Below are 45,354 nucleotides of genomic sequence, written 5' to 3'. Positions count from 1 at the left end.
GGGGGCGCGCCCCCCCTTTGTGGCGCGCTGCATCTTTGTTACCTCATAAACATCGACGCGGCGAGGCGAGTGCGGGGCGATGTTTCACGTGAAACATCGCCCCTCATGTTGCCCGGCGCAGGGACAGAGCCACACCGGCGTACAGGACGGCGACCATCACGACCAGCGGTACCGACCGGCCGTCCGCCGGGAGCATCAGAGCCGCCACCCCGGCCGCGGCGACGAAGGCGACGTTGAACAGGACGTCGTAGAGCGCGAAGAGCCGGCCCCGGTAGGCGTCGTCCACCGAGGTCTGCACGACGGTGTCCGTCGCGATCTTCGTGCCCTGGGTGGCGAGCCCCAGGACGAACGCGGCGATCATGAAGGGCACGGGCGCGAAGGTCAGGCCCAGCGCGGGCTCCAGGACCGCCGCCGATGCGGCGCACACGGTCATCCAGCCGAACGGACCGAGCCGCCCCACGGTCCACGGGGAGATCACTGCCGCGGCGAAGAACCCCGCGCCCGAGATCGCGACGGCCAGCCCCAGGAGCGCCAGCCCATCCTGCTCCGTATCGCCCCAGGAGTACCGGCAGAGCATCAGTACGGCCACCGTGAGAGCGCCGTAGCAGAAGCGCATCACCGTCATCGCGGCCAGCGCACGCGCCGCCGGACGGCGCTCGGCCAGATGGCGCAGCCCCTCCAGTAGGCCTCGCGCGGTCGAGGCGACCGCGGCCGCGAGCCGGGGCTGCACCAGTCCCGGGTCGGGTCCGAGCAGGGTCCGGGGCATCCGCAGGGCGGCGAGCGCCGAGCAGAGATAGAGCAGCGCGCCCAGGGCCACCACCGCCGCGTCGGAGTCGGCGGCGATCAGCCGTACGCCGAAGGCGAGGCCGCCGCCGGCGGTGGCGGCCAAGGTGCCGGCGGTCGGCGACAGCGAGTTGGCGAGGACCAGCCGCTCGTCGTCCACCACCCGGGGCAGCGCGGCCGAGAGCCCGGCGAGGACGAAGCGGTTCACGGCGGTGACCGAGAGCGCGGAGGCGTAGAAGAGCCAGTCCGGGACGGAGGCGAGGATGAGGAAGGCCGTACAGGAGGCGAGCAGGGCGCGGAGCAGGTTGCCGTAGAGGAAGACCTGCCGGCGCTGCCAGCGGTCCAGGAGCACTCCGGCGAACGGGCCGACGAGCGAGTACGGCAGTAGCAGCACCGCCATCGCCGAGGCGATGGCCGCGGGCGAGGTCTCCTTCTCCGGGGAGAAGACGACGTACGTGGCGAGGGCGACCTGATAGACGCCGTCGGCGCATTGCGACAGCAGCCGGACGGCGAGCAGGCGGCGGAAGTTCGTCAGGCGCAGGAGTACGCGCAGATCACGTACGACGGGCATGGCAGCAAGACTCACATACCGTGATGCGCAAACGGCAGAGGGTCCCCGGGCGTTTGCCGCGGGGACCCTCTGCCGTCGATCACGACTCAGCGCTCCTGGGGAGTGCTCAGCGCTCGACCTCGCCCTTGATGAACTTCTCGACGTTCTCGAAGGCCTCGTCGTCGAAGTACTGCACCGGCGGGGACTTCATGAAGTACGAGGAGGCCGAGAGGATCGGGCCGCCGATGCCGCGATCCTTGGCGATCTTCGCGGCGCGCAGGGCGTCGATGATGACACCGGCCGAGTTCGGGGAGTCCCAGACCTCGAGCTTGTACTCCAGGTTCAGCGGGACGTCGCCGAACGCACGGCCCTCGAGGCGTACGTACGCCCACTTGCGGTCGTCCAGCCAGGCCACGTAGTCCGAGGGGCCGATGTGGACGTTCTTGTCGCCCAGGTCGCGGTCCGGGATCTGCGAGGTGACGGCCTGCGTCTTCGAGATCTTCTTGGACTCCAGGCGCTCGCGCTCGAGCATGTTCTTGAAGTCCATGTTGCCGCCGACGTTCAGCTGCATGGTGCGCTCCAGGCGGACACCGCGGTCCTCGAAGAGCTTCGCCATGACGCGGTGCGTGATGGTGGCGCCGACCTGGGACTTGATGTCGTCGCCGACGATCGGGACGCCCGCCTCGGTGAACTTGTCCGCCCACTCCTTGGTGCCGGCGATGAAGACCGGGAGGGCGTTGACGAAGCCGACCTTGGCGTCGATGGCGCACTGCGCGTAGAACTTCGCAGCGTCCTCGGAGCCCACGGGCAGGTAGCAGACGAGGACGTCGACCTGCTTGTCCTTCAGGATCTGGACGACGTCCACCGGCTGCTCGGCGGACTCCTCGATGGTCTGGCGGTAGTACTTGCCCAGGCCGTCGAGCGTGTGGCCGCGCTGGACCGTCACGCCGGTCTGTGGAACGTCGCAGATCTTGATGGTGTTGTTCTCGCTGGCGCCGATGGCGTCCGCGAGGTCGAGGCCGACCTTCTTGGCGTCCACGTCGAAGGCGGCCACGAACTCGACGTCACGCACGTGGTAGTCGCCGAACTGGACGTGCATCAGACCCGGCACCTTGGTCGCCGGGTCGGCGTCCTTGTAGTACTCGACGCCCTGTACCAGCGAGGCGGCGCAGTTGCCCACGCCGACGATGGCTACGCGAACCGAACCCATTCCGGTTGCTCCCTGTGTGATCTCGGAGGGCCTGCCGGAGGCAGTCCCTCACTTGGTGGTGTCGTCGGACGGATCCGGCCGGGTACTGCCCCCGTGCCGGGGCAGGCCGCCCGTGTTTCCAGAAGTCCTGTCGTCCTGTCGAGCCGGGTCCTCGGGGGTCTCGGGGCCGGATCGCCGGTCCCGTCCCGCTCGCTCGCTCTCGATGAGCTCGTTCAGCCAGCGCACTTCGCGCTCCACGGACTCCATGCCGTGGCGCTGGAGCTCAAGTGTGTAGTCGTCGAGGCGTTCGCGCGTCCTGGCGAGGGAGGCCCGCATCTTTTCCAGGCGCTCCTCCAGCCGGCTGCGCCGGCCTTCGAGGACGCGCATCCGCACTTCGCGCTCGGTCTGGCCGAAGAAGGCGAAGCGGGCGGCGAAGTGCTCGTCCTCCCAGCTGTCCGGGCCGGTGTGGGAGAGGAGCTCCTCGAAGTGCTCCTTACCTTCCGCCGTCAGCCGGTACACGATCTTCGCCCGGCGCCCGGAGAGCGTCGTCGCCAGCGCGTCCTCGGGGGCGCTGCCGGGTTCTTCGATCAACCAGCCGTTGGCGACCAGCGTCTTGAGGCAGGGATAGAGGGTGCCGTAGCTGAACGCGCGGAAGATCCCCAGCGAGGTGTTGAGCCGCTTCCGCAGCTCGTAACCGTGCATCGGGGCCTCACGGAGCAGGCCGAGGACGGCGAACTCCAGGATTCCGGAGCGTCTGCTCATGCATCGCCTCCTCTGCCGCCGGGACTCATATGCCGTACTGATGTATCGGCTCGATACATCCTGACGATAGAACGGCCCTACGGCTGCGACAAGTGGGACCCACGTGACCGGCATCACATCGTCAATTCGTCGCAAGCGACTTGCCTGATTTGGGGTGAACTTCAGCCCTAGGCAGGTTTTGACCGTGCGTAGTCTGTGCGGCATGCAGTCCACCGGGAACCACGAGGCACGAATGCACGTCAGTGCTCTCGATGTACCGGCTGCAGTGATGCGGATGAGCCTCTCCGGGGGGCTGTCCGTATTCATTTCGGGGGGACCGGAACCAATTGCCGCTTCCAGGCCAACGCGCCTGCCCGAGGAGTAGTCGTTCGATGAGCGAGCACCGTCGCAAATCGCAGCCGCAGCCGCCCACCGGCGGACGGGCAGCGGCCCGGCGCGCGGCCCAGCAGCCCATGGGCAGAAGGCCCCAGGCGCGTGACGTCAGCACGGGCACCCCTTCCTCGCCCTACGGCGAGGAGCGCCCCTACGGCGGACGGGCCGAGGCCCGCCGAGCCCAGCAGCGCGGGGGGAGGCGCGCGGCCGGCGGCGATGCCGGCGGTCACGGCGGCGGCGGCCGACGAGGCGGCGGAGGCGGCGGTCACGAAGGCGGCCGGGGCCGCGGCGGCGGCCGTCCGCCGGGCCGCAAGCGCATGATCGACTACCCGCGCTACGGGAAGTACGGCTGGCGCCGCTGGGTGCCCTCCTGGAAGCTGGTCTCCGGCCTCACGCTGACGTTCCTCGGCCTGCTCATGGGCGGGTCGATGATCGCGTACGCGAACGTGGTCGTCCCGAACGAGGACGACGGCGCGAAGGCGCAGAACAATGTCTACTACTGGGCGGACAAGACCCAGATGGCGGCCACCGGCGGTGAGGTGAACCGCCAGATCCTCGCCTACGACGCCATTCCGAAGGCGATGCAGGACGCGGTGGTCTCGGCCGAGAACAAGACGTTCTGGACGGACTCCGGCATCGACCCGATGGGCATCGGCCGCGCCGTGTTCAACATGGCCAAGGGCGGACAGACCCAGGGTGGTTCGACGATCACCCAGCAGTACGTGAAGAACAACCGGCTCGCCGACCAGTCGCAGACCCTGACCCGCAAGGTCAAGGAGCTCTTCATCTCGATGAAGGTCGGCAACACGTACGACAAGCCCAAGATCATGGCGGGCTACCTCAACACGGCGTACTACGGCCGCGGCGCCTACGGCCTCCAGGCCGCGGCGCGCGCGTACTACCGAGTCGACGCGAACAAGCTGAACCCGAGCCAGTGCGCCTTCCTGGCCGCGGTGCTGAAGGGCGCCACCTACTACGACCCGGCGGGCTATCCCGACATCGATCCCGAGGCGAGTCGCGAGAACAACACCGACCGTGCGATGAAGCGCTGGAAGTGGATCCTCGGCGAGATGGTCAACGACGGGAGCCTGACCGCCGCTGACCAGGCCAAGTTCCAGCAGTTCCCGATGCCGCTGCCGCCGCAGAACGCCACGGCGCTCGGCGGTCAGAAGGGTTACCTGGTGGGCCTCGCCAAGGCGTACCTCCTCTCCAACACCGAGATCACCGAGGAGCAGCTCTCCCGGGGCGGCTACGAGATCTACACGACCTTCGAAGAGAAGAAGGTCGAGGCGCTTCGGAAGTCCGTCTTCAAGATCTACGAGGAGTACATCGACGAGAAGAAGCGCCCCGAGTACGACACCCACGTGCAGTTCGGCGGCGCCTCGATCGATACCGCGACCGGTGCCATCGTCGCGACTTACGGCGGAAAGGACGCGACGCAGCACTTCACCAACAACGCCAACGAGACGGGCGCCCAGGTCGGATCGACCTTCAAGCCCTACGTTCTGGCGGCGGCGATGCGGGACGGCGTCCGGGACCCGAAGGACCCCTCGATCCGCACGAAGGTCGACCCGGACAAGAGCCGGTACAACGCCAAGCACAACCTCGTGATCAAGAACTACGACGGCACGATCTGGCACGACGAGACCGGCAAGGAGTGGAAGCAGGCCAACGAGGGCGACGAGAGCCTGGGTTCCGTCAACCTGCGCCGCGCCATGGTCAAGTCCGCCAACTCGCCGTTCGTGCAGCTGGGCATGGACGTCGGCATCGACAAGGTGCGCCAGGCGGCGATTGACGCCGGGCTCAAGGAGAACTCGCTGGTGAAGGGCGATGTCCCGTCGTTCTCCCTGGGCATCTCCCACCCGAGCGCCATCCGCATGGCCGGCTCCTACGCCACCTTCGCGACCAACGGCAAGCAGCGCGAGCCGTTCTCCGTCAAGGAGGCGAAGAAGGAAGGGCACGTCGTCTACAAGCACGAGGACAAGGCGAAGCAGGCCTTCACCACCGCCGTGGCCAGCAATGTCACGGACGTCCTCACGTCCGTCGTCGAGGACCCCGAGGGCACCGGCCGCAAGGCCGCCATCCCGGGTCGTGACATCGCCGGCAAGACCGGTACCACCGACGACAACAAGTCGGCCTGGTTCGTGGGCTACACCCCGCAGCTGTCGACGGCGATCGACATGTACCGCCTCGACGACAACGAGAAGAACACCAAGCGCGAGTTCCTCAAGATGTACAACACGGGTGGCCAGCAGACGATCCACGGTTCCTCGTTCCCGTCGCGGATCTGGCACGACTACATGGTCGAGGCGCTCAAGGGTCAGCCGGTCAAGAAGTTCCCGGAGCCGGAGGAGCTGCCGGACGCCGAGGCCGTCTTCGGCGGCGGCGCCCCCAGCCCGACGCCCACGCCGACGAACTCCCCCTCGGGCACCCCGTCCGGCATGCCGTCCAACGGGCCCACGCAGCGTCCGTCCAACCGGCCCAAGCCGGGCAAGAGCTGTGACGTGTGGGACTGGGACTGCAACACCACCGGTGGCCAGGACGGCGGAGCGACGGACGGCGGTGCGACGGACGGAGGCACCACCGACGGAGGCACCACCGACGGCAGCACCGGGCTCCCCAGCGGAACGCCCACCCAAACGTCGGACAGCAGCGGCAACGGCAACGGGAAGCCCGGCGGAGGCGGCTTCTTCGGCGGAACGGACGGCTAGCGGCCGCAACCGCCATGAGCAGCTCCGGTGAGGGCCGCCGTGACCAGGACGTACATCCGTACGATCCCGGGCACGGCGGCCCTCGCCGCGTCCCCGGGCGCGTACGGCAGGATGTCCCCCATGCCGAGCCACCAGAACACCCGCCCGCGGCAGGACCGGCCCGTGGTGCAGCCCACCCGACAGGACGAGGTCGCCGCCGCGGGCAGCGCGCTGTTCGGCGGGCCGTTCGGCCGCTGGGCCCGGCCCGGCGGGCACTCCCTCACCCCGGTGCGTGTCGTCGCCCTGGTGGCCATCGGGATGTTCGCGCTGGGCATGGTGCAGAAGCTCCCCTGCTACAACTGGGCGTGGTTCCGCGGGGCCACCTCGCAGTACATGCACGCCTGCTACTCGGACATCCCGCACCTGTTCGTCGGGCGCGGCTTCGCCGACGGGCTGATCCCGTACTTCGACCGGCTCAGCGGCGACATGGAGTACCTGGAGTACCCGGTCCTCACGGGCCTGTTCATGGAGGTCGCGTCCTGGCTGACGCCGGGCGGCGAGGATCTGATGTACCGCGAGCAGATCTACTGGATGGTCAACGCGGGCATGCTGCTGGCCTGCGCCGCGGTCATGGCCGTCTGCGTGGCGCGCACGCACCGCCGCCGCCCCTGGGACGGTCTCCTGGTGGCCCTGGCGCCGGCCTTCGCGCTGACCGCCACCATCAACTGGGACCTGCTCGCCGTGGCCCTCACCGCCGCGGCCATGCTCATGTGGTCGCGCGGCCGCGCGCTCGCCTTCGGCATCCTCATCGGCCTCGCCACGGCGGCCAAGCTCTACCCGGTGCTGCTGCTCGGCCCGCTGTTCCTGCTGTGCTGGCGGGCCTGGAAGTGGCGGGAGTTCGGGGCGGCGCTGCTCGGCGCGGCAGGGTCCTGGCTGGTGGTGAACCTGCCGGTGATGGTGCTGGCGCCGGTCGGCTGGAAGAAGTTCTACACGTTCAGCCAGGAACGCAACGTCGACTTCGGCTCCCTGTGGCTGATCATCACCCAGCGCACCGGCCGGCCGATCGAGCCCGAGACCGCCAACACCTACGCGATCGTGCTGATGCTGCTGGCCTGTGCAGGGATCGCCGCGCTGGCGCTCACCGCGCCCCGCCGGCCGCGCTTCGCGCAGCTCGCGTTCCTGGTCGTGGCGGCGTTCGTGCTCACCAACAAGGTCTACTCGCCGCAGTACGTGCTCTGGCTGATCCCGCTGGCGGCGCTGGCCCGGCCGCGCTGGCGCGACTTCCTGATCTGGCAGACCTGCGAGGTCATGTACTTCCTCGGCATCTGGATGTACCTCGCGTACACGACCAGCGGCAACAAGCAGGGACTGCCCACCGAGGGCTACCAGTTCGCGATCCTGCTGCACCTGCTCGGCACGCTGTTCGTGTGCGCGTTGATCGTCCGCGACATTCTGATGCCGGAGAAGGACGGGGTGCGGCGCGACGGCTCGGACGATCCCTCGGGCGGCGTCCTGGACGGCGCCGAGGACGTCTTCGTACGGGGGAGGGCGGCCCACCCGGCCCGGCACGCGGCACAGGCCGTGGAGGGGCCGCGGGTGGAGTGGGGCGTCCCGACGCCGGAGCAGGGCCTGTCGGGCGGATCAGGGCCGGACAGGGCATAGCGCCTGTCCGGCGGATCAGGGTCTGACAGGGCCTAGCGGTCGACCAGGCGGTCGTACTGGGTGGTCGTGTGGCGCAGGTGGGCGACCAGTTCGTCGCCGACCTTCGGCTCCTGGGCGTCCGAGGGGACGAACAGGATCGACACCTGCATGTGCGGTGGCTCGGCGAACCAGCGCTGCTTGCCCGACCAGACGAACGGCGACAGGTTCCGGTTGACCGTCGCGAGGCCCGCGCGGGCCACGCCCTTGGCCCGCGGCATCACGCCGTGCATCGCCTTGGGGGCCTCCAGGCCCACACCGTGCGAAGTGCCGCCGGCGACGACGACCAGCCAGCCGTCCGAGGCGACCTTCTGCTGCCGGTAGCCGAACCGGTCCCCCTTGGCGACGCGGGTGACGTCGAGCACCGCGCCCCGGTACTCCGTCGCCTCGTGGTCGCCCAGCCACAGCCGGGTGCCGATCCGGGCGCGGAACCGGGTCTGCGGGAACTGCTGCTGCAGCCGCGCCTGCTCCTCGGCCCGCAGATGGCTGACGAACATGGTGTGCAGCGGCAGCCGGGCGGCCCGCAGCCGGTCCATCCAGCCGATGACCTCCTCGACGGCGTCCGTGCCGTCGGTGCGGTCGAGCGGCAGGTGCAGCGCGAAGCCCTCCAGGCGGACGTCCTCGATGGCGCTGTGCAGCTGGCCCAACTCCTCTTCGCGGATGCCGTGCCGCTTCATGGAGCTCATGCACTCGATGACGACGCGGGCGCCCACCAGGGCGTGCACGCCGTCCACCGACGAGACCGAGCGGATCACCCGGTCAGGCAGCGGAACGGGCTCCTCGCCGCGCCGGAAGGGGGTGAGGACCAGCAGGTCGCCGCCGAACCAGTCCTTGATGCTCGCGGCCTCGTAAGTGGTGCCCACGGCCAGCATGTCCGCCCCGAAGCGTGCCGCCTCGTCGGCCAGCCGCTCGTGCCCGAAGCCGTATCCGTTGCCCTTGCAGACCGGCACCAGGCCCGGGAACTGCTGGATCACGGACTTCTGGTGCGCCCGCCAGCGAGCGGTGTCGACGTAGAGGGAGAGCGCCATGGCCGGTCCGGAGCCTTTCTGTGGGGGCGATGCATCAAAGGGCAGTGCGTCAAAGGGCGGTGCATCAAAGACGTGTACGAATGACGTGCACGAGAACTACGAGACTACGCAACCACTCAGCGGCGCGACATGTAGATGTCCAGTGCCTTGTGGAGCAGCTTGTTCAGCGGGAAGTCCCACTCACCGACGTACTCGACGGCCTCGCCGCCCGTGCCGACCTTGAACTGGATCAGGCCGAAGAGGTGGTCGGTCTCGTCGAGCGAGTCCGAGATGCCGCGCAGGTCGTAGACCGTGGCGCCCATCGCGTACGCGTCGCGCAGCATGCGCCACTGCATGGCGTTCGACGGCCGGACCTCGCGGCCGATGTTGTCGGAGGCGCCGTAGGAGTACCAGACGTGGCCGCCGACGACGAGCATGGTCGCGGCGGACAGGTTCACGCCGTCGTGGCGGGCGAAGTAGAGCCGCATGCGGTTGGAGTCCTCGGCGTTGAGGACGGACCACATGCGCTGGAAGTACGACAGCGGGCGGGGCCGGAACTTGTCGCGGACCGCGGTGATCTCGTACAGGCGCTGCCACTCGGCGAGGTCCTCGTAGCCGCCCTGAACGACCTCGACGCCGGCCTTCTCGGCCTTCTTGATGTTGCGCCGCCACAGCTGGTTGAAGCCCTTGAGGACGTCGTCCAGGGAGCGGTTGGCCAGCGGGACCTGGAAGACATAGCGGGGCTGGACGTCGCCGAAGCCGGCGCCGCCGTCCTCGCCCTGCTGCCAGCCCATGCGGCGCAGGCGGTCGGCGACCTCGAAGGCGCGCGGCTCGATGTGGGTGGCCTGGACGTCCTTGAGGCGCTTCACGTCCGGGTCCTGGATGCCGGACTTGATGGCGGCCGCGTCCCAGCGGCGGATGACGACCGGCGGGCCCATCTTCACGGAGAAGGCGCCCTGCTGCTTCAGGTGCGTCAGCATCGGCTGCAGCCAGTCGTCGAGGTTGGGGGCGTACCAGTTGATGACCGGGCCCTCGGGCAGGTACGCGAGGTAGCGCTTGAGCTTCGGCAGCTGGCGGTAGAGCACCAGGCCGGCGCCGACGAGCTCGCCGTTCTTGTCGAACCAGCCGAGGTTCTCCGAGCGCCACTCGGTCTTCACGTCCGCCCATGCAGGGACCTGGCAGTGGCTCGCCGCGGGCAGGCTCTGGATGTACGCCAGATGCTGCTCACGGCTGATGGTCCTCAGGGTCAGGCTCATGCGGGGCGCTCCTCGGCTGGTGTGTCCCCTTCGGTACAGGGGCTCCGGCTCTCGCGCGAAGCCTACTGTGACCGGGGAGCGCCCCGAATGGCGTGTGTCCCTCGGCCGGCGGCCGACCCGGGACGGCTCAGGCGAGGCCGCCGTAGAACATGCCGAGATAGAACCCCACGCCCGAGGCGCCCAGTCCGACGATCAAGGCGAAGCGCTCCCTCGTGGTCACGGAGATGAACTGTCCGTACGCCCCCGTCAGGATGCCGATCAGCCCGGACCACGAGGCCAGCACATGCAGGTCGTGGAACTGCGCGGTGATGAAGGAGAGGACTCCGAGGAAGAGCGTCACCCCGACCAGGGTGTCCTGGAGCGGGTGCGGCTTGCCGTCGGTGGCGAAGAGGGAGTGGCCGGTGTTGGGTCGCATTGCCTGAGCCATGGGGCACCTCCTGGCGTGCCTGCCGGAAGGCGGCGCATGGTAGCGCCGCCCGTATCCGATGTGTACAGATTGCGTCCCCCCACCGCCGGATTTCAACCGGAAGCCGATGTGCGGGTACTCTGTACGGTCTGCGCCGGTGTCTGCCCAGGCCCGCCTCTGGGCCCGACAGCGCCCCTCGCTCGCCGAGGGGGATTGTCAGTGGTCGCCGATACCGTCGCTACGCATCACGACCCTCCTGCCACGGAACGACCGTGGCCGCTGAGTCCAAAGGAGGTGGGTTCCACATGCGTCACTACGAGGTGATGGTCATCCTCGACCCCGATCTCGAGGAGCGCGCTGTCTCCCCGCTGATCGAGAACTTCCTCTCCGTCGTCCGTGAGGGCAACGGAAAGGTCGAGAAGGTCGACACCTGGGGCCGTCGTCGTCTCGCCTACGAGATCAAGAAGAAGCCCGAGGGCATCTACTCGGTCATCGACCTGCAGGCCGAGCCTGCGGTCGTCAAGGAGCTCGACCGCCAGATGAACCTGAACGAGTCGGTCCTCCGGACCAAGGTCCTCCGCCCCGAGACCCACTGAGCGTCTTCCGCTCAGAGGTCAAAGGGTTCGAGTAGCCCGTAACAAGCAGCCAAGCAATCCCGCCGAGAGGTTCACCCATGGCAGGCGAGACCGTCATCACGGTCGTCGGCAATCTCGTCGACGACCCCGAGCTGCGCTTCACCCCCTCCGGTGCCGCGGTAGCAAAGTTCCGCGTCGCGTCCACTCCGCGCACCTTCGACCGTCAGACCAACGAGTGGAAGGACGGCGAGAGCCTGTTCCTGACCTGCTCGGTCTGGCGTCAGGCCGCGGAGAACGTCGCCGAGTCGCTTCAGAAGGGCATGCGCGTCGTCGTGCAGGGCCGGCTGAAGCAGCGGTCGTACGACGACCGCGAGGGCGTCAAGCGCACGGTCTTCGAGCTGGACGTCGAGGAAGTCGGCCCCAGCCTGCGCAACGCCACGGCCAAGGTCACCCGCACCACCGGTCGCGGTGGCCAGGGCGGCTACGGCGGCGGTGGGCAGCAGCAGCAGGGCGGCGGCTGGGGTGGAAACTCCGGCGGCGGCCAGGGCGGCCAGCCTGCCGACGACCCCTGGGCGACCGGAGCTCCCTCCGGTGGCCAGCAGCAGGGCGGCGGGGGCGGCTGGGGTGGAAACTCCAGCGGCGGCGGCTACTCGGACGAGCCTCCCTTCTAGGGCCACGCCCTCGAAGCAGCTCGTACCCCCACTTCTTGATCACACAGGAGAAACACCATGGCGAAGCCGCCTGTGCGCAAGCCTAAGAAGAAGGTCTGCGCGTTCTGCAAGGACAAGACCGCGTACGTGGACTACAAGGACACGAACATGCTGCGGAAGTTCATTTCCGACCGCGGCAAGATCCGTGCCCGTCGCGTGACCGGCAACTGCACGCAGCACCAGCGTGACGTCGCCACGGCCGTCAAGAACAGCCGTGAGATGGCGCTGCTGCCCTACACGTCCACCGCGCGATAAGGGAAGGGTGACCGAACAATGAAGATCATCCTGACCCACGAGGTCTCTGGCCTCGGCACCGCCGGCGACGTCGTCGACGTCAAGGACGGCTACGCTCGCAACTACCTGGTCCCGCGTGGTTTCGCGATCCGCTGGACCAAGGGTGGCGAGAAGGACGTGGCGCAGATCCGCCGCGCCCGCAAGATCCACGAGATCGCGACCATCGAGCAGGCCAACGAGATCAAGGCCCAGCTCGAGGGCACGAAGGTGCGCCTGGCCGTTCGCTCCGGCGACGCCGGCCGTCTCTTCGGCTCCGTGACCCCGGGTGACGTCGCTGCGGCGATCAAGGCCGCGGGTGGCCCGGACGTGGACAAGCGCCGCGTCGAGCTCGGTTCGCCGATCAAGACCCTGGGCTCGCACCAGGTGTCCGTGCGTCTGCACCCCGAGGTTGCCGCGAAGCTCGGCGTCGAGGTCGTCGCCGCGTAACGCTGCTCCAGCAGTACAGAAGGGCCGCACCCTCGGGTGCGGCCCTTCTGGCATGTTTCACGTGAAACAGCGTGGTTTCACGTGAAACACCGCGTTCTGCGTCATCGGGTGGCGCCGGTGACGATCCAGCGTCCGGAGCGTGCCCGCCGCCACAGAGTGAGCAGGCGGACGGTCATCATCAGGGTCATCGCCCACCACAGCGCGGTCAGTCCGCCGCCGAGGGTGGGGATCAGGAGGGCGACCGGGGCGAAGACCGCCAGGGTCAGCAGCATCGCCCAGGCCAGGTACGGGCCGTCGCCCGCGCCCATCAGAACGCCGTCGAGGACGAACACCACGCCGGCGATCGGCTGCGAGAGCGCCACCACGAGCAGTGCGGGGAGCAGGGTCTCGTGCAGGGCGGGGTCGGAGCTGAAGAGCGGGATGAACAGCGGGCGGGCGAGGACGATGAGCACGCCGAGGACCAGCCCGGAGGCCACGCCCCACTGGACCATGCGGCGGCAGGCCTGACGGGCTCCCTCGGCGTCGTCGGCCCCGAGGTAGCGGCCGATGATGGCCTGGCCGGCGATGGCGATGGCGTCCAGGGCGAAGGCCGTGAGGCTCCACAGGGAGAGCAGGATCTGGTGGGCGGCGACGTCGGTGTCGCCGAGGCGGGCCGCGACGGCGGTGGCGATCAACAGGACGGCGCGCAGCGAGAGGGTGCGCACGAGGAGGGGGGCACCGGCCTGGGCGCTGGCCCGGATGCCGGCGGGGTCGGGGCGCAGGGAGGCGCCGTGCCGGCGGGCGCCGCGGACCACGACGACCAGATAGGCGGCGGCCATGCCGCACTGGGCGGCGACGGTGCCCCAGGCGGAGCCGGCGATCCCGAGATCGGCGCCGTAGACGAGCCCCAGGTTGAGGAGCGCGTTGGCGGCGAAGCCCCCGACGGCGACGTACAGGGGGGTGCGGGTGTTCTGGAGCCCGCGCAGGACGCCGCTGGCCGCCAGGACGACGAGCATGGCCGGGATGCCGAGGCTGGAGATGCGCAGATAGGTGACGGCGTACGGGGCGGCGGTGTCCGAGGCTCCGAACAGCCCGACGAGCCAGGGGGCAGCGGGCAGGGTGACGGCGATGACGGCCGCGCCGAGGAGGAGGGCGAGCCAGATGCCGTCCATGCCCTGGCGTATGGCCGCCTGGAGGTCGCCGGCGCCGACGCGGCGGGCGACGGCCGCGGTGGTGGCGTAGGCGAGGAAGACGAAGACGCTGACGGCGGTGGTGAGCAGGGCGGCCGCGATGGCGAGGCCGGCGAGCTGCGGGGTGCCGAGGTGGCCGACGATGGCGCTGTCGACCATGACGAACAGCGGCTCGGCGACGAGCGCGCCGAAGGCCGGGACGGCGAGAGAGATGATCTCGCGGTCGTGCTGCCGGCGGACGGCCTTGGGGGGCGCGGGGGCCTGGGTCATGGGCTCAATCTAATCTTCCACAGGTAAGAGATGCAATCCCTTTGCAGTCCTTACAGATCGTCGGAGTGGGGCTTGGGGTGTGCGCCGTTTGTTCTGATCTTGGCCCGGTGGGGAAACTTTTTCTCCCCCACAGCCCGTGGATGGAAAACATGCAGGTCAGATGGGTGTCAGTGCTGCTGGTATGAACTTGTCCACATGGCTGTCCCCCGGTCCGTGCACAGGTTCCGGCGGGTTCTCCACAGCATCTGGGCGTTCACCCACAGACCCTGTGGATAACCAGATTGGCTGACGGTGCCCGCGGGCCTACCGTGGTCCGGCGCCCGACGCGCCAGAAGCGGAGTCAAAGTCTCTTGTTTGTCCGAGCCGTGGCGTAAGAAAGAGTGGCACGGTGAGGTCCGCGGTGCGGACGGGAGGAGGTGGCTTGGTGAGTATTCCCGAGCCCTTGGACGACCCCTGGGCGGACACCGGGCCCAGTGACCGTCTGCCCGTCACCCGGCAGCGCGGCGACGGCCGGGGACGCGGCCGGGGCCGTGACGACCAGCACGACCGCGGCCCCGAGGGCGGCCCCTGGGACGGCGGACTGTCGGCCTTCGAGCGGGTGCCCCCGCAGGACCTCGACGCCGAGCAGTCCGTGCTCGGCGGCATGCTGCTCTCCAAGGACGCCATCGCGGACGTCGTGGAGATCATCAAGGGCCACGACTTCTACAAGCCCGCGCACGAGATCGTCTACAGCGCGATCCTCGACCTGTACGCGAAGGGCGAGCCCGCCGACCCCATCACGGTCGGCGCCGAGCTCACCAAGCGCGGTGAGATCACCCGCGTCGGTGGCGCCTCGTATCTGCACACCCTGGTGCAGTCCGTGCCGACGGCCGCCAACGCCTCGTACTACGCGGAGATCGTCCACGAGCGCGCGGTGCTCCGCCGTCTGGTGGAGGCCGGCACCAAGATCACGCAGATGGGCTATGCGGCCGACGGCGACGTCGACGAGATCGTGAACTCCGCTCAGGCGGAGATCTACGCGGTCACCGAGCAGCGCACCACCGAGGACTACCTGCCGCTCGGCGACATCATGGAGGGCGCGCTCGACGAGATCGAGGCGATCGGCTCCCGCAGCGGCGAGATGACCGGTGTGCCCACCGGCTTCTCCGATCTCGACCAGCTCACCAACGGGCTGCACCCCGGTCAGATGATCATCATCGCGGCGCGTCCCGCCATGGGTAAGTCCACGCTCGCGCTGGACTTCGCCCGGGCGGCCTCCATCAAGCACGACCTGCCCAGCGTCATCTTCTCCCTCGAAATGGGCCGCAACGAGATCGCGATGCGCCTGCTCTCGGCGGAGGCCCGGGTCGCGCTGCACCACATGCGCTCCGGCACCATGACCGACGAGGACTGGACCCGGCTCGCCCGCCGGATGCCGGACGTCTCCCAGGCCCCGCTCTACATCGACGACTCGCCGAACCTGTCGATGATGGAGATCCGGGCCAAATGCCGGCGGCTCAAGCAGCGCGCCGGGTTGAAGCTGGTCATCATCGACTACCTGCAGCTCATGCAGTCCGGCGGCTCCAAGCGGTCCGAGAGCCGGCAGCAGGAGGTCTCGGACATGAGCCGTAACCTCAAGCTGCTCGCCAAGGAGCTGGAGCTGCCGGTGATCGCGCTCTCGCAGCTGAACCGTGGCCCCGAACAGCGCACCGACAAGAAGCCCATGGTCTCCGACCTGCGAGAGTCGGGTTCCATCGAGCAGGACGCCGACATGGTCATCCTGCTCCACCGCGAGGACGCCTACGAGAAGGAGTCCCCGCGCGCCGGCGAGGCCGACATCATCGTCGGCAAGCACCGAAACGGCCCGACGGCCACCATCACCGTCGCCTTCCAGGGCCACTACTCCCGCTTCGTGGACATGGCCCAGACCTGACGCACCCGCCTGTAGGTTCTCAAATCCGGTGTCATTTTCTCAGTCGTGATGTCATCAGGCTGGCCGATCTGACACGGGATTGAGAACCGCTGATCACTGCCGTCACTCGTTCGGGTGGCCTTGCTTCGGGCCCGGCGCGGGAGTCTCACTCGAATGCGAACGTAACGCTCGCGGGGGAGGCTGCCGACGATCCGGGGGGTGACTCATGGCGGCAGGGCTGAGCGCGGCATCGATCACCGTGAGTATTCGGGGAGCGAACGGCAGCCTGATCGAGAACCGGGAGTGGACCGGGACCTCGATCGACCAGCTTGCGGCGGCGGCACCCTGGCGGATCTTCCGCTGGTACAGGGGCCAACGGCACTACTCGGGTACCTACTGGTCCGCCAGAATGCGCGATCACGTCACCTACGAGTCGCGCCTCGAACTCGCGCGGCTCCTCTTCGCTGATTTCGATCCGTCCGTACGGCGAGTCGTGGCCCAGCCCTTCCTGCTCAAGGCCGAGGTGGACGGGGCTGTGCGCAAGCACATCCCGGACTATCTCCTGGTCACTGACGAGGGGCCTGTGGTCGTGGATGTGAAGCCACTGCACCGGTTGTCCAAGCCGGAGGTGGCCTTCACTTTCGGTTGGACCCGTGAGGTGGTGGAGGTCCGCGGGTGGAGGTACGAGGTCTGGAGCGAGCCACCCGTGACGCAGATGGAGAACATCCGCTTCCTGTCGGGCTACCGCAGAGACTGGCTGTTTGATCGTGGGCTCGTCGACGAGCTCCGAGGCGCTGAGCTCGACGGAGTCTCTCTGCGTCGCGCGGCGGCCAGCTTGCCCAGCCGCCCGGAGGAGCAAGTTCGTTCTGCGGTCTATCACTTGCTGTGGACACGCGAGCTCATGGTGGATCTCGACCAGCCGTTTAGCCCGGCGCACGTGCTCAGGAGGACGGCATGACCAGGGCCGGAGCGCGGGTCGGTGTCGGTACACACTTCCGCTACGACGGGGAGACCGTCGAGGTGGTCGAGATGGCCGCCACCACGGCCGGCAGCGAGGTCGTCCTCAAGGATGGCCAGGGCCGACTCCTGCGTCTGTCCTTGCGGGAACTGCTCTTCTCCGACCGGGCCACTCTCATCCCCGAGGGGCCGGGACCGTCCTCGGACGATGCCGAGGAGATCGCCTCGGTGGTACTGGGGCAGTTGGATGAGGAGCACAGGCGGAAGATCCTGGAGCGGGCCGAGCACATTCGCGAACTCCTCACGGGATATCGGTCCGGCAGTACCGAACTTGCGCGTGAGGGCGAACCGCGAGCTCCGTACACGTCGACGCTGTCGCTGGACGCGCGCTATGCGGCGAAAGCTGCTGAACTCGGAGTCACCGATCGCACCATTCGAAGGTGGGTCGCCGACTATCGCCGACACGGTGAGGCTGGCCTGGTCCAGCGGACAAGTCCCCAGGCACGGCCCTTCGGCAGGGCCGACGATCGATGGGTGGAGACCGCGCTGGAAGTCATGGTCGAGCACACCGGAGAGTCGAAGCCATCACGCAAGATGGTCATAGAGCGGACTCAGGCCCGGGTGATCGCGCGGTTCGGTCCTGACGTCGTACCGCAGCCCAGCCCAGCCAAGCCACGGCCTACCGGGTGCTCACGGAGCTGGAGCGGCGACACCCGCTGTTCCGGCTGAGTACGAAGCGGAACCGAGATATCGCGGATCGGCCGGAGGGCCCGTACGGGAAGCTGCGGCCGACGCGGCCCGGTGAGTATCTGCTGATGGACTCCACCCGCTTGGACGTCTTCGCGTTCGACCCGCTGACGCTGAAGTGGGTTCAGGCCGAGCTGAGTGTCGGGATGGACTGGTACTCCCGCTGCATCACGGGGATCCGGCTTACGCCGGTCTCGACGAAGGCGGTGGATGTCAGCGCGGTGCTGTTCCAGTCGTTTCGGCCGCGGCCGGCGGGGCGGGACTGGCCTCGGCACGCGGTCTGGCCCGAGCACGGCATTCCCCGCACCGTCCTGGTCGACGTCGAGGGCGCCACCGGGCCGGGGCTCGCCTCGCCGCCCCTGGTTCCCGAGACGCTGGTGGTCGACCACGGCAAGGTCTACGTCTCGGAGCACCTGACCAGCGTCTGCCGCCGGATGGGCATCTCCATCCAGCCAGCCCGGCTGCGGACGGGCCGCGACAAGGGGCCGGTCGAGCGCTACTTCCGGACCCTGCGGGAGGGACTGCTGCAGGTGCTGCCCGGCTACAAGGGGCCCGACATCCACTCGCGGGGCGAGAGCCCGGAGGACGACGCGTTCTTCTTCCTCGACGAGCTTGAGGCGATCATCGGGGAGTGGACCGCGGCGGTCTATCACTGCAGGCCGCACTCCAGCCTGGTCGATCCCGGCCTGCCGGGTCTGAGGATGTCCCCGGCGAAGATGTTCGAGCACGGCATGGCCCGCGCCGGCTACATCGAGGTTCCCCGGGATCGCGATCTCGCGTTCGAGTTCCTGCAGACGAAATGGCGCACGGTCCAGCACTACGGGGTCGAGATCGGCCGCCGCCGCTACAGCGGCCCCGGCCTGCCCGAGCCGGGAGTCCGCAGCCCCTACGACAGCCCGATCAAGAACGGCTGGCCATTCCAGGTGGACCCCGACGACATCACCCGGATCTACTTCCGTGATCCGGCCACTCGGGCCTGGCACACACTGGTCTGGGAGCACGCACCGTCGGCCGAGATGCCGCTGAGCGAGGACGCGCTGACGTTCGCCCGGAAGTTGGCGGCCTCGAAGTATCGCTTCCCCGATGACCGGCTTGCCGTCGCTGACTTGTTGGAGCGGTGGAATCTCGGCCTGGGCACCACGATTGCCGAGCGGCGCATGGCCCTGCGGCTCTCGCGAGAACAGGCCGCCATCGAACTTCCGGAGAGTGAGGCGGAAACGGTCGTCTCACTTCCCTCCGTACGCAAAGCCCTCGGCCAGGACGAGCAGACCGCGGAACTGCGGGAGCCCGACGTGGTGACGGAGATGGGGGACGATGACGAGGCTGATCTGGAGGACCTCGCCGGGGAAGACGACTTCTACGCCGATGCCCTGGAGGACGTGTGAATGACGGCAGCGTTCCGCAGCCGGGCAGTCTTGCCTTGTCGCGGAAGGAGGACTTCAAGGCGTTCGCCGAGAGCCCTCGCCGCAGCCGGCCCGACCTGCTGACCCGCAAGCAGCTGAAGTCCCTTCCCACACAGGCACGGGCAGACTACGAACGTCAGCGCCGGCAGTGGCACGCGAACATCGGCCCGGTCAAGACGCCGCAACTGACAGAGCTCCATGAAGACCTTTGGGACATCGTCGACAGCAACGAACAGGATGGCGACAAGGCCAAAGGGGCAGTGGCCGTCGACGCGTTCCCGGGGCTGGGCAAGACGACCTCGGTGCTGGCTTTCGCTCGGGACTTCCACCAGCGGGAGATCGAGGAGTCGGGAGCGTTCACGAGCCAAGGGCACGAGCGGATCCCGGTCTGCCGGGTCGGACTGACCGGGAACACCGGAATGAAGGATCTCAACCGGGCCATGCTGGAGTTCTTCGGTCACCCCGGACAGATGCGGGGGACCATCGCCCAGTTCGGACGGCGGGTGCTGGACTGCGTGCTGTCCTGTGCTGTCCGCCTGGTGGTTCTGGACGATCTGCACTTCTTGAAATGGGGGCAGAAGAGCGGCATCGAGGTGAGCAACCACCTGAAGTGGATCGCCAACGAGTTCCCGGTGACGTTGCTGATGGTGGGGGTCGAGCTCGCGAAGAAGGGCCTGTTCGGCGAGGGAACGAACGGGCGCGACACAGCTCTGGCCCAGACCGGCCGCCGCACCACCCGCCTCGGACTTCGTCCGTTCACCATCGATACGGAGGCCGGGCGCCGGGAATGGCGGCAGATGCTCCTGGCCCTCGAACAGCGCGTCGTGCTCACCGACAAGCACCCCGGCATGCTCGCCGACGATCTGTCGGACTACCTCTTCGCCCGCAGCACCGGACACATCGGCTCGCTGATGACGCTGATCAACCGCAGTTGCCAGCGGGCGGTCCGCACCGGCGCCGAATGTCTTGACCAGGAGCTCATGGACCGGGTGAAGAACGACGAGGCGTCCGAGGCTGCCCGCCTCGAACTTCAGGCCGCGCTGGAGAAGAAGCGGCTGACCAGCCGTCCACGGCCCCGGAGCCGACGACCCGCATGAGAACGCCGGTCCGCACCTTGCCGATCCGCCTGCCTCCACTGCCCGGCGAGGCCCTGGACTCATGGCTGGAGGCGACAGCCAGACGGATGGACACCGCGCTCGGTGACGTCATGCTGCACTTCGGCTTCCCGGTCCGGCACCGGGCCGGGAACCAGTTCCGGGGCATCCCGGCAGACTGGACGATCTTCCTCGACGAGCGATTGGCCGCCGCTGTCGCACACGCCACCGGCGCGGTCCCGGAGGCCGTCACCGCGATGACCCTGGCGCACTATGACGGACGGGCCCTGCAGCTGAGTTCCGGAGGCCGGGCTGTGACACGGCATGTCCTTTGGGGACGCGGAAGCGGATCCCGGTTCTGCCCGGACTGCCTCCACTCCAGCGATGGGCGCTGGCAACTGTCCTGGCGGCTCGGTTTCTCGTTCGCCTGCACCCGGCACCGCCGCCTGCTGGCGGACCGCTGCCCGCACTGCGGACGGGTCCCACGGCAGCGGCCCCGTTCCGGCCGGTCCGTTCCCTGGCCTGAACTCTGCGGCAATCCGCCGATCCGCCCCGGCGGTCCGATCACGGCGGGCTGCGGCACCGACCTGACCCGTGCTTCGACGCTTCTTCTCCCCCCTGGCCACCCGGTTCTCATGGCACAGGACCGGATATCCGAGATCATCGACGAGGCCACGGCTGCCTTCGGTCCCTACCGGACCTCTCCCCAGCCGGCATCGGCGGTGCTGGCGGACATCCGGGCCCTGGGCATCCGCGTCCTGAGCGACCTGCCGGCAGCTGTCCTACGGGAACAGATCCCGACTGACATCGCCGAAGCACACCTCAGCACCGATCCGGCCTCCCCGCACACCGGACAGGCGACGGAACGTCCGGGGTTCATGGCCCCGCCCCGAGCCGCGGACACCGCCGTCGCGGTCACCGTGGCCCTGAGCATCCTGGAGCAACCAGGAATCCAACCGGCCGGCGAGGCCCTGCGGGACCTGCTGGAAGCAGTACGCGAGGAACTCGCGCAGATCTCCGCGACCAGCATCGACAGCTGGGGCGCCGGGGGATCAGCCCGGTGCTGCAGTCCGTGCACCTGGCCGCCCTCGCCCCTTCCCTCCGCCCCAGCGAATACGTCCGCTACCGCATCACGACCGAGACTCCCCGCCGACCGACCAGGACCACGCAAGACATCGAGCAGCGAGCCAGGAAGATCCCCACGATGTTCTGGCCGCCCTGGACGATCGGGCTCTCACCACCCGAAGGAATCCACGCGCGGGCTCTGGCCCCCGTTCTCGCCGCCCTGCTGCTGATCCCCGACAGCCGCACATCCCTGGACCAGGCAGCCGGCCTGATCGGCAACGCCATCGACGGCATCGAGGTGTCACGACTCCTCCAGGAACTCGACGACCTTCCGCAATGGCCGGGCATCGCCACTGCCCTGGACCGGCTCGTCGACTACCTCGATACCAACAGCACCCCATCGACTACGGCCGGCGCCGATTCCTGGACTACACCGGCCTGCTTCCTCATGACCGCTGGCTGGAGATCTGCCGCCGCACGGGAACACCACCGGGAACCGGACGGCGCGAACGCATCGCCCGCAGCCAGCTCTTCCAACGTCTCAGCGGCCTGCCCGCCGAGTCTCTCCCCGACGACCTGGGCGGGCTCGACAGCGCAGAGTTCCGGGCGACGTCCTTGCGGTTCACCGCGCTTCAGACCCCCGAACTCGCGCACGCCCTCCAGCAGGAAGCCCTCAACTTCCTGGCCTCACACCACATCCACGACGAGCCCGTGACCTGGCAGCCTCCCGCCACCTTGCTGGCAGGACTCTCCCTTCCCGGCCCCGACCCGGCGCGCGTCGACCTACCCCGCCTGCACCAGCTCGTCCGCGAACGCCAGCACCCCGTTCAGCACGCCGCCCAGGTCCTGGGCACGACCGTCGAGGCCGTCCGGCATGTTCTCGACGAACACCCAGCCCCCGCACCCCCGCTGACAAAGAACGCCGCCAGAGCCACCGGCCGCATCCGGCAGCAAGCCCGGCAAGCCATTCCGGCACAGGGCTTCACCCGGCTCTACCTCGACGAACACCGGTCCCTCCAGCAGATCGCCACCCTCACCGGCTTCTCCCGCAGCGTGCTGACCGGCCTCGCCAAGGACTACGGCATCCCGCTCCGCGAGGGCCCCAAGGACTACAAGCGCCGCGGCACCGTCGAACGGGACTGGCTCATCGAGCAGTACGTCCACCGCTGCCGGACCCTGCCCGACCTCGCCCGAGAAGCCGGCATGAGCACCGCGAACATGGCCCGCTGATCCCACACCCACAACATCCCACTCCGGCCGCGAGGCGGAGCCAGCCACCAGACCGCCCTCCGCACCGCCGACGAAGCCGAGACTCTCCCCGCTATCCTCCGCAAAGCACTGACCAGCCCATATGCACGCCAGCGGCTCTCGCGCTTCCTAGCAGCGCGGTCCTATCCCACCCTCACCGATGCAGCCCGAGACCTCGGCATCCACCAGTCGACCCTGGTGATCCAAATCAACCGCCTCGAAGCGGACCTCGGAGAGCCGCTGTTTGAACGCGCGGAACGCGGCCGGGCCATGAAGCTGACTCCCTTCGGTGAGAAGGTCATCGCGGCCATCCGCACCATGCCCGGCCGGTACACGAGTCAGACCTGATCTCAAGGGTCATCAGCCTGAACTATGAGCCTGTGTTGTCCACATGAAGCACTACGACTTCTTAGCCCGAGTAATCTGACGCCATGGTGGACGTGGGGGTCGGCGAGTTGCGACGGAGCCGTGATCGGCTCGCCAAGCAGGGAGAAGCCGCCGAGCAAGCAGGCGACGAAGCGATCGGCGGTCTGCTGCTCTTCTACGCTGCCGAGTGTGGGCTGAAGGCCGAGGTGCTGCGTTGGGTTCTTGGTCGCGAGGACACCTCGGCTTTGCCCGATGACCTGCGGAGCCACAATCTACGTCGCCTGGCCAAGGCGCTGAGGCTCCAAGACCCGGGGCCCGGACCGGACCCATTGCGATGCCACCGGCATAAGGGTGGCACCTGGATCGAGGGCCACCAGCTTCATGAGGCATGGCGCTATGGTGCAGAGCTACGTGCCGATGATCAGAAGGCGGCTTTGGAAGTTCTAAGGGGACTGGTGAAGGAAGCCAGGAAGGGATCTTGAGCGGTATGACTGGCAAGCTCTTCACCTGGGTTGACGTCGATGCTCAGCTGGCAGAGGCAGCTGTTGATGGCCAGTGGCCACAGTGGTTGCTGGAGGTCGACGCTTGGTGGGATGGGTTGGAGCTGACGGTTCTCCCGGGAACCGATACTGCTGTGGTTCAGGTGTGGCTGGACAGCCAGTTCGGTCTGGGATCAGCCGTCGAACATGAGGGATCCCTGGAACTTGCCCTTGACCGCCCATCGTCCCAAACTTCTAAGTCGCTGCCTGTGATTCTGGTCGAGTCGACCGAATCCAGTACTGTTCCACGTCGTCCGAAGCTCAGTGAGCGCCGTGTCACCTCAGCTCTGAGTGACGCGCTTCCGCGCCCGGCGAGCTCGCAGTTCGAGGGCGATAGGCAGCTGATTGCCTTTCACTCCTTCAAAGGTGGCGTAGGGCGTACGCTGCATGCGGTGGCGCTGGCTGACCGTCTAGCCGCGCAGGGGCAGCATGTCCTCCTCATTGATGCGGATTTGGAGGCGCCAGGCATCACCTGGATGTATCAGGCGCAGGGTGGCCGATGCGACATTGCGTACGAGGATGTCCTGGCCCTTCTTCATTCCTCGCAGCAGGGCGATCCGACTCAGGCGGTGGAGATTGCCGCCGCGTACCTTCCGAATCAGGGAGTCTCGCGGTACCCCGGGAAGGGCCGTGTGACGGTCCTTCCGGCCAGTCGGCGCACGCGGCTCGGACCGCCCCGGATCGGACCAGCTGACCTGCTGACTGAGGACCGCTCTCCGTATTTCCTCAGCGAATCCCTAGTAGCCCTCGCTGTCGCTGCTGAGGCTGACACCGTCGTTCTGGACCTCCGGGCCGGGGCCTCGGAGTTGGCCGCACCGGTCCTGCTGGACCCTCGGGTGATGCGGGTTTTCGTCACAACGATTAGTAGCCAATCCCTCCAAGGAACCGAGACCATGATCCGGCAGCTGGGGGCACAGTCTCCCGCAGTGGCGGGGATGGACCCTGCTCCTGGTGCGATCGTGACGCAGTATCGGCTTGACGTCCACGACAGCCATGCCGAGGAGGCGCGGAGGGGTCTTGCGGGTGCGCTGTCGTCCACGATCGACCTCGTGGGCGCGGCTGCAAATGAGTGCGCACCGGAGGATCTTGCAGTAGACGAGCAGGTGTTGACTGAGCCGGTTCTGAGCCCGTTCCGCGAGGAATTGTTGGCGCTTCCGCAAAGTTGGGACGCAGTGGTGGAGGTCGTCCGGCGCTGTGGTCTTCCTGGCCTGCTTGCTGAATTCGCCCCAAGCGTGGCATCAAAGGTAGCTACCGGTCCTGAGGAACCAACCACGCTGGACGATCGCCGGCGGGCCCTAGAGGGCACCGCACGCCAGCTTGTTTTTGCTGAGCAGCGCGGTATGGACTCCGGACTCGGGTTTCTTACTACCGAGCCGGTTCGCCGACTAATCGCGGATCACAGCACCGACCTTCCAGTAACGGTTGTGGTCGGTGCGAAGGGTGCGGGTAAGACATTCACGTTCGCCAGGATGTGTGCCGCAGGAACTTGGGAAGCATTTGCCCAAGAGAACGGTCAGGATGTTGAGCGGGCCGCGCTGGTAATCCCCGTTCTGGATCCGGTCAACATCGCTGAGCCACATGCGGACGCGATGTCGCCCCAGAAGCTCAGAGATCAGGCGGCAGGCGGGTCCGGTATTACTGCAGACGAGATCCGCAGCCATCTCAATGCAGGCATCCGGGACGAGCGTTCTGAAGACCCGGAGTTCTGGAGGAAGCACTGGCTGGAGTGCCTGGCCTTGTCGGCAGGTGCCGAACAGGGGCGATCTGCAGAAGAATTTCTGATCGAGCGAACGTTGGACGCGTCTGGATCCTGCCTCTTCGTCATTGATGGCTTGGAGGATTGGCTGGAGTCGCTGGATACGGAACCGAGGAGAATCGCGCTTCGGACTCTGTTGATCGAGGTACCAGCCTGGCTCCGCCGGCTTAGGAGTCGCTCAGTCGGCCTCGTGGTCTTCGTACGCCAGGACTTGGTTCGCGCGGCGATCAGACAGAATCTCGGCCAATTCCTCAACCGCTATGGCCCCTACGAGCTGCGCTGGGACACTGAGGACGCCCTCCGACTCTCACTCTGGGTGGCGACGAATGCCGAGGCGGTGGTGACCCCGGACTTGCCGATCGCCGACATGGGCTACGACGAGATTGTCCACGCGCTCCTTCCCCTCTGGGGGGCGAAACTCGGGACTGCTAGCTCACGCGAGGCATGGAGCGAGCGGTGGGTCCCCGCAGCCCTCGCGGACTTCAACGAGCAGATCCAGGCCCGTGATGTCGTCCGATTCCTCTGTGAGGCAGCGGACGCATCTGTGGGAGATGGACGCTGGCCAGACAGACTGTTGACCCCGTCGGCCATGCGTCACGCTCTGGGCGCTTGTAGCCGTGCGAAGGTGGAGGAGATCAATCAGGAGAATCCACGCCTCGGAAAGCTCCTGCGTGACATGTCGACCTTCTCGGACTCCGTGAAGATGCCTTTCGACGCGGCAGATTTGAAGCTCACGGCAGACGATATTGAGGCTCTTGAGCAGTGGGGCGCGCTGGCAAGAGATGCCGACGGACGCTACCGAATGCCTGAGATCTACCGCCATGCACTTGGTTTCCGTACCCAAGGCAGGGCACGCGTGGTCCGCAGTCTGTAAGACTGGGCGTGTAGGGCCGTCAACTCAACAGCGGGGGTCGGATCTAAGTCAGATCCGACCCCCGCTGAGATCTGCAGGTCGCGTCCACCCGACCTTTCGGTCCTGCGGAGCCTTCTTGGCATCATCGCGGCATGACCCCGACCCTTCCCCGCACCGTCCGAGCCGTCGACACCGCTCAGCTCCTGGACCTGGCCCAGGAGGCCGCCATGCATGGCTTCAGCCAGCGGCTTCCGGTCGACTGGCTACGAGATCACCTCGCTGCAGAGGCGACGCACTACCTGTTCCCGACGCTCGTGCAGCGGCTCACGCACCGTCCCGAGGTGCCGCTGCAGTGGAGGTGCCAGCAACTGCTGACCGTCAGCACCGGCGAACAGATCTGGGGTCTCATCGACGTCCTTCCCGAGACCTTCGACAAGATCCCGGAGACCTTGGACACGGCGTCTAAGAAGGACATCGTCAACCGCATTGAGCAAGCAGTGAAGGTGCGGGAGTGGATGGAACGGATGGCTGTCGATTCAGGTTCGTGACGCTCCGGCCAGCGCTGTCGGCGTGCCCCTGAGAGTGCACCACGGAATACAGAGCGTTGGGTGAGATGGGGCCGGGCTGACAGGCTGCATTCGTGGCCCTCGACGATGCCTGGACGCCGGTTGGGCCGAAACCACCCCCGAGCAGACCAGGGAGGCTGCCGTTTTCCGGTGCTGGCGGCCTCGGGACCGGCCCCATCTCGCCGCACTCTAAGCGCAGGGTCTGACAATTCAGACCGGACAGCACGTTCAGGTGGTCGACAATGAGCGCATGGACGTCGCTGAGTTGCTCGAAGTAGCTTCCCTGCTGGTTCCGGAAGAGGCCGCCACCGAGAACGACATCACGGTGCGAGACATCTGGGACTACCTCGTCCACGACGAGTGGGAGATTGCCCTGGGCCTGCTGGAGGAGCTCGGGGACGCTCGCTCGCTCCCTCTGGCGTTCTGGGAGCAGCTCGCTGAAGCGGCTGAGCAGCTCCGGCTGGAGCGGAGCGCGACGTGGTGCCATTGGCGATGCTCCGAGATCCGCAACGGTGTGATCCGGGCGGATCTGACTCTCGGCCCTGCCGCCGAGGCCCGACGCACGACGCCAATCTCCGGTGCCGGTGTTCTGCGGCCCATGTGGGACATCGGACTTTTCTCACCCACCGGCGGACGCGCGGTCAGCATCGCTGGGCTCTGGGTTGAGAACATGCCCATGCTGGAGCCCGGCGGGCGAGCCACGGTTCGCCTTGTGCCCCTCACTCCCTCCCACTGGACGCACGTCCAGCCCGGCCAGCAGATCACCATGCACGAGGACCGAGCCGTGGCCGGCACCGCAGTCATCCTGGAGGTTTGCCGCCCCGCCGGCGCGATGACATGAGCCGCTGGCGCACGTATCTCCGTACGTGGTGGTGCACTCAGACCGGGTGCGCGGATATGCGGTGCAGCCGGCTGGACAGTCTGAGGAAATGACACCGATCTGAGACAGCCGCCTGCCGACACGTCGTGAGACTGGAGGGGAACGTCCAGGTCATAGCGTCGGCGCATGACATCGAAAGTGAGAACCTACACCGCCCGCCCGGGGGACACTGGGTTCGGCGGTGGGTGAAATGGGTTCGGCGGTGGGTGAAATGGAGTCGACGGGGGTCGGGGGACGGCGTTGGATCGGGGTATGACCTCATCCTTCGAAGCTCTGCTGCCGTCCACCGAGCGGGCGTTGCTGCATCGTGTCGCCGTCGCCCAGGCCGAGGGGCGGGCGCCGTCACTGGTCGGGGCCGTGGCCCGGGACGGGCGGACCGTGTGGTCCGGCTCGCGGAGCTGTGTGGACGGGCATGCGCCGGACGATGACACGCAGTACCGCATCGGCTCGATCACCAAGGTGTTCACCGCCGTCCTCGTCATGCGGCTGCGCGACGAGGGGCTGCTCGATCTGGCCGACCCGCTGGAGAAGCACCTTCCGGAGACGGGGGTCGGAGAGGTCACCGTCGCCCAACTCCTCGGCCACGGCGCGGGACTGGCCGCCGAGTCGCCCGCGCCCTGGTGGGAGCGGACCCCGGGGACCGAGCGCCCCACGCTCGGCGACGTGCTGGGCGACAAGCCGCTGCTGCACCCCTCCGGGCGTGGCCACCACTACTCCAACCCCGGCTACACGCTGCTCGGTTCGCTGGTCGAGGCGGTCCGCGGGGTGTCGTGGGAGGAGGCGCTGCGCACCGAGATCCTGGAGCCGCTGGGGCTGACCCGGACGACGGCGCAGCCGGTCGCCCCGCACGCCGGCGGCTGGGCCGTACACCCCTGGGCCGATGTCATGCTGCCGGAACCCGCCCAGGACCTGGGGCTGATGGCCCCGGCCGGCCAGCTCTGGTCGACGGCAGCGGACCTGTGCCGGTTCGCCGTCTTCCTCGCCGAGGGGGACGACCGGGTGCTCGGCGCCGCCTCGGTCGCCGAGATGCGCACGCCCGCCGTGCCGCCGGCAGCGGGGGACTGGGAGGGCGGCTACGGCCTGGGCGTGCAGCTGCTGCGCCGGGACGGGCGGACCTACATCGGCCACACGGGCTCGCTGCCCGGCTTCGTGGCCTGCCTGTGGGTGAGCGTCGAGGACGGCGTCGCGGCGGTCGCGCTCGCCAACGCCACCTCGGGCCCGATGGTCGGGACGGTCGCCGCCGATCTCGTCAGGATCGTGGCCGAGGCGGAGCCGCGGATCCCCGAGCCGTGGAGGCCCCTGCCGGAGGTGGACCAGGAGCTGCTCGCGCTGACCGGCCCCTGGTACTGGGGCACGTACGCCTACGGGCTGCGCCTGGAGAGGGACGGCGGCGTGACCCTGGAGCCGCTGCGCGGCGCCGGACGCCGGGCCCGGTTCCGGGCGTTGCCGGGTGGCGGCTGGGTCGGCCTGAACGGCTACTACGCGGGTGAGACCCTCAGGGCGGTGCGCCGCGGCGACGGTTCGGTGAGCCATCTGGACCTGGGCTCGTTCGTCTTCACCCGGGAGCCGTACGAGCCGGGCGACGCCGTGCCGGGCGGGGTGGACGAGGAGGGCTGGCGCGGCCTGTGAGCCGCTGTTTCACGTGAAACGGGGCCGCAGGGGCGGGACTGTGCCGCGCTCCCGCTCCCGCGCCCCGTTCGCGTCTGTGTGGGTCCTCAGAGCGCCATCTTGAAGCCGACGTGGGAGGCGGTGAAGCCGAGCCGGGTGTAGAAGCGGTGGGCGTCGGTACGGGAGGCGTCGGAGGTCAGCTGCACCAACTGGCAGCCCAGACGGCGGGACTCCTCGATCGCCCACTCCATGAGCTGGGTTCCGAGCCCGTTGCCCCGCTCGCTTTCGTGGACCCGGACGGCCTCGATGATCGAGCGGGTCGCGCCCTTGCGGGACAGCCCGGGGATGACCGTCAGCTGCATGGTGCCGACCACGTTGCCGGCGCGGACGGCGACGACCAGGTGCTGGTTCGGATCCTGCTCGAGCCGGTCGAAGGCCTCCTCGTACGGGCTGAGGTCGTCGGGGGACTCGCGCTGCTCACCGAGCGGGTCGTGGGCGAGCATCGCCACGACGGCCGGGATGTCCTCGCGCTGGGCGGGCCGTATCTCAAGATCGCTCATGAGCGCAGGCTACGCCTCGACCGGCGCGGGGTCGCCAGGGGCTCGGAGTGCCTCGACGGCCCGTACCAGAGGGGCCAGTTCGGGGTCCTCGGCGGCCGTGTCCAGCGCCTCGCGCAGCGCCGCGTCGTTGGTGGGCCGGGCCTCTTCCAGGAGCGCGCGGCCGGCGTCGGTCACGTCGGTGTAGATGCCCCGGCGGTCGGTCGCGCAGATGTAGCGGGTGAGCAGACCGCGGTCCTCCAGACGGCCCACGAGCCGGGTGGTGGCGCTCTGGCTCAGGACGACGGCGTCCGCGACCTGCTTCATCTGGAGGTGGCCGCCCGGGCCCGCGTGCTGGCGGCCGAGCACGTTGAGCAGGGAGTACTCGCGCAGGCTCAGCCCGTGCCCCGCCTCCAGAGCGCGCTCGACGTGGGACTCGATCCTGCCGTGGAGCAGCGAGAGGGCACACCAGCTCTGGGCGAGGGCGGTGAGCGCGGGGTCGGTCGCGGTCATGAAGGTCTCCTGAGTCGGCAGCGGCCTCTCCCAGAGTAGACGAACCGCAATAGTCGGCGTCTGCAAGCATCGGGCCATGTGGTCGGAGCGCCTCGGTGCCCTGGCGGCGCCCGGGCCCTCAGCCCGCTGCGACCGTCAGCGGGGCGAACCGGCGGCTCCAGTCGCCGGGAAGCGCGGGGACGCCGCGCGTCATGACCGCGTTGAATGCGATGGAGCCCAGACCGTTCGCCTTGAGCCAGGCCAGCAGGGTCTCGTGGCGGACGTCGACGTCGGTGCGCAGCGGGCGGTCCGTGCCCTCGGCCAGGGCGGCGACCAGGGCCTGCGCGGAGGCCGTGTCGCGGGCGACGAGCGGACCGATCACATGGGTGTCCATGTTGGGCCAGGCGGCGGCGTAGCCGGTGATCTCGCCGTGCTCCTCCACCACCTCGAGCCGGTCGGCGAAGGCCGGCAGCCGGGTGATCATGTGCGTCCGGTCCCGGCCGAAGACCTCTCCGTCCAGGCGCAGGATCGCCGGCAGGTCCTCTGCCGTGGCCGGCCGGGTGGCGATCGCGGGGGCCGCCTCCGCGCCGGTGAAGCGGCCCTTGACCATCTCGGCGCGGCCGGTGACGGAGAAGCCGAGCTCCTCGTACAGAGGCTTTCCGTTCGGAGTGGCGTGCAGGGTGAGCGGGGTGTCGCCGGTCTCCGCCAGGACATGGCGCATCAGCCGGCGGCCGACGCCCCGGCGGGCGTAGCGCTCGGCGACCAGCACCATGCCGATGGCCGCGAGTCCGGGGCCGTACGAGGTGAGCACGCAGGCCGTGACGAGCCCCTTGCCCTCCGGGTCGTCGATGCCGTAGCCGGTGCCCCCGGCCAGCAGCAGGCTCCACTTGTGTTCCTCACGCGGCCAGCCGCGGTCCTCGGAGAGATCGGCGCACAGAGTCAGGTCGTCGAGGTCGAGACGCCTGATGGGGAGTTCGTCGAGGGAGGCGTGCGGGGGGAGCGGAGTCGGCATGGAGGTCAGGCTGACGGACTCGGTGATCGTCCGTCCACTGCTTTACCTGAGCGCCCGTCCACCGCCCCACCGGAACGCCCGTCCACGGCCTTGCCGGAACCGTCCGAACGGGCCGAACGGGCCGAGAGCCGCAGCCGCCGGCCCCGGCGCGTCAGCCCCCAGGGCTTCAGTACGGAGACGGCCGTCATGAACAGGTACGCCGACGTGGACACGCTCGGCGCGGCGACCAGGCTGATGTCCGGGACCCCGGCGGCGGCCGCATGGGCGATCTCCGGACGCAGCGCGAACACGGTCGCTGCCGCGGTGCCCAGCGTGATCCAGAACTTGATCCAGACCCAGCGGTGCCGAGCGAGCCCCCACGGTGTGCCCAGCGAGAGCAGCACCCCGCTGCCGAAGGCCGTGAGGGCGACGGGGACGAGGAGCCAGTCGGCGAAGACCTTCATGGCCCGGTACGCGGCCTCCGTCAGCGACGGGTCCGCCGTCGCGTACGCGGTGATGCCGAGCGCCAGCAGTCCCACGGAGAGGCCGAGCCAGCTCACGGAGACGGCGACATGGACGACGAGAAGTGCCCGCCGGACGGGCCGCTGGAGTGGTTTCACGTGAAACACCGTGCCGTCGGCACCCGTCGCCCCGCGTCTGACAGCCGGAGTAACCCCGCGTACGAGCCGAGGAGTACGAGCCACGGGGTACGAGCCGGGGAGTATGAGGCCGTTGCCTTCTCCGGCGACGGGGTGAAAGGGCGCAGCCTAGTCCGATCCGAGGAGGAAATGGGCGGGAATTCCACTCTCTGTCCCAACCCGCTACAGGAACTGCCATGCTGCGCCCATGACCGAGACCGCGGAGCCGCGGATACCTCCTGCGTCCGCACAGGATCCCTCACCCGACGCACTCCTCGTCCGGCGGACGCTCGCCGAGATCGCCCCCGTCGCCGACAAGGTCACCGGGTACTTCTACGCCCTGCTGTTCATCCACCACCCGGAACTGCGCGGCCTGTTCCCTGCCGCGATGGACACCCAGCGGGACCGTCTCCTCAAGGCCCTGCTCACCGCCGCCGAGCACATGGACGACCCCGACGTGCTCGGTCCCTACCTCAAGAACCTGGGCCGCGGCCACCGCAAGTACGGGACCGCGGCCGGTCACTATCCGGCGGTCGGCGAGGCGCTGATCGGGGCGCTGGTCCGGTACGCCTCCACCTGGGACCAGGAGACCCAGGCCGCCTGGGTCCGCACGTACACGACGATCTCGCAGATCATGATCGACGCGGCGGCCGAGGACGAGACGCAGCGGCCGCCCTGGTGGCACGCCGAGGTCGTCTCGCACGATCTGCGCACCCCCGACATCGCCGTGGTCACCCTGCGCCCGGACCAGCCGTACCCGTTCCTCGCCGGCCAGTACACAATGCTGGAGACTCCCTGGTGGCCCCGGGTCTGGCGGCACTACTCCTTCGCCTCAGCGCCCCGCCCCGACGGGCTGCTCTCCCTGCATGTGAAGGCCGTCCCGGCCGGCTGGGTCTCCAGCGCCCTGGTCCACCGTGCCCGCCCCGGCGACGTGCTGCGGCTCGGGCCGCCGGCCGGCTCGATGACCGTCGACCACTCGACCCACAACGGGCTGCTCTGTCTCGGCGGAGGCACCGGCATCGCGCCCATCAAGGCGCTCGTCGAGGACGTAGCGGAACACGGCGACCGCCGCCCCGTCGAGGTGTTCTACGGGGCGCGCAGCGATCAGGACCTGTACGACATCGACACGATGCTGCGGCTCCAGAAGACCTTCCCCTGGCTCAACGTCCGCCCGGTCACCGAGCAGCAGGGCCGTCTGCCCGAGGCCGTTTGCCGGTACGGCCCCTGGGCCGAGTACGACGCCTACCTCTCCGGACCGCTCGCCATGATCCGCAGCGGCGTCGACGTCCTGCCCGGCGTGGGCATCCCGGCGGACCGCATCCGCCACGACTTCCCCGCGGAACTGGCCGGCACGCCCTGACACCGGCCGGCGGGGCTCAGCCCAGGTCGGGTGCGTGCATCGCGCGGACCCCCTCGATATTGCCGTCCAGATAGTGCCGCAGTGAGAGCGGCACCAGGTGGACCGCGGCGATGCCGACGCGGCTGAACGGCACCCGGACGATCTCGTACTCGCCCACCGGCTCGTCGACTTCGGGGCCGTGCCGCTGTGTCGGGTCCATCGACTCGAGGCGGCAGACGAAGAAATGCTGCACCTTCACGCCGGAGACGCCGCCGTCGGAGCCGATGTGCTCGATCGTGTCGACGAAGCAGGGCACCACGTCCGTGATCTTCGCGCCGAGTTCTTCGTCCACCTCGCGGTGGAGGGCCTCGACGACGGTGGAGTCGGAGGGCTCCACGCCGCCGCCGGGCGTGAGCCAGTAGGGATCGATCCCCGGCTTGGTGCGCTTGATGAGGATCAGATCGTTTCCGTCGAGCAGGATGGCGCGTGCGGTGCGCTTGACCACGGGTCGTTCGGTCATGTGAGGAAAATGGCCCGGCGCCGCCCTCCTGAAACGCCCGGGGCTCACCAGTCCCCGGCTGCCCGCAGCAGACACTCGTGGGCCCGCGCGATGTGCGGCAGGGCCAGCGTCCCCGTCCGCACCACGAGGAAGTACGTCCGCAGCGGCGGGACCGGCGGATCCAGCAGCGCCACCAGCTCGCCCGTCTCCAGGGCGTCCCGGCACAGATACCGCGGCAGCACCGCCAGTCCCGCCCCGGCCGCCGCGGACCGCAGCACGGCGCGCAGATCCGGGACGATCACCGCGGCGGAGGCGGCCGGCTTGCTCTCGAAGACGGCCGACCAGTAACGGGCCACGAACGGCAGCGACTCGTGCACCTCCACCACCGGGAGCTGTTCCAGGACCACCGCGCCCTCGTGCAGCGGCACCTCGGGCCCCAGCCGGGCGGCCCAGCGCGGTGCGGCGACCAGGACGTGTTCCTCGTCGCAGAGCGGCGTCGCGGCGAGCAGCCCGCCGCGCGGCCGGGCCGTGGCGACGGCGAGGTCGTGATGCCCGGCGGCCAGCCCTTCGAGGGTCTCCTCCGTGTTGCCGAGCAGCGAGGTACGGATGGTCAGGCCCTGCGAGACCAGCGGGGTGAGCGCGGGCAGGGCGCGCGCCGAGACGAACTCCGGCGGCCCTGCGAGTTGCAGGGTGCGCGCCCCGCTCTCCTCGTCGAGCCCGGTCTCCACGATCTCCACGAGCGCGTCCAGATGCGGGGCGGCCCGGTGGGCGAGCTCGTCGCCGATGGTCGTGGGGGTGACGCCGCGGGCCTGGCGCAGGAACAGCGGCCGGCCCAGCTGCCGCTCCAGCGTGCGGATCTGACTGGTGACGGCCGGCTGGGAGAGGCCGAGGAGGGCTGCGGCGCGGGTGAAGGAGCCGGCCCGGTGCACCGTGACGAACGTGCGCAGCAGGGCGAGATCCATGTCCGCCCCTCTCCGGCCGTCGCCTGACCGTCCAACTATAAATAAGTCGATAGGTCTCTGTCGCTACCGTGATTGGACACTGACGCAGAGTCAACTAGCCTTGTACGCGCGGGTTCTCCGCGCGTGGAGCCGGGTGCTCCGAGCCACGAGGGGGGAGGCTCGGAGCACCCAGTTCCGGCATGTCCCAGCCGGAACGGGCTCCGAACGGGCTCCGAACGGGCCCCGAACGGGCCCCGAACGGGCCCCGAACAGGTCCGGAACGGGTCACGGCCGACGCCTCAGCCGACGGCCTTGTCGAGCGCGCGCAGCACGTCCTCGATCAGATCCTCCGGATCCTCCGCGCCCACCGAGAAGCGGACGAAGCCCTCCGGCACCGCGTCGCCGCCCCACCGACCGCGCCGCTCCGCCGTGGACCGCACCCCGCCGAAGCTGGTCGCGTCGTCCACCAGCCGCAGCCCGTCCAGGAACCGCTCGGCCCACTCCTTGTCCGGCAGCACGAACGACACCACCGGCCCGAACCGCCGCATCTGCGTCGCCGCCAGCGCGTGCGAGGGGTCCCCCGGCAGCCCCGGATACCGCAGTCCGCTGACCTCCGACCGCCCCGCGAGCGTCTGCGCGAGCGTCAGCGCGGTCGCGCACTGCCGGTCGATCCGCAGCCGCAGCGTCGCCAGCGAACGGTGCGCCAGCCAGGCCTCCATGGGCCCCGGGATCGCCCCGACGATCTTGCGCCAGCGCCGTACCTGCGCCGCCAGTCCGGGATCGCGGCAGGTCACATGCCCGAGCAGGATGTCGCCGTGGCCGGTCATGCCCTTGGTGTCGCTGGCCACCGAGAAGTCCGCGCCCAGCTCCAGCGGCCGCTGGCCCAGCGGGGTGGCCAGCGTGTTGTCGACGGCCACGAGCGCCCCGCCCTCGTGGGCCGCGCGCACCAGTCGCCGTACGTCGCACACGTCCAGCCCTGGGTTCGAGGGCGTCTCGATCCACAGCAGCCGCGCCCCGTCCAGGACCTCCAGCTGGGCGTCGCCGCCGGTGGGCGCGGTGCGGACCTCGATCCCGTACGCCGTCATCTGCTCGCGCAGCAGGGGCAGGGCCTGGTAGCCGTCGCTCGGCAGCACCGCGATGTCGCCGGACTTCAGCTGGGACAGCAGCACGGCAGAGATGGCGGCCATGCCGGAGGCGAAGACGATCGTCTCGACGCTCTCCCCCGGCGCCTCGAGCTCGCCGATCGCCCGCTCCAGATGGGTCCAGGTCGGGTTCTCGTCGCGGCCGTACGTGTACGGGCCGGTCGGCTCGCCGGGCAGGTGGAAGTGGGCGGCGAAGACCGGACCGGGCAGGGTCGGCTCGTACTTCACCGGCTCCGGCAGCCCGGCCCGCACCGCCCGCGTCCCCTCGCCGTATCCGGCCGGCGCCTCGGACTCGGACCGTGCCTCGGATTCAGCCTGCGCCTCGGATCCGGCCCCGTCGCGGTTTCCCTCCATGCGGCTCAGTCCTTGCCGTCGGGGAGCACCACGTTCAGCGCCCACGACACGACCGAAATGATCAGGCCACCGAGCACGGCGGTCCAGAAGCCCTCGACATGGAAGGACAGGTCCAGCTGGTCCGCCAACCACGAGGTCAGCAGCAGCATCAGGGCGTTGATCACGAGAGTGATCAGGCCCAGGGTCAGCAGGAACAGCGGCAGCGAGAGCAGGCTCACGAGCGGCTTCACCAGGAAGTTGACCAGGCCGAACACCAGGGCGACGAGGAGCAGGGTGCCTATCTTCCGGCCGGTGCTCGATCCCGTCAGGGTGATGTCGTGGAGCAGCCAGGTCGCGACGGCGAGGGCGCCCGCGTTCGCGAGCGTCTTGACTACGAAATTCTTCATGTGTCTGATCGTGGCAGACACGATCGCGCCAAGGCAGGGGTGGACGGACGAACGATGAAGGCATTCCGAATGGACGAGCTGGAGGCGGAGCGCCGCGCCAACGACGGCGCGTACCTCCAGTTCCTTCGTGAGCGGAACATGTCCGCCGGGCTCTACGCGCTGGACGCGGGCGAGCTCGATCCGCAGAGCCCGCACACCGAGGACGAGATCTACTTCGTCGTCAGCGGACGCGCCTCGATCACGGTGGGGTCGGAGACCACGCAGGTGGGGCGGGGCAGTGTCGTCTATGTGCCGGCCGGTGTGCCGCACAAGTTCCACCACATCACCGAGGACCTGCGGGTCATGGTGGTGTTCTCGCCACCGGAGAGCTGACCCGAGTCGGACCGAGTCGAGCCGGACTCGGGCCGGCCGGCCCGACTCGGACCGACCCGAGTCCCAGGGTTCCCTAGGGGTCGGATCAGGGGAGAGCAAGGGCCGCGAGGCCCCCGCCGCACCCCTGGTCGCCCCTAGCATCGGTGGTGTTCGGTGCGAGAGGACTCATGGAGAGGAGCAAGAACCATGGCGGTTCGGGAGATTCTCGCGGGGATGCCCTGGTGGGTGAAGTGGGTCGCGATACCCGTCATCGCCCTGTTCGTCTTCGGCGGTCTGATTACGAGCGTCGTCGGATTCCTGGTCGGCCTGCTGTTCAAGGTGCTGCTTTTCGTGGCCCTGGTCGGCGGACTGGTCTTCGTCGTCCGTAAGTTCATGACGTCCTCGACGTCCAAGAGCGACTGGTAGCACAAGCTACTGATCGGTATGGCCTCCTGGCCGGGTATTAGCCCGGCCGGGGGATAAGCCCCGGGTGAAACCCCTGCACCCCAGGGGCTGCCATTAGAGTGGAAAACCGCTGCCGCCCTGGGAATTGAGGCGTTGTCGAACCCCCTGGCCCGTGGATTCAACGTCCGGTCCGTGGAGTGCGGCAGGTGAGCGGGGGAGGCCCCCGCGGACGGGTGCGCCCACCCGTCGACACGCCCTGGGGGTGACCTTGTGGCCACGGCTTTCGCTCCGCAGACGGCCGCGCCGAGCGCGCCGACCCTGATCGGCTCGGTGCAGCGGGCGTTGAGGCTCCTGGAGGCCGTGGGCTCCCACGAGGACGGGGCCCCCGCCAAACAGCTCGCCAGGGAGGCCGGTCTGGCCCTCCCCACCACGTACCACCTGCTCCGTACGCTGACGTACGAGGGCTATCTGCGGCGCGAGAAGGGCGTGTTCGTCCTCGGCGACGCGGCCGGCCGGCTGGCCGGCGGGGGAGCCGTGCAGAATCGTCGCAGCAAGATCGAGGATTCGCTGGCCTTCTGGCGCGACTCGATCGGCGTCCCGGTGTACTTCGCGATCTACCGCGAGGGCGAGATCGAACTCGTCGCCGTCGCCGACACGCCCGCCGTCCCCGCCGTCGACGAATGGGCGGACTTCCGCGAAACCGGACACGCACATGCGATCGGCCAGTGCCTGCTCAGTCAACTGGACGAGAAAAGCCGTCAAGACCATCTCGACCGGCATCCGGTCGAAGCACTCACTCCGTACACGGTGCGTAACCGACGGGCGCTTTTGGAGCGTTTGGGCGATATGGGGCGAATGGAGCCCGCAATCGAACGTCAGGAATATGCACTCGGCACGGTCTGTGCCGCGATCCCCATCACCGTGGGGTCAACTGCGGCCGCCATGGCCATTTCCCTCCCCCTCCACCAGGCAAATCGGTTGCTCCCCGCAGTCGAACAACTACGGAATGAGATCGGAAGGCTCTTGAGTTCTCTCGCGTTCTCTATCAGTATCTGAAAAATCACTCCTTGTGATCTCCAAACGCTTGGACCACGATGGCGTCAAGAGGGCCATGGGGGATCGTTCCTGGCCGTTTTCGCCACAGGTCACTGCTTTCCACAGCTGTCTTGTCAGAACTGCTTCATCTACTGCGGGGTACACGATGCGCGAGTCGGTGCAGGCCGAGGTCCTGATGAGCTTCCTCGTCTCCGAGGAGCTCTCCTTCCGGATCCCGGTGGAGCTGCGGTACGAGACCAGGGATCCCTACGCGGTGCGGATGACCTTCCACCTGCCCGGCGACGCGCCTGTGACCTGGGCGTTCGGCCGTGAGCTGCTGCTCGACGGGATCAACAGGCCGAGCGGTGACGGCGACGTCCACATCGCGCCCACCGAGCCGGAGGACCTCTCGGACGTCTCCATCCGGCTCCAGGTGGGCACCGATCGGGCCCTGTTCCGGGCCAGCGCCCCGCCGCTGGTCGCCTTCCTGGACCGTACGGACAAGCTGGTCCCGCTCGGCCAGGAGCGCACCCTCGGGGACTTCGAGGACTCCCTGGAGGCGGCGCTCGGCAAGATCCTCGCCGAGGAGAACGCCGGCTGACGGTCCGCTACTTCGCGCGTCGGCGCCGTCCGCCCCGAGCCGGCCGGCGCTTCGCGGGCTCTCCCGCTCCGTCCCCCGGCCGGTCGGCCGAGACGACCAGCGCCGCCAGTGCCGTCGTGACCGGCACCGAGGCGACCAGTCCGATCGAGCCGACCAGCGTCCGGACGATCTCCTGCGCGACCAACTCGCTGTTGGCCACGTTCCCCACGCTGCTCTGCGCGATCGAGAACAGCAGCAGCAGGGGCAGCGCAGCGCCCGCGTAGGCGAGGACGAGCGTGTTGACCACGGACGCGATGTGGTCCCGGCCGATCCGGATGCCCGCCCGGTACAGCGCGCGCGGCCCCATCCGCGGATCCGCCTGGTGCAGCTCCCAGACCGCGGAGGTCTGGGTCACCGTCACATCGTCGAGCACGCCCAGCGAGCCGATGATGATGCCCGCGAGCAGCAGGCCGGACATGTCGATCTCCGGGTAGAGGCCGTGGATCAGACCGGTGTAGTCGTCGGTGTTCCCCGACAGCGCCGCCCAGCCGACGAACACCGAGCCGAGCAGGCCGATCAGCAGCAGCGAGATCAGCGTGCCGAGGACCGCCACCGAGGTCCGGGCCGACAGGCCGTGGCACAGGTAGAGCGCGATCAGCATGATGGCGCTCGACCCGACCACCGCCACCACCAGCGGGTTCGAGCCCTGCAGGATCGCCGGCAGGATGAAGAAGGTCAGGACGACGAAACTCGCCGCGAGCGAGATCAGCGCCATCACGCCGCGCATCCGTCCCACGGCCACCACCGCGAGCGCGAAGATCAGCGCGAGCACCGTGAGCGGAACCTTCCGGTTCACGTCGGCCACGGAGTACTGCAGATCGCGCGGGGCGTCCGGGGCGTACGCGACCACCACGCCCTGGCCCTCGTGGAGTTGGCGGGGCGCGTCCGGCTGCACGATCTCGGTGAACGTACGGCCCTTCTGCGGGCCCGTGGTGACCTCGACGGTCGCCTTGGTGCACTCCCCCTGCTGGGCGTTCACGGCCTCGCGGCCCTGCGGGGTCGAGGTGTCGCCGGTGGGCGGGACCTGGGCGGCGTTGACGTCCTTGCAGTCGATCTTCTCGGCCGAGACGACCTTGCCCTGCTCGGTCTGCCGGTCGAAGCCCACGCCGGTGCGCTCGTGCGCGGGCGCACCGCCCGGCCAGAGCACCACCAGCCCGACCACGACGGCGGTGGCGAACGGGATCAGCACCGCGGCGATGACCTTGCGCAGATGGCGGGAGACAGGCGTTGCCGGCCCGTGACTGTGGGTGTGGGCATGGCCGTGTCCGTGGCCGCCGTCCTGCCCTTGGTCGTCCGGTTCGGGGTTCCGCTGCGTGGAAGTCACCGACCGATCATCGCAAGAACGAGGGGGGCCCTCTGTTCAGCACGCCAGGGGAAACGCTAGCGTGGTGACACCTTTGCACACGCGGGAGCTCGGAGCACCGGGCTGAGAGGGCGCTGATCACCGTACGCGCGTACCGATGTACGTACGGGAGGAGGCTGCGCCGACCGCCGAACCTGTTACCGGGTAATGCCGGCGTAGGGAGTAGGTCTCATGACCATTCAGGATGCACGCACGCCTGCCGCCGATCAGGCCGCTGACCAGGCCTCCGACCAGGCCGAGCGGAAGCCGGGCTGGCACAAGGGGTACGTCGAGGGCTCCCGCCCCGACCTCCGGGTGCCGGTTCGGCAGGTGCACCTCACCAACGGCAAGGACGTGACGCTGTACGACACGTCCGGTCCGTACACCGACCCCGGCGTGGAGACCGACGTCCGGCGCGGCCTGCCGCCGCTCCGCGAGAACTGGATCATCGGCCGCGGCGACACCGAGGAGTACGCGGGCCGTCCCGTCCGTCCCGAGGACGACGGCATCAAGCACACCTCGCCGCGCGGCGGTCTGAAGAACCTCGACGCGGTCTTCCCCGGCCGTCCCCGGCTGCCCCGCCGGGGCCGCGACGGCCAGGCGGTGACGCAGCTCGCGTACGCCCGCCGGGGCGAGATCACCCCGGAGATGGAGTACGTCGCGATCCGCGAGAACGTTTCTCCCGAGGTCGTCCGCGAGGAGATCGCCGCCGGGCGGGCGGTGCTGCCGGCGAACGTGAACCACCCGGAGATCGAGCCGATGATCATCGGCAAGCGGTTCCTGGTGAAGGTCAACGCCAACATCGGCAACTCCGCCGTCACCTCCTCCATCGAGGAGGAGGTGGAGAAGATGACCTGGGCCACCAAGTGGGGCGCGGACACGGTGATGGACCTTTCCACCGGCCGCAACATCCACACCACCCGTGAGTGGGTCCTTCGCAACTCCCCCGTGCCGATCGGCACCGTGCCGCTCTACCAGGCCCTGGAGAAGGTCGATGGCAAGGCCGAGGAACTGACCTGGGAGATCTACAAGGACACGGTCATCGAGCAGGCCGAGCAGGGCGTCGACTACATGACGGTCCACGCCGGCGTGCTGCTGCCGTACGTGCCGCTGACCGCCCGCCGCAAGACCGGCATCGTCTCCCGCGGCGGCTCGATCATGGCCGCCTGGTGCCTCGCGCACCACAAGGAGAACTTCCTCTACACGAACTTCGAGGAGCTCTGCGAGATCCTCGCGACGTACGACGTGACGTACTCGCTCGGCGACGGCCTGCGGCCCGGCTCGATCGCGGACGCCAACGACGCGGCGCAGTTCGCCGAGCTGAAGACGCTGGGCGAGCTGAACACCATCGCCAAGCGGCACAACGTGCAGACCATGATCGAGGGCCCGGGCCACGTCCCGATGCACAAGATCAAGGAGAACATCGACCTCCAGCAGGAGATCTGCGAAGAGGCGCCGTTCTACACGCTCGGCCCGCTGACCACGGACGTCGCGCCCGCGTACGACCACATCACCTCCGGCATCGGCGCGGCGATGATCGCCTGGTGGGGCACCGCGATGCTCTGCTACGTCACGCCCAAGGAGCACCTGGGCCTGCCGAACAAGGACGACGTGAAGACCGGCGTGATCACGTACAAGATCGCGGCGCACGCGGCGGACCTGGCGAAGGGCCACCCGGGGGCGCAGGAGTGGGACGACGCGCTGTCGGACGCCCGCTTCGAGTTCCGCTGGGAGGACCAGTTCAACCTCGCCATGGACCCGGACACGGCCCGTGAGTTCCACGACGAGACGCTTCCGGCGGAGCCGGCGAAGACGGCGCACTTCTGCTCGATGTGCGGCCCGAAGTTCTGCTCGATGAAGATCTCGCAGGACATCCGCCGCGAGCACGGCGGCGATCTGAAGGCCGACGAGATCGAGGCGGGCATGGCGGAGAAGTCCGCCGAGTTCGCCGCTTCCGGGAACCGGGTCTACCTGCCGATGGCGGAGTAGCCCGGACCGGGACGGAACGGGACGGCCGGCGACACCTCGGGGGAGTCGCCGGCCGTTCCTTCTGTCGGGCTCAGCTCAGTTGCGCGGAGCGTCGGGCTCGTCGTCCGAGTCCGCATCCGAATCCACGTCCGAGTCCGCGTCCGGGTTTGATTCCGGTGCCGTGCTGAAGTCCGGGGCCGTGAAGTCGGGGCTGGTGAAGTCCGGGCTGGTGAAGGACGGACGGACCTCGGACTTGCCCTCGTCGGGGCTGGTGAAGTCCGGACCGCTGTAGCCGACCTTCGGGTAGCGGTGCTGCGGATGCGGCGGACCGGAGGAGGCCGGGCCGGCGCTCGGGTCGGCCAGGGCGTCGCGCAGGAACGGGATGATGCCGCGTTCCAGAAGGGCGTGCCGCCACGCCTCCCGGGCCCGTGACACCTCGTCGGGCAGCTCACCGCCCGGTTCCTGCGCCGGGACCTCGGTGGCGCTGTTGCGCAGGGCCGTCAGGAGCAGCCCGATCGCCGCGCACAGCAGGCCGAAGGCGGTGACCGCCGTGAAGAACCAGCCCGCGGTGATCAGCGCCCCGGCGAAGTCCGGCGCGGCGCCGACCGCCTGGAGCACCGAGCCGAACAGCAGGAAGATCACCGCCGCGAGCCCGGCGAGGATCGGCGCCAGGACGGTGACGACGGCCGCGAAGCCCGCGCCCGGGCCGCTCAGCTCCTCGTCGTCGTCGCCCCGGGACAGGACGGCGTCCATCACGCTCGGCCGGGCCGGCGGCGAGCGGAAGTCCTGGCGGACCTTCACGAAGTGCTCGTACTCGGCCGTCGCCGCCGTGGCGATGAGGGCCGTCGCGTTCAACGCCATCGTGCGCAGCTGCTCGGCGTTGAGCCGCTTCCCGATCTCGGCGAGATCCGGACGTTCGTGCGCGGTGCGCAGTGCGTCGTCGAGGATCCGCTCGAACTCGGCGCGGTCCTCGGTCAGCAGGTGTGGAGCCACATTCATGTGCATCCCCCGATGCTCCGAAGGCCGGATCACCCGCGGAGCACGGGCGGTTGGGCACAAACGGAGGAGAGCCTGCTACGGATAGGCAGATGGTAGAGCCGGGACGGCACGCGGTGACAGGGGGTTTCCGTAAATCGCCTTCCCGGCCCCGGGCTCAGTCATGCAGCGGGAGCCGCTGCACCAACAGCTTTCCGGCCATGGTCACGCCGCCGTCCATGGCGATCGCGAGCCCGTCCGCGTACACGTGCGGCCCCTCGACCACCGGACCGGAGCCGTCCTCGCCGTCCCCGTTCTCGCCGCCGACCTGGCCGAGGAGGTACGGGATGGGGCTGTGCCCGTGGACGATGCGGGTGCCGCCGTAGGTGGCGAGGAGCTCCCGTACGGCCTGGGGGCCGGCCTCGTCGCGGAAGGCGAAGCGCTTGGTGAACTTGCGGAACAGGTCCCAGCACTCGTCCGCGTCGTTGCGGTTGAGGGCTTCGTGGACGGTGTCGTTGACGTCCTCGATGGTGTCGCCGTACTCGAGGTACGCGGTGGTGTCGGAGTGCAGCAGGAGGTGTCCGTCCTCCTGCGCCACGGCGTCGAGCCGGGACATCCACTGCAGGTGGACGTCCTGGAGGCGGTCCATGTCGTGCTTCTGTCCGCCGTTGAGCAGCCAGGCCGCCTGGAAGGTGGCGGTGCCGGCCCCGGAGTTGACGGGGGTGTCGCCGAAGCGCTTCGCGCCGATGAGCAGCAGCTCGTGGTTGCCCATGAGGGCCTTGCAGTAGCCGCCGGCCGCGGCGGCCTCGGCGGACAGCCGCATGACGAGGTCGATGACGCCGATGCCGTCGGGGCCGCGGTCGGTGAAGTCGCCGAGGAACCACAGGCGGGCGTTGCCGGCGGACCAGTGGCCCTCGGAGTCGATCAGGCCCTGTTCGTGCAGGGCGACCAGGAGTTCGTCGAGGTAGCCGTGCACGTCGCCGACCACGTAGAGCGGGCCGGGGCCGTCGGGCCGGGGCGCGGGGGCGGGCTCGGCGGCCGGTTCGACGCGGACCTGGAGGGTGTCGCCCCGGTTGATCACCGGGAGGTCGCGCGCGGTGGGGGTGTAGCCGTCGGGGAACTCGTCCGCGGGGACGGCGTTGCCGGGGTGCCCCGAGCCGGCGGGCTCGGCCTGCGGCGCGTCGGGCGGCGAGGCCGTGCCCTGGGAGGGGGCGGCCGGCGCGGGCGCGGCGGGCGGGACCGTGGTCGGCGGGACCGTGGTCTGCGCGGGTACTGCCTGCGCGGATGTGGCCGGGGTGGCCGGGGTGGCCGCAGCGACCGGGGTGGCCGAAGAGCCCTCCACCGGCGGGATTTCCGTGGCGTACGGGTTTCCGGCGACCGGCGAGGCGGAATGGCCCTGCACCGGCACCCGTGCATAAGGCGGCACACGGAAATCACGCAATGTGGCCGTCCGCACCACGGGTTCCTGACCGGCCCCCTGAGTCATCGACCCCTCCACCACCGTCGCGACCGCCCTGCACATCGCGGACCGACCTGGTCGGGGTGGTCCGCGATGTCGTGCGCCCATCATAGGAATGACGCTCCCTCTGTGTGACGCACCAGGGGTGGTGAATCGGGGTCCACTCCCGGTTCACCGGTTGTTTCGCCCCAATTGGGAAGGTCTAGTCCTGCGCGGGCGACCGGGGCGGGCTGACCGTCGTCCGGGGCGAGCGCCTTTGCGACGACGTCCGGACGATCAGCTCCGTCGGTATCACCTGCTCCACCGGTCCGTCCGTGTCGATGCCTTCGATGGCGTCGATGAGGAGTTGGACGACGGCGGTGCCGATGCGTCGGGGTTTGAGGGAGAGGGTGGTGATGGGGGGTTCGGTGGTGGCGTAGACGGTGGATTCGCTGCAGCAGACGAGGAGGAGGTCGTCGGGGACGCGTAGTCCGTAGCGTCGTGCTGCGGCGAGGAGGTCGGTGCCGTTGGGGTCGAAGAGTCCGTAGACGGCGTCGGGTCGGTCGGGTCGGGCGAGGAGGCGGTCGGCGGCGACGGCGCCGGCGCAGGGGTCGTGGGCGGGGTAGGCCTCGTAGACGGGGTCTTGTCCGACGCGGTGGCACCAGTGGAGGTAGGCCTGGGTGGAGAGTCGGGTGTAGGTGTCGGTGGTGGTGCCGGTGAGGAGGCCGATGCGGCGGGCGCCGGCGTCGGCG

General features: G+C 68.9%; 42 protein-coding genes, 1 pseudogene and 1 riboswitch. Of the genes and pseudogenes, 24 read left to right on the top strand and 19 right to left on the bottom strand.

Features of this window, described 5'->3' with window-relative positions; all coding sequences use genetic code 11:
• Positions 1-103: 103 nt before the first annotated feature.
• The 3 genes from ACGFMM_RS09520 to ACGFMM_RS09510 form a co-directional block, all read right to left on the bottom strand.
• Positions 104-1,354: an MFS transporter gene (locus tag ACGFMM_RS09520; RefSeq protein ID WP_393644807.1), complete on the bottom strand. Its 1,251-nt coding sequence runs from the start codon at positions 1,352-1,354 to the stop codon at positions 104-106.
• A 106-nt stretch (positions 1,355-1,460) separates the two neighbouring features.
• Positions 1,461-2,543, bottom strand: a complete 1,083-nt coding sequence (locus ACGFMM_RS09515; RefSeq protein ID WP_393644805.1) for an inositol-3-phosphate synthase — start codon at positions 2,541-2,543, stop codon at positions 1,461-1,463.
• A gap of 48 nt (positions 2,544-2,591) precedes the next feature.
• On the bottom strand, positions 2,592-3,284 hold the full coding sequence (locus tag ACGFMM_RS09510) for a helix-turn-helix transcriptional regulator (RefSeq protein ID WP_393644803.1): 693 nt from the start codon (positions 3,282-3,284) through the stop codon (positions 2,592-2,594).
• Positions 3,285-3,655: 371 nt separating this feature from the next.
• Here ACGFMM_RS09510 and ACGFMM_RS09505 point away from each other — a divergent pair, with 371 nt between their 5' ends.
• A complete protein-coding gene (locus ACGFMM_RS09505) occupies positions 3,656-6,367 on the top strand; it encodes a transglycosylase domain-containing protein (protein ID WP_393644801.1) in 2,712 nt (903 codons plus the stop codon).
• A 120-nt stretch (positions 6,368-6,487) separates the two neighbouring features.
• On the top strand, positions 6,488-8,008 hold the full coding sequence (locus ACGFMM_RS09500; protein WP_393645496.1) for a glycosyltransferase family 87 protein: 1,521 nt from the start codon (positions 6,488-6,490) through the stop codon (positions 8,006-8,008).
• 32 nt (positions 8,009-8,040) lie between these two features.
• Here the strand turns inward: ACGFMM_RS09500 and ACGFMM_RS09495 are convergent, their stop codons facing one another.
• From ACGFMM_RS09495 to ACGFMM_RS09485, 3 genes are all read right to left on the bottom strand, one after another.
• On the bottom strand, positions 8,041-9,072 hold the full coding sequence (locus tag ACGFMM_RS09495; RefSeq protein WP_393644799.1) for an alanine racemase: 1,032 nt from the start codon (positions 9,070-9,072) through the stop codon (positions 8,041-8,043).
• 116 nt (positions 9,073-9,188) lie between these two features.
• Positions 9,189-10,307 carry a lipid II:glycine glycyltransferase FemX gene (locus ACGFMM_RS09490; protein WP_393644797.1) on the bottom strand — a complete coding sequence of 373 codons (1,119 nt, stop codon included), beginning with the start codon at positions 10,305-10,307 and terminating at the stop codon, positions 9,189-9,191.
• Between the two features lie 127 nt (positions 10,308-10,434).
• Positions 10,435-10,734, bottom strand: coding sequence for a hypothetical protein (locus tag ACGFMM_RS09485; protein ID WP_393644796.1), 300 nt, complete (start codon positions 10,732-10,734; stop codon positions 10,435-10,437).
• A gap of 284 nt (positions 10,735-11,018) precedes the next feature.
• On the opposite strand from ACGFMM_RS09485, the gene rpsF reads away from it, so the two are divergent.
• The 4 genes from rpsF to rplI all read left to right on the top strand — a co-directional run bounded on the left by rpsF (position 11,019) and on the right by rplI (position 12,718).
• Positions 11,019-11,309, top strand: coding sequence for a 30S ribosomal protein S6 (gene rpsF / locus ACGFMM_RS09480; RefSeq protein WP_004950685.1), 291 nt, complete (start codon positions 11,019-11,021; stop codon positions 11,307-11,309).
• 77 nt (positions 11,310-11,386) lie between these two features.
• Positions 11,387-11,959 (top strand): single-stranded DNA-binding protein, encoded by a 573-nt coding sequence (locus ACGFMM_RS09475; RefSeq protein ID WP_393644794.1) that lies wholly within the window; start codon positions 11,387-11,389, stop codon positions 11,957-11,959.
• A gap of 57 nt (positions 11,960-12,016) precedes the next feature.
• On the top strand, positions 12,017-12,253 hold the full coding sequence (rpsR, locus tag ACGFMM_RS09470; protein ID WP_005315025.1) for a 30S ribosomal protein S18: 237 nt from the start codon (positions 12,017-12,019) through the stop codon (positions 12,251-12,253).
• Between the two features lie 18 nt (positions 12,254-12,271).
• The gene (gene rplI / locus ACGFMM_RS09465; protein ID WP_318104983.1) at positions 12,272-12,718 is read left to right on the top strand and encodes a 50S ribosomal protein L9; all 447 of its coding nucleotides are present in this window, start codon (positions 12,272-12,274) and stop codon (positions 12,716-12,718) included.
• Positions 12,719-12,819: 101 nt separating this feature from the next.
• Here the strand turns inward: rplI and ACGFMM_RS09460 are convergent, their stop codons facing one another.
• Complete coding sequence (locus tag ACGFMM_RS09460; RefSeq protein ID WP_393644792.1) at positions 12,820-14,157, bottom strand: MATE family efflux transporter; 1,338 nt, start codon at positions 14,155-14,157, stop codon at positions 12,820-12,822.
• 424 nt (positions 14,158-14,581) lie between these two features.
• On the opposite strand from ACGFMM_RS09460, the gene dnaB reads away from it, so the two are divergent.
• The 12 genes and pseudogenes from dnaB to ACGFMM_RS09400 all read left to right on the top strand — a co-directional run bounded on the left by dnaB (position 14,582) and on the right by ACGFMM_RS09400 (position 29,151).
• Entirely contained in the window at positions 14,582-16,069 is a 1,488-nt protein-coding gene (gene dnaB / locus ACGFMM_RS09455; RefSeq protein WP_393644790.1) for a replicative DNA helicase, read from the top strand.
• A 205-nt stretch (positions 16,070-16,274) separates the two neighbouring features.
• Entirely contained in the window at positions 16,275-17,006 is a 732-nt protein-coding gene (locus ACGFMM_RS09450) for a TnsA-like heteromeric transposase endonuclease subunit (RefSeq protein WP_393644788.1), read from the top strand.
• Positions 17,003-19,137 (top strand): annotated as a pseudogene (locus ACGFMM_RS09445) (helix-turn-helix domain-containing protein). The gene ACGFMM_RS09450 and the pseudogene ACGFMM_RS09445 overlap by 4 nt, the downstream one beginning before the upstream one ends.
• Complete coding sequence (locus ACGFMM_RS09440) at positions 19,134-20,252, top strand: AAA family ATPase (RefSeq protein ID WP_393644786.1); 1,119 nt, start codon at positions 19,134-19,136, stop codon at positions 20,250-20,252. The pseudogene ACGFMM_RS09445 and the gene ACGFMM_RS09440 overlap by 4 nt, the downstream one beginning before the upstream one ends.
• Positions 20,249-21,544, top strand: a complete 1,296-nt coding sequence (locus ACGFMM_RS09435; RefSeq protein WP_393644784.1) for a TniQ family protein — start codon at positions 20,249-20,251, stop codon at positions 21,542-21,544. Before ACGFMM_RS09440 ends, ACGFMM_RS09435 begins: the two co-directional genes overlap by 4 nt.
• Positions 21,545-21,650: 106 nt before the next feature.
• A complete protein-coding gene (locus ACGFMM_RS09430; protein WP_393644783.1) occupies positions 21,651-22,544 on the top strand; it encodes a hypothetical protein in 894 nt (297 codons plus the stop codon).
• A gap of 15 nt (positions 22,545-22,559) precedes the next feature.
• Positions 22,560-22,910: a LysR family transcriptional regulator gene (locus ACGFMM_RS09425; RefSeq protein WP_393645494.1), complete on the top strand. Its 351-nt coding sequence runs from the start codon at positions 22,560-22,562 to the stop codon at positions 22,908-22,910.
• Between the two features lie 83 nt (positions 22,911-22,993).
• A complete protein-coding gene (locus tag ACGFMM_RS09420; protein ID WP_393644781.1) occupies positions 22,994-23,410 on the top strand; it encodes a hypothetical protein in 417 nt (138 codons plus the stop codon).
• A 5-nt stretch (positions 23,411-23,415) separates the two neighbouring features.
• Positions 23,416-26,097, top strand: a complete 2,682-nt coding sequence (locus ACGFMM_RS09415) for a KGGVGR-motif variant AAA ATPase (protein ID WP_393644779.1) — start codon at positions 23,416-23,418, stop codon at positions 26,095-26,097.
• 131 nt (positions 26,098-26,228) lie between these two features.
• A complete protein-coding gene (locus ACGFMM_RS09410; RefSeq protein WP_393644777.1) occupies positions 26,229-26,624 on the top strand; it encodes a hypothetical protein in 396 nt (131 codons plus the stop codon).
• A gap of 268 nt (positions 26,625-26,892) precedes the next feature.
• Entirely contained in the window at positions 26,893-27,483 is a 591-nt protein-coding gene (locus ACGFMM_RS09405; protein ID WP_393644775.1) for a hypothetical protein, read from the top strand.
• 291 nt (positions 27,484-27,774) lie between these two features.
• Positions 27,775-29,151, top strand: coding sequence for a serine hydrolase domain-containing protein (locus tag ACGFMM_RS09400; RefSeq protein ID WP_393644774.1), 1,377 nt, complete (start codon positions 27,775-27,777; stop codon positions 29,149-29,151).
• An 86-nt stretch (positions 29,152-29,237) separates the two neighbouring features.
• Here ACGFMM_RS09400 and ACGFMM_RS09395 read toward each other — a convergent pair whose 3' ends face one another.
• The 4 genes from ACGFMM_RS09395 to ACGFMM_RS09380 all read right to left on the bottom strand — a co-directional run bounded on the left by ACGFMM_RS09395 (position 29,238) and on the right by ACGFMM_RS09380 (position 31,769).
• The gene (locus tag ACGFMM_RS09395; protein WP_393644772.1) at positions 29,238-29,690 is read right to left on the bottom strand and encodes a GNAT family N-acetyltransferase; all 453 of its coding nucleotides are present in this window, start codon (positions 29,688-29,690) and stop codon (positions 29,238-29,240) included.
• Between the two features lie 9 nt (positions 29,691-29,699).
• A complete protein-coding gene (locus ACGFMM_RS09390) occupies positions 29,700-30,179 on the bottom strand; it encodes a MarR family winged helix-turn-helix transcriptional regulator (RefSeq protein ID WP_393644770.1) in 480 nt (159 codons plus the stop codon).
• A 118-nt stretch (positions 30,180-30,297) separates the two neighbouring features.
• On the bottom strand, positions 30,298-31,170 hold the full coding sequence (locus ACGFMM_RS09385) for a GNAT family N-acetyltransferase (protein ID WP_393644768.1): 873 nt from the start codon (positions 31,168-31,170) through the stop codon (positions 30,298-30,300).
• Between the two features lie 5 nt (positions 31,171-31,175).
• On the bottom strand, positions 31,176-31,769 hold the full coding sequence (locus ACGFMM_RS09380; RefSeq protein WP_393644766.1) for a DUF2269 domain-containing protein: 594 nt from the start codon (positions 31,767-31,769) through the stop codon (positions 31,176-31,178).
• Positions 31,770-31,995: 226 nt separating this feature from the next.
• Between ACGFMM_RS09380 and ACGFMM_RS09375 the strand changes: the two genes are divergently transcribed.
• Complete coding sequence (locus ACGFMM_RS09375) at positions 31,996-33,147, top strand: globin domain-containing protein (protein ID WP_393644764.1); 1,152 nt, start codon at positions 31,996-31,998, stop codon at positions 33,145-33,147.
• Positions 33,148-33,163: 16 nt separating this feature from the next.
• Here ACGFMM_RS09375 and ACGFMM_RS09370 read toward each other — a convergent pair whose 3' ends face one another.
• The 4 genes from ACGFMM_RS09370 to ACGFMM_RS09355 all read right to left on the bottom strand — a co-directional run bounded on the left by ACGFMM_RS09370 (position 33,164) and on the right by ACGFMM_RS09355 (position 36,448).
• On the bottom strand, positions 33,164-33,646 hold the full coding sequence (locus tag ACGFMM_RS09370; RefSeq protein WP_393644762.1) for an NUDIX domain-containing protein: 483 nt from the start codon (positions 33,644-33,646) through the stop codon (positions 33,164-33,166).
• A 44-nt stretch (positions 33,647-33,690) separates the two neighbouring features.
• Positions 33,691-34,587, bottom strand: a complete 897-nt coding sequence (locus tag ACGFMM_RS09365; protein WP_393644760.1) for a LysR family transcriptional regulator — start codon at positions 34,585-34,587, stop codon at positions 33,691-33,693.
• Between the two features lie 278 nt (positions 34,588-34,865).
• A complete protein-coding gene (locus ACGFMM_RS09360) occupies positions 34,866-36,062 on the bottom strand; it encodes a cystathionine gamma-lyase (protein WP_393644758.1) in 1,197 nt (398 codons plus the stop codon).
• Between the two features lie 5 nt (positions 36,063-36,067).
• On the bottom strand, positions 36,068-36,448 hold the full coding sequence (locus ACGFMM_RS09355; RefSeq protein WP_393644756.1) for a phage holin family protein: 381 nt from the start codon (positions 36,446-36,448) through the stop codon (positions 36,068-36,070).
• A 54-nt stretch (positions 36,449-36,502) separates the two neighbouring features.
• On the opposite strand from ACGFMM_RS09355, the gene ACGFMM_RS09350 reads away from it, so the two are divergent.
• The 4 genes from ACGFMM_RS09350 to ACGFMM_RS09335 all read left to right on the top strand — a co-directional run bounded on the left by ACGFMM_RS09350 (position 36,503) and on the right by ACGFMM_RS09335 (position 38,840).
• Positions 36,503-36,820, top strand: a complete 318-nt coding sequence (locus ACGFMM_RS09350) for a cupin domain-containing protein (RefSeq protein ID WP_393644754.1) — start codon at positions 36,503-36,505, stop codon at positions 36,818-36,820.
• Between the two features lie 186 nt (positions 36,821-37,006).
• Positions 37,007-37,225 carry a DUF5326 family protein gene (locus tag ACGFMM_RS09345; RefSeq protein WP_393644752.1) on the top strand — a complete coding sequence of 73 codons (219 nt, stop codon included), beginning with the start codon at positions 37,007-37,009 and terminating at the stop codon, positions 37,223-37,225.
• Positions 37,226-37,474: 249 nt separating this feature from the next.
• Positions 37,475-38,260 carry an IclR family transcriptional regulator gene (locus tag ACGFMM_RS09340; RefSeq protein ID WP_393644750.1) on the top strand — a complete coding sequence of 262 codons (786 nt, stop codon included), beginning with the start codon at positions 37,475-37,477 and terminating at the stop codon, positions 38,258-38,260.
• A 145-nt stretch (positions 38,261-38,405) separates the two neighbouring features.
• A complete protein-coding gene (locus ACGFMM_RS09335) occupies positions 38,406-38,840 on the top strand; it encodes an SsgA family sporulation/cell division regulator (RefSeq protein WP_393644748.1) in 435 nt (144 codons plus the stop codon).
• A 7-nt stretch (positions 38,841-38,847) separates the two neighbouring features.
• Here ACGFMM_RS09335 and ACGFMM_RS09330 read toward each other — a convergent pair whose 3' ends face one another.
• The gene (locus ACGFMM_RS09330; protein WP_393644746.1) at positions 38,848-40,203 is read right to left on the bottom strand and encodes a YibE/F family protein; all 1,356 of its coding nucleotides are present in this window, start codon (positions 40,201-40,203) and stop codon (positions 38,848-38,850) included.
• A gap of 71 nt (positions 40,204-40,274) precedes the next feature.
• A riboswitch (TPP riboswitch) is annotated at positions 40,275-40,421 on the top strand.
• Between ACGFMM_RS09330 and thiC the strand changes: the two genes are divergently transcribed.
• Positions 40,414-42,210: a phosphomethylpyrimidine synthase ThiC gene (gene thiC / locus ACGFMM_RS09325; RefSeq protein ID WP_393644744.1), complete on the top strand. Its 1,797-nt coding sequence runs from the start codon at positions 40,414-40,416 to the stop codon at positions 42,208-42,210. (Overlaps the previous riboswitch by 8 nt.)
• A gap of 75 nt (positions 42,211-42,285) precedes the next feature.
• Here thiC and ACGFMM_RS09320 read toward each other — a convergent pair whose 3' ends face one another.
• From ACGFMM_RS09320 to ACGFMM_RS09310, 3 genes are all read right to left on the bottom strand, one after another.
• Positions 42,286-43,194: a hypothetical protein gene (locus tag ACGFMM_RS09320; RefSeq protein ID WP_393644742.1), complete on the bottom strand. Its 909-nt coding sequence runs from the start codon at positions 43,192-43,194 to the stop codon at positions 42,286-42,288.
• Positions 43,195-43,342: 148 nt separating this feature from the next.
• Positions 43,343-44,650: a metallophosphoesterase gene (locus ACGFMM_RS09315; protein ID WP_393644740.1), complete on the bottom strand. Its 1,308-nt coding sequence runs from the start codon at positions 44,648-44,650 to the stop codon at positions 43,343-43,345.
• Positions 44,651-44,825: 175 nt separating this feature from the next.
• The coding region (locus ACGFMM_RS09310; protein ID WP_393644738.1) for a substrate-binding domain-containing protein at positions 44,826-45,354 on the bottom strand (529 nt) is incomplete at its 5' end.

Source organism: Streptomyces sp. NPDC048604, from assembly GCF_043199435.1.
Classification (GTDB): Bacteria; Actinomycetota; Actinomycetes; order Streptomycetales; family Streptomycetaceae; genus Streptomyces.
This window is presented reverse-complemented; position numbering and strand designations above follow the sequence as displayed.

Excerpts from the sequence above, each read along its gene's own strand:
- ACGFMM_RS09490 (WP_393644797.1), bottom strand. The coding sequence starts at position 10,307 with ATGAGCCTGACCCTGAGGACCATCAGCCGTGAGCAGCATCTGGCGTAC.
- thiC (WP_393644744.1), top strand. The coding sequence starts at position 40,414 with ATGACCATTCAGGATGCACGCACGCCTGCCGCCGATCAGGCCGCTGAC.
- ACGFMM_RS09495 (WP_393644799.1), bottom strand. The coding sequence starts at position 9,072 with ATGGCGCTCTCCCTCTACGTCGACACCGCTCGCTGGCGGGCGCACCAG.
- ACGFMM_RS09520 (WP_393644807.1), bottom strand. The coding sequence starts at position 1,354 with ATGCCCGTCGTACGTGATCTGCGCGTACTCCTGCGCCTGACGAACTTC.
- rplI (WP_318104983.1), top strand. The coding sequence starts at position 12,272 with ATGAAGATCATCCTGACCCACGAGGTCTCTGGCCTCGGCACCGCCGGC.
- ACGFMM_RS09335 (WP_393644748.1), top strand. The coding sequence starts at position 38,406 with ATGCGCGAGTCGGTGCAGGCCGAGGTCCTGATGAGCTTCCTCGTCTCC.
- ACGFMM_RS09435 (WP_393644784.1), top strand. The coding sequence starts at position 20,249 with ATGAGAACGCCGGTCCGCACCTTGCCGATCCGCCTGCCTCCACTGCCC.
- ACGFMM_RS09375 (WP_393644764.1), top strand. The coding sequence starts at position 31,996 with ATGACCGAGACCGCGGAGCCGCGGATACCTCCTGCGTCCGCACAGGAT.
- ACGFMM_RS09500 (WP_393645496.1), top strand. The coding sequence starts at position 6,488 with ATGCCGAGCCACCAGAACACCCGCCCGCGGCAGGACCGGCCCGTGGTG.
- ACGFMM_RS09350 (WP_393644754.1), top strand. The coding sequence starts at position 36,503 with ATGAAGGCATTCCGAATGGACGAGCTGGAGGCGGAGCGCCGCGCCAAC.
- ACGFMM_RS09450 (WP_393644788.1), top strand. The coding sequence starts at position 16,275 with ATGGCGGCAGGGCTGAGCGCGGCATCGATCACCGTGAGTATTCGGGGA.
- ACGFMM_RS09345 (WP_393644752.1), top strand. The coding sequence starts at position 37,007 with ATGGCGGTTCGGGAGATTCTCGCGGGGATGCCCTGGTGGGTGAAGTGG.
- ACGFMM_RS09365 (WP_393644760.1), bottom strand. The coding sequence starts at position 34,587 with ATGGATCTCGCCCTGCTGCGCACGTTCGTCACGGTGCACCGGGCCGGC.
- ACGFMM_RS09400 (WP_393644774.1), top strand. The coding sequence starts at position 27,775 with ATGACCTCATCCTTCGAAGCTCTGCTGCCGTCCACCGAGCGGGCGTTG.
- ACGFMM_RS09390 (WP_393644770.1), bottom strand. The coding sequence starts at position 30,179 with ATGACCGCGACCGACCCCGCGCTCACCGCCCTCGCCCAGAGCTGGTGT.
- ACGFMM_RS09320 (WP_393644742.1), bottom strand. The coding sequence starts at position 43,194 with ATGCACATGAATGTGGCTCCACACCTGCTGACCGAGGACCGCGCCGAG.
- ACGFMM_RS09420 (WP_393644781.1), top strand. The coding sequence starts at position 22,994 with ATGGTGGACGTGGGGGTCGGCGAGTTGCGACGGAGCCGTGATCGGCTC.
- rpsR (WP_005315025.1), top strand. The coding sequence starts at position 12,017 with ATGGCGAAGCCGCCTGTGCGCAAGCCTAAGAAGAAGGTCTGCGCGTTC.
- rpsF (WP_004950685.1), top strand. The coding sequence starts at position 11,019 with ATGCGTCACTACGAGGTGATGGTCATCCTCGACCCCGATCTCGAGGAG.
- ACGFMM_RS09415 (WP_393644779.1), top strand. The coding sequence starts at position 23,416 with ATGACTGGCAAGCTCTTCACCTGGGTTGACGTCGATGCTCAGCTGGCA.
- ACGFMM_RS09505 (WP_393644801.1), top strand. The coding sequence starts at position 3,656 with ATGAGCGAGCACCGTCGCAAATCGCAGCCGCAGCCGCCCACCGGCGGA.
- ACGFMM_RS09475 (WP_393644794.1), top strand. The coding sequence starts at position 11,387 with ATGGCAGGCGAGACCGTCATCACGGTCGTCGGCAATCTCGTCGACGAC.
- ACGFMM_RS09360 (WP_393644758.1), bottom strand. The coding sequence starts at position 36,062 with ATGGAGGGAAACCGCGACGGGGCCGGATCCGAGGCGCAGGCTGAATCC.
- ACGFMM_RS09515 (WP_393644805.1), bottom strand. The coding sequence starts at position 2,543 with ATGGGTTCGGTTCGCGTAGCCATCGTCGGCGTGGGCAACTGCGCCGCC.
- ACGFMM_RS09355 (WP_393644756.1), bottom strand. The coding sequence starts at position 36,448 with ATGAAGAATTTCGTAGTCAAGACGCTCGCGAACGCGGGCGCCCTCGCC.
- ACGFMM_RS09370 (WP_393644762.1), bottom strand. The coding sequence starts at position 33,646 with ATGACCGAACGACCCGTGGTCAAGCGCACCGCACGCGCCATCCTGCTC.
- ACGFMM_RS09405 (WP_393644775.1), top strand. The coding sequence starts at position 26,893 with ATGGACGTCGCTGAGTTGCTCGAAGTAGCTTCCCTGCTGGTTCCGGAA.
- ACGFMM_RS09315 (WP_393644740.1), bottom strand. The coding sequence starts at position 44,650 with ATGACTCAGGGGGCCGGTCAGGAACCCGTGGTGCGGACGGCCACATTG.
- ACGFMM_RS09385 (WP_393644768.1), bottom strand. The coding sequence starts at position 31,170 with ATGCCGACTCCGCTCCCCCCGCACGCCTCCCTCGACGAACTCCCCATC.
- ACGFMM_RS09410 (WP_393644777.1), top strand. The coding sequence starts at position 26,229 with ATGACCCCGACCCTTCCCCGCACCGTCCGAGCCGTCGACACCGCTCAG.
- ACGFMM_RS09430 (WP_393644783.1), top strand. The coding sequence starts at position 21,651 with ATGGCCGGGCATCGCCACTGCCCTGGACCGGCTCGTCGACTACCTCGA.
- ACGFMM_RS09460 (WP_393644792.1), bottom strand. The coding sequence starts at position 14,157 with ATGACCCAGGCCCCCGCGCCCCCCAAGGCCGTCCGCCGGCAGCACGAC.
- ACGFMM_RS09510 (WP_393644803.1), bottom strand. The coding sequence starts at position 3,284 with ATGAGCAGACGCTCCGGAATCCTGGAGTTCGCCGTCCTCGGCCTGCTC.
- ACGFMM_RS09485 (WP_393644796.1), bottom strand. The coding sequence starts at position 10,734 with ATGGCTCAGGCAATGCGACCCAACACCGGCCACTCCCTCTTCGCCACC.
- ACGFMM_RS09395 (WP_393644772.1), bottom strand. The coding sequence starts at position 29,690 with ATGAGCGATCTTGAGATACGGCCCGCCCAGCGCGAGGACATCCCGGCC.